The organism is Spirillospora sp. NPDC052269, from assembly GCF_040679435.1.
Lineage (GTDB): Bacteria > Actinomycetota > Actinomycetes > Streptosporangiales > Streptosporangiaceae > Spirillospora.
The window spans coordinates 1-56,744 of the sequence record NZ_JBFAUU010000005.1; the positions used below are offsets into that span (position 1 = coordinate 1).

The 56,744-nt window shown below is 71.0% G+C and carries 51 protein-coding genes and 1 tRNA gene (1 of these 52 running past the window's edge); 17 read left to right on the forward strand and 35 right to left on the reverse strand.

The window, feature by feature from the left end:
- Positions 1-171: 171 nt before the first annotated feature.
- On the reverse strand, positions 172-1,458 hold the full coding sequence (murA, locus tag AB0L06_RS11435) for a UDP-N-acetylglucosamine 1-carboxyvinyltransferase (protein ID WP_500231308.1): 1,287 nt from the start codon (positions 1,456-1,458) through the stop codon (positions 172-174).
- A 260-nt stretch (positions 1,459-1,718) separates the two neighbouring features.
- Here murA and AB0L06_RS11440 point away from each other — a divergent pair, with 260 nt between their 5' ends.
- On the forward strand, positions 1,719-2,759 hold the full coding sequence (locus AB0L06_RS11440; RefSeq protein ID WP_500230867.1) for a suppressor of fused domain protein: 1,041 nt from the start codon (positions 1,719-1,721) through the stop codon (positions 2,757-2,759).
- Between the two features lie 129 nt (positions 2,760-2,888).
- Here the strand turns inward: AB0L06_RS11440 and purB are convergent, their stop codons facing one another.
- The 3 genes from purB to purD all read right to left on the reverse strand — a co-directional run bounded on the left by purB (position 2,889) and on the right by purD (position 6,832).
- On the reverse strand, positions 2,889-4,199 hold the full coding sequence (gene purB, locus AB0L06_RS11445; protein WP_500230868.1) for an adenylosuccinate lyase: 1,311 nt from the start codon (positions 4,197-4,199) through the stop codon (positions 2,889-2,891).
- A 96-nt stretch (positions 4,200-4,295) separates the two neighbouring features.
- A complete protein-coding gene (locus AB0L06_RS11450; protein WP_500230869.1) occupies positions 4,296-5,465 on the reverse strand; it encodes a low temperature requirement protein A in 1,170 nt (389 codons plus the stop codon).
- Between the two features lie 119 nt (positions 5,466-5,584).
- Positions 5,585-6,832, reverse strand: a complete 1,248-nt coding sequence (gene purD / locus AB0L06_RS11455) for a phosphoribosylamine--glycine ligase (RefSeq protein WP_500230870.1) — start codon at positions 6,830-6,832, stop codon at positions 5,585-5,587.
- A gap of 313 nt (positions 6,833-7,145) precedes the next feature.
- Between purD and corA the strand changes: the two genes are divergently transcribed.
- Entirely contained in the window at positions 7,146-8,255 is a 1,110-nt protein-coding gene (corA, locus tag AB0L06_RS11460) for a magnesium/cobalt transporter CorA (protein WP_500230871.1), read from the forward strand.
- Between the two features lie 35 nt (positions 8,256-8,290).
- Here the strand turns inward: corA and AB0L06_RS11465 are convergent, their stop codons facing one another.
- The 6 genes from AB0L06_RS11465 to fbaA form a co-directional block, all read right to left on the reverse strand.
- Entirely contained in the window at positions 8,291-9,190 is a 900-nt protein-coding gene (locus AB0L06_RS11465; RefSeq protein ID WP_500230872.1) for a glycerophosphodiester phosphodiesterase family protein, read from the reverse strand.
- 256 nt (positions 9,191-9,446) lie between these two features.
- Positions 9,447-10,733, reverse strand: coding sequence for an adenylosuccinate synthase (locus tag AB0L06_RS11470; protein WP_500230873.1), 1,287 nt, complete (start codon positions 10,731-10,733; stop codon positions 9,447-9,449).
- A 148-nt stretch (positions 10,734-10,881) separates the two neighbouring features.
- Positions 10,882-11,310, reverse strand: a complete 429-nt coding sequence (locus AB0L06_RS11475; RefSeq protein ID WP_500230874.1) for a DUF3151 domain-containing protein — start codon at positions 11,308-11,310, stop codon at positions 10,882-10,884.
- A 35-nt stretch (positions 11,311-11,345) separates the two neighbouring features.
- A complete protein-coding gene (locus AB0L06_RS11480; protein ID WP_500230875.1) occupies positions 11,346-11,945 on the reverse strand; it encodes a GNAT family N-acetyltransferase in 600 nt (199 codons plus the stop codon).
- A gap of 80 nt (positions 11,946-12,025) precedes the next feature.
- The gene (locus AB0L06_RS11485; protein ID WP_500230876.1) at positions 12,026-12,484 is read right to left on the reverse strand and encodes a winged helix-turn-helix transcriptional regulator; all 459 of its coding nucleotides are present in this window, start codon (positions 12,482-12,484) and stop codon (positions 12,026-12,028) included.
- Between the two features lie 361 nt (positions 12,485-12,845).
- Positions 12,846-13,868 carry a class II fructose-bisphosphate aldolase gene (gene fbaA, locus AB0L06_RS11490; protein WP_500230877.1) on the reverse strand — a complete coding sequence of 341 codons (1,023 nt, stop codon included), beginning with the start codon at positions 13,866-13,868 and terminating at the stop codon, positions 12,846-12,848.
- Positions 13,869-14,085: 217 nt separating this feature from the next.
- On the opposite strand from fbaA, the gene AB0L06_RS11495 reads away from it, so the two are divergent.
- Together AB0L06_RS11495 and AB0L06_RS11500 are read left to right on the forward strand one after the other, a co-directional pair.
- Positions 14,086-15,360 (forward strand): DedA family protein, encoded by a 1,275-nt coding sequence (locus AB0L06_RS11495; protein WP_500230878.1) that lies wholly within the window; start codon positions 14,086-14,088, stop codon positions 15,358-15,360.
- 72 nt (positions 15,361-15,432) lie between these two features.
- Complete coding sequence (locus tag AB0L06_RS11500) at positions 15,433-15,819, forward strand: hypothetical protein (protein ID WP_500231309.1); 387 nt, start codon at positions 15,433-15,435, stop codon at positions 15,817-15,819.
- A gap of 69 nt (positions 15,820-15,888) precedes the next feature.
- On the opposite strand, the gene pyrE is transcribed toward AB0L06_RS11500, so the two are convergent.
- A complete protein-coding gene (gene pyrE / locus AB0L06_RS11505; protein ID WP_500230879.1) occupies positions 15,889-16,425 on the reverse strand; it encodes an orotate phosphoribosyltransferase in 537 nt (178 codons plus the stop codon).
- A gap of 122 nt (positions 16,426-16,547) precedes the next feature.
- Here pyrE and AB0L06_RS11510 point away from each other — a divergent pair, with 122 nt between their 5' ends.
- The gene (locus AB0L06_RS11510) at positions 16,548-17,798 is read left to right on the forward strand and encodes an amidohydrolase family protein (RefSeq protein WP_500230880.1); all 1,251 of its coding nucleotides are present in this window, start codon (positions 16,548-16,550) and stop codon (positions 17,796-17,798) included.
- A gap of 498 nt (positions 17,799-18,296) precedes the next feature.
- Positions 18,297-18,980 (forward strand): hypothetical protein, encoded by a 684-nt coding sequence (locus AB0L06_RS11515; RefSeq protein ID WP_500230881.1) that lies wholly within the window; start codon positions 18,297-18,299, stop codon positions 18,978-18,980.
- Positions 18,981-19,063: 83 nt separating this feature from the next.
- Here AB0L06_RS11515 and AB0L06_RS11520 read toward each other — a convergent pair whose 3' ends face one another.
- From AB0L06_RS11520 to AB0L06_RS11535, 4 genes are all read right to left on the reverse strand, one after another.
- Entirely contained in the window at positions 19,064-19,690 is a 627-nt protein-coding gene (locus AB0L06_RS11520) for a tetratricopeptide repeat protein (RefSeq protein WP_500230882.1), read from the reverse strand.
- 188 nt (positions 19,691-19,878) lie between these two features.
- Positions 19,879-21,255, reverse strand: coding sequence for an NYN domain-containing protein (locus AB0L06_RS11525; RefSeq protein ID WP_500230883.1), 1,377 nt, complete (start codon positions 21,253-21,255; stop codon positions 19,879-19,881).
- Between the two features lie 573 nt (positions 21,256-21,828).
- Positions 21,829-23,571, reverse strand: a complete 1,743-nt coding sequence (locus AB0L06_RS11530) for a DUF7800 domain-containing protein (protein WP_500230884.1) — start codon at positions 23,569-23,571, stop codon at positions 21,829-21,831.
- A gap of 104 nt (positions 23,572-23,675) precedes the next feature.
- Positions 23,676-24,224: a GNAT family N-acetyltransferase gene (locus AB0L06_RS11535; RefSeq protein WP_500230885.1), complete on the reverse strand. Its 549-nt coding sequence runs from the start codon at positions 24,222-24,224 to the stop codon at positions 23,676-23,678.
- 143 nt (positions 24,225-24,367) lie between these two features.
- Between AB0L06_RS11535 and AB0L06_RS11540 the strand changes: the two genes are divergently transcribed.
- Positions 24,368-24,523 (forward strand): hypothetical protein, encoded by a 156-nt coding sequence (locus AB0L06_RS11540; RefSeq protein WP_500230886.1) that lies wholly within the window; start codon positions 24,368-24,370, stop codon positions 24,521-24,523.
- Between the two features lie 134 nt (positions 24,524-24,657).
- Here the strand turns inward: AB0L06_RS11540 and AB0L06_RS11545 are convergent, their stop codons facing one another.
- Positions 24,658-26,442: an MFS transporter gene (locus tag AB0L06_RS11545; RefSeq protein WP_500230887.1), complete on the reverse strand. Its 1,785-nt coding sequence runs from the start codon at positions 26,440-26,442 to the stop codon at positions 24,658-24,660.
- Between the two features lie 86 nt (positions 26,443-26,528).
- Here AB0L06_RS11545 and AB0L06_RS11550 point away from each other — a divergent pair, with 86 nt between their 5' ends.
- Together AB0L06_RS11550 and AB0L06_RS11555 are read left to right on the forward strand one after the other, a co-directional pair.
- Positions 26,529-27,257: a TetR/AcrR family transcriptional regulator gene (locus tag AB0L06_RS11550; RefSeq protein ID WP_500230888.1), complete on the forward strand. Its 729-nt coding sequence runs from the start codon at positions 26,529-26,531 to the stop codon at positions 27,255-27,257.
- 470 nt (positions 27,258-27,727) lie between these two features.
- Positions 27,728-28,132, forward strand: coding sequence for a MarR family transcriptional regulator (locus AB0L06_RS11555; protein WP_500230889.1), 405 nt, complete (start codon positions 27,728-27,730; stop codon positions 28,130-28,132).
- An 88-nt stretch (positions 28,133-28,220) separates the two neighbouring features.
- Here the strand turns inward: AB0L06_RS11555 and clpB are convergent, their stop codons facing one another.
- The 5 genes from clpB to dnaK form a co-directional block, all read right to left on the reverse strand.
- Positions 28,221-30,818: an ATP-dependent chaperone ClpB gene (clpB, locus tag AB0L06_RS11560; protein ID WP_500230890.1), complete on the reverse strand. Its 2,598-nt coding sequence runs from the start codon at positions 30,816-30,818 to the stop codon at positions 28,221-28,223.
- A gap of 14 nt (positions 30,819-30,832) precedes the next feature.
- Complete coding sequence (locus tag AB0L06_RS11565) at positions 30,833-31,282, reverse strand: heat shock protein transcriptional repressor HspR (RefSeq protein WP_500230891.1); 450 nt, start codon at positions 31,280-31,282, stop codon at positions 30,833-30,835.
- Positions 31,283-31,288: 6 nt separating this feature from the next.
- On the reverse strand, positions 31,289-32,473 hold the full coding sequence (gene dnaJ, locus AB0L06_RS11570; RefSeq protein ID WP_500230892.1) for a molecular chaperone DnaJ: 1,185 nt from the start codon (positions 32,471-32,473) through the stop codon (positions 31,289-31,291).
- Between the two features lie 237 nt (positions 32,474-32,710).
- Complete coding sequence (grpE, locus tag AB0L06_RS11575) at positions 32,711-33,331, reverse strand: nucleotide exchange factor GrpE (RefSeq protein ID WP_500230893.1); 621 nt, start codon at positions 33,329-33,331, stop codon at positions 32,711-32,713.
- The gene (dnaK, locus tag AB0L06_RS11580; RefSeq protein WP_500230894.1) at positions 33,328-35,187 is read right to left on the reverse strand and encodes a molecular chaperone DnaK; all 1,860 of its coding nucleotides are present in this window, start codon (positions 35,185-35,187) and stop codon (positions 33,328-33,330) included. Before dnaK ends, grpE begins: the two co-directional genes overlap by 4 nt.
- 374 nt (positions 35,188-35,561) lie before the next feature.
- Between dnaK and AB0L06_RS11585 the strand changes: the two genes are divergently transcribed.
- The 4 genes from AB0L06_RS11585 to AB0L06_RS11600 all read left to right on the forward strand — a co-directional run bounded on the left by AB0L06_RS11585 (position 35,562) and on the right by AB0L06_RS11600 (position 39,174).
- Positions 35,562-36,131: an RNA polymerase sigma factor gene (locus AB0L06_RS11585; RefSeq protein ID WP_500230895.1), complete on the forward strand. Its 570-nt coding sequence runs from the start codon at positions 35,562-35,564 to the stop codon at positions 36,129-36,131.
- Between the two features lie 2 nt (positions 36,132-36,133).
- Positions 36,134-37,390: a CU044_5270 family protein gene (locus AB0L06_RS11590; protein WP_500230896.1), complete on the forward strand. Its 1,257-nt coding sequence runs from the start codon at positions 36,134-36,136 to the stop codon at positions 37,388-37,390.
- A 114-nt stretch (positions 37,391-37,504) separates the two neighbouring features.
- A complete protein-coding gene (locus AB0L06_RS11595; protein ID WP_500230897.1) occupies positions 37,505-38,098 on the forward strand; it encodes an RNA polymerase sigma factor in 594 nt (197 codons plus the stop codon).
- A 2-nt stretch (positions 38,099-38,100) separates the two neighbouring features.
- Positions 38,101-39,174 (forward strand): CU044_5270 family protein, encoded by a 1,074-nt coding sequence (locus AB0L06_RS11600; RefSeq protein ID WP_500230898.1) that lies wholly within the window; start codon positions 38,101-38,103, stop codon positions 39,172-39,174.
- Here AB0L06_RS11600 and AB0L06_RS11605 read toward each other — a convergent pair.
- Positions 39,150-40,655, reverse strand: coding sequence for a 3-hydroxyacyl-CoA dehydrogenase (locus AB0L06_RS11605; RefSeq protein WP_500230899.1), 1,506 nt, complete (start codon positions 40,653-40,655; stop codon positions 39,150-39,152). The genes AB0L06_RS11600 and AB0L06_RS11605 overlap by 25 nt on opposite strands.
- A gap of 168 nt (positions 40,656-40,823) precedes the next feature.
- Here AB0L06_RS11605 and AB0L06_RS11610 point away from each other — a divergent pair, with 168 nt between their 5' ends.
- On the forward strand, positions 40,824-42,032 hold the full coding sequence (locus AB0L06_RS11610) for an acetyl-CoA C-acetyltransferase (RefSeq protein ID WP_500230900.1): 1,209 nt from the start codon (positions 40,824-40,826) through the stop codon (positions 42,030-42,032).
- A gap of 143 nt (positions 42,033-42,175) precedes the next feature.
- Here the strand turns inward: AB0L06_RS11610 and AB0L06_RS11615 are convergent, their stop codons facing one another.
- The gene (locus AB0L06_RS11615; protein WP_500230901.1) at positions 42,176-42,772 is read right to left on the reverse strand and encodes a TIGR03086 family metal-binding protein; all 597 of its coding nucleotides are present in this window, start codon (positions 42,770-42,772) and stop codon (positions 42,176-42,178) included.
- Positions 42,773-43,008: 236 nt separating this feature from the next.
- Between AB0L06_RS11615 and AB0L06_RS11620 the strand changes: the two genes are divergently transcribed.
- Positions 43,009-45,144 (forward strand): (Fe-S)-binding protein, encoded by a 2,136-nt coding sequence (locus AB0L06_RS11620; protein WP_500230902.1) that lies wholly within the window; start codon positions 43,009-43,011, stop codon positions 45,142-45,144.
- Between the two features lie 419 nt (positions 45,145-45,563).
- Entirely contained in the window at positions 45,564-46,319 is a 756-nt protein-coding gene (locus tag AB0L06_RS11625; protein WP_500230903.1) for a ZIP family metal transporter, read from the forward strand.
- A gap of 84 nt (positions 46,320-46,403) precedes the next feature.
- Here the strand turns inward: AB0L06_RS11625 and AB0L06_RS11630 are convergent, their stop codons facing one another.
- From AB0L06_RS11630 to dcd, 3 genes are all read right to left on the reverse strand, one after another.
- The gene (locus tag AB0L06_RS11630) at positions 46,404-48,173 is read right to left on the reverse strand and encodes an ABC transporter permease/substrate binding protein (protein ID WP_500230904.1); all 1,770 of its coding nucleotides are present in this window, start codon (positions 48,171-48,173) and stop codon (positions 46,404-46,406) included.
- Positions 48,166-49,401: a quaternary amine ABC transporter ATP-binding protein gene (locus tag AB0L06_RS11635; protein ID WP_500230905.1), complete on the reverse strand. Its 1,236-nt coding sequence runs from the start codon at positions 49,399-49,401 to the stop codon at positions 48,166-48,168. Before AB0L06_RS11635 ends, AB0L06_RS11630 begins: the two co-directional genes overlap by 8 nt.
- A gap of 372 nt (positions 49,402-49,773) precedes the next feature.
- Positions 49,774-50,349 (reverse strand): dCTP deaminase, encoded by a 576-nt coding sequence (dcd, locus tag AB0L06_RS11640; protein ID WP_500230906.1) that lies wholly within the window; start codon positions 50,347-50,349, stop codon positions 49,774-49,776.
- Positions 50,350-50,462: 113 nt separating this feature from the next.
- On the opposite strand from dcd, the gene AB0L06_RS11645 reads away from it, so the two are divergent.
- A tRNA-Gly gene (locus AB0L06_RS11645) sits at positions 50,463-50,536 on the forward strand.
- 89 nt (positions 50,537-50,625) lie between these two features.
- On the opposite strand, the gene AB0L06_RS11650 is transcribed toward AB0L06_RS11645, so the two are convergent.
- The 9 genes from AB0L06_RS11650 to AB0L06_RS11690 form a co-directional block, all read right to left on the reverse strand.
- Complete coding sequence (locus tag AB0L06_RS11650; RefSeq protein ID WP_500230907.1) at positions 50,626-51,924, reverse strand: tyrosine-type recombinase/integrase; 1,299 nt, start codon at positions 51,922-51,924, stop codon at positions 50,626-50,628.
- Positions 51,925-51,968: 44 nt separating this feature from the next.
- Positions 51,969-52,217: an excisionase family DNA-binding protein gene (locus AB0L06_RS11655; protein WP_500230908.1), complete on the reverse strand. Its 249-nt coding sequence runs from the start codon at positions 52,215-52,217 to the stop codon at positions 51,969-51,971.
- Entirely contained in the window at positions 52,214-53,905 is a 1,692-nt protein-coding gene (locus tag AB0L06_RS11660) for a replication initiator (RefSeq protein WP_500230909.1), read from the reverse strand. Before AB0L06_RS11660 ends, AB0L06_RS11655 begins: the two co-directional genes overlap by 4 nt.
- On the reverse strand, positions 53,902-54,123 hold the full coding sequence (locus AB0L06_RS11665) for a hypothetical protein (RefSeq protein WP_500230910.1): 222 nt from the start codon (positions 54,121-54,123) through the stop codon (positions 53,902-53,904). Before AB0L06_RS11665 ends, AB0L06_RS11660 begins: the two co-directional genes overlap by 4 nt.
- The gene (locus AB0L06_RS11670; RefSeq protein WP_500230911.1) at positions 54,120-55,610 is read right to left on the reverse strand and encodes an FtsK/SpoIIIE domain-containing protein; all 1,491 of its coding nucleotides are present in this window, start codon (positions 55,608-55,610) and stop codon (positions 54,120-54,122) included. The genes AB0L06_RS11665 and AB0L06_RS11670 overlap by 4 nt, the downstream gene beginning before the upstream one ends.
- A gap of 124 nt (positions 55,611-55,734) precedes the next feature.
- The gene (locus AB0L06_RS11675; protein ID WP_500230912.1) at positions 55,735-56,004 is read right to left on the reverse strand and encodes a hypothetical protein; all 270 of its coding nucleotides are present in this window, start codon (positions 56,002-56,004) and stop codon (positions 55,735-55,737) included.
- A complete protein-coding gene (locus AB0L06_RS11680; protein WP_500230913.1) occupies positions 56,004-56,327 on the reverse strand; it encodes a hypothetical protein in 324 nt (107 codons plus the stop codon). Before AB0L06_RS11680 ends, AB0L06_RS11675 begins: the two co-directional genes overlap by 1 nt.
- On the reverse strand, positions 56,327-56,602 hold the full coding sequence (locus AB0L06_RS11685) for a hypothetical protein (RefSeq protein WP_500230914.1): 276 nt from the start codon (positions 56,600-56,602) through the stop codon (positions 56,327-56,329). Before AB0L06_RS11685 ends, AB0L06_RS11680 begins: the two co-directional genes overlap by 1 nt.
- Positions 56,602-56,744 carry the 3' portion of a plasmid replication, integration and excision activator gene (locus AB0L06_RS11690; RefSeq protein WP_500230915.1) on the reverse strand. It continues 280 nt past the right edge of the window, so 143 of the gene's 423 nt are visible here — the last part of the coding sequence; its start codon lies off the right edge, out of view; its stop codon occupies positions 56,602-56,604. Before AB0L06_RS11690 ends, AB0L06_RS11685 begins: the two co-directional genes overlap by 1 nt.

A 56,744-nucleotide genomic window follows, 5' to 3' on the forward strand; every position in this document is an offset into this window, starting at 1 on the left:
GGGGGGTGTGTCCCTCTCCTCTCCCCCGCCGCCCCCCCCCCCCCCCCAACCCCCCCCCCCGACGGCGCCCGGGGAACACGAAGGCCGCGTCGCGGACAGTGCGACGCGGCCTGAGGGTCCGGTGAACCGGACCTGGGGCCCCGTGTGGGCCCGGCGAACGGAGGGGAGGGGTCAGACGGTCTCGCGGACGATGTCGGCGCCCAGCTGCGAGAGGCGCTCGGCGGTGTGCGCGTGGCCCCGGTCGAGGTAGTAGGCGGAGGTGATGCTCGTCTCGCCCTCGGCGGCGAGCCCGGCGAGGACGAGCGCGGAGCCGCAGCGCAGGTCGTGCGCCTCGACCTCGGCGCCGCGCAGCGGGGTCACGCCGTTCACCTTGGCGCGGTTGCCGTCGACCTCGATGTTCGCGCCCATCCGGGCGAGCTCGCCGGCCAGCTTGAAGCGGCCGTCGAAGATGCGCTCGTAGATGTAGGACGGGCCGTCCGCCAGGCAGGACAGCGCCATGATCGGCGACTGCAGGTCGGTGGCGAAGCCGGGGTACTCGTCGGTGATCACGTTGATCGGACGCAGCGTCCGGTCACGCCGCACCTGGAGGACCGCGCCCTCCTGGTGGAACTCGACGCCCATCTGCTCCAGCTTGTCGGCGGCGACGCCGAGGTGCTCGAGGTTGGCGCCGACCAGCGACAGCTCGCCGCCGGTGATCGCGGCGGCCATCACGAAGACGCCGGCGTCGATGCGGTCCGGCATGACGGTGTGCTCGACCGCGGTCAGGCTCTCGACGCCCTCGACGGTGATGAAGCCGGTGCCGTCACCGGTGATCTTGGCGCCCATCGCGCGCAGGAACTCGATGTTGTCGAGGACCTCGGGCTCCAGCGCGGCGTTCTTGATCAGCGTGGTGCCCCGGGCGAGCGCCGCGGCCATGATCAGGTTCTCGGTGCCGGTGTGCGACGGGGTGTCGCAGTACAGCGTGGCGCCGCGCATGTCGCCGGCCTTGATGTGGATGGCGCCGTCGCCGTTGTCGTCGACCTGCTCGGTGACGGTGGCGCCCATCCGCTTGAAGCCGTTGTAGTGGAAGTCGAGGTTGCGGCTGCCCAGGTTGCATCCGCCGACGCCCTCGATCACGGCCTCGCCGAGCCGGTGGAGCAGTGCCGGGACGAACAGGAACGAGCCGCGGAACCGGGACGCGATCTCGGCCGGAAGGACGGGGTTGTCCAGCGAGGACGCGTCGATAACCAGCGTCCGCTCGGCCTCGTGCAGTTCGGCCTTGGCGCCGATGGCGCGGGCCAGTTCCACGGCGCGGCGCACGTCCTCGATGATCGGGACGTTGCGCAGCACCGTGCGGCCCTCGCCGGCCATCAGTGAGGCGCCGATCATCGGCAGGACGGCGTTCTTCGCGCCCTGGACGAAGACGGTGCCCTGCAACCGCCGACCGCCGCGCACGCGGTAGCGGACCTCGTGGCCCATGCTCATGCCGTCTGACTCCTTAACTGCGGGTTTCGGTGCCTGTCGGACGCGGGAGCGGGTCGGCCCGTCCCGTCCGGTCGCCGTTCCGGGCGAGCGGGACACGAGGTCTGGGGGAGGTCGTGCCCCCTCGTGGACGCAGCCCCAGTAAACCACCGAGGCGGGTGTGTCGTGTCCGCCTCGCCGCCCGTCGCGTTCCCTTGATCGTTGAGACCCCGGATCTTCCGCCAAGGTTCGCGCGGATCTGCGTAAAGTGATCATTCATGGACGAGAGCCCTGGCTGGACCGCCATCGACGAAGCCCTGCGAACGCGTTACGAGGGCGTCGAACCGCGGCACTGGGGCACGGTCATCTCCTACCGGCTGGGCGGCCCGGATCCGCTGGACGGCGTGAGCGCCTACCCCCGCGACGGCCACTGGCACTACGTCTCGTACGGCATGTCCGAGCTGTACGAGAAGGAGGCCGTGAACCTCGACGAATCGGGCTGGGGCTTCGAGTTCACGTTCCGGCTGGCCCGCCCGGACGGCGAGGACGAGCCGCCCGTCTGGCCGGTCAACCTGCTGCAGAACCTCGCCCGGTACGTCTACTCGTCCGGCAACTGGTTCGCGCCCGGACACCACATGGACGCGAACGGCCCGATCGCCGCCGACCGCGACGACTGCACGCTCAGCGCGCTGATCTTCGCCGAGGACCCGGAACTCGGAACGATCGACACCCCCAACGGGCGTGTCCAGTTCCTGCAGCTCGTGGGCCTGACGGAGGACGAGTACGAGGTCTCGCGAAAGTGGAACTCCGAGGCCCTCACCGAGCTGCTGGCGGCCCGGATGCCGCTGCTGGTGTCCGACATCACCCGGCCCTCGCTGCTCGACGACCCGGAGGTCGCCGAGGCCGTCCGCGCCGGGATCGAGGCGGACGGATCGACCAGCGGAGCCCTGTTCGTGCCCGGGATCGGCTGGTCCCGCGACGGCGGCGGGATCCGGCTGCGGATCGGCGCGCTCCAGTCCGAAGGCGTCGCCGAGACCCTGCCCGGACGCCTTCCCCACGGCCGTGACCTGCTGCTTCAGGGGGACCACACGATGGTCGTCCTCGTCCCGGCGGACGGCGAAGCCCTCCTGGTGGAGGAACTCGACAAGGGGAACCTCGCCCTCGGCATCCCCGCCACCGCGCTTCCCGCCCTGATCGAGACGCTCCGCCCGGAGGCGGGCGTCCGCGCCGTCCCCGGCCTGGACGGCTTGGTCGTCGAGGTCGTCCAGACCGTGATCCGCGACCAGTACGGCAACCCCACCGACAAGACCGTCGGCTGACGCGCTGAGGCCGGGCGCGGCTCCCCGGCCTCAAGGGCCGTTCCGCTCGCGCTCTACAGCGGGTGGACGTTCAGTCCGCTCGACACGTCCACCCGCGACTCCTCCACGACGCCCAGGGCGTCGAACCCGCTAGCTCAGAGCTTCGAGGCGCTCGAACATCGGCGCCAGCCGCGCCACGAACCGCTCGGGACGGCACACCTCGTCCAGGCGCGCCTCGTCCAGCGCGAGCCCGGCCTCGGCGGCGTGCACGCGCAGCGTCTCCCGGAACGGGACGCCCGTCTGCCAGGTCTCCATCGCGGCCTTCTGGACGAGCGGGTACGCCTCGTCGTCGCGCGACATGCCCGCCTCGACCAGCTCCAGCAGGACGGTCGAGGTGTAGATGAGGCCGCCGGTCGAGTCGAGGTTGACGCGCATCCGGTCGGCGTCCACGACCAGGCCGGACATCAGCCGGTTGGTCAGGTTCAGCATGTAGTCGAGCGCGCTCGCCGCGTCCGGGAGCGCGATCCGCTCGGTGGACGAGTGGGAGATGTCGCGCTCGTGCCAGAGCGGGATGCCCTCCATCACCGGGACGACCTGGGCCCGGACGATCCGCGCCATGCCCGCCAGCCGCTCCGACATGATCGGGTTCTTCTTGTGCGGCATGGCCGAGGAGCCCTTCTGGCCCTTGCCGAACGGCTCCCACAGCTCGCGGACCTCGGTCCGCTGCCCGTGCCGGACCTCCAGCGCGACGGCCTCGAGCACCGTCGCCATGATCGCCAGGGCGGACGTCCACTCGGAGATGCCGTCCCGGATCACGACCTGCGTCGACACGTCGGCGGGCTGGAGACCCAGCTTCTCCGCGACCGACCGCTCGATGGCCGGGTCGATGTTGGAGTAGGTGCCGACGGCGCCGGAGATCGCCATCACGCCGACCGCCTCGCGGGCGCGGCGCAGCCGGTCGCGGGACCGGGCCGCGGCGAACGCGAAGTCGGCGACGCGGTGGCCCCACACGTCCGGCTCGCCGTGGATGCCGTGCGTCCGGCCGACGCGCAGGGTGTCCCGGTGCGCGAGGGCGTGGTCGCGCAGGGTCGCGACGAGCGTGTCGGCCTTGGCGAGCAGGATGTCGGTGGCCTCGACGAGCTGGAGCGCGAGCGCGGTGTCCAGCAGGTCGGACGAGGTCATGCCGAAGTGGACGTACCGGGCGGCCTCGCGGGGCTCGGTGTTGTCGGCCCACGCGGACAGGAAGGCGATCACGTCGTGCTGCGTGACGGCCTCGATCGCGTGCACGGCGTCGGGCGTCGGCGGCGCGGCCTTGCGGATCGGCTCCACCACCTCCGCCGGGATCGTCCCGGCCTCGGCGTGCGCCTCGACCACGAGGGTCTCGACCTTGCACCAGAGCTCGTACTTGTGCGCGTCGCTCCAGACGCGCCCCATCTCGGGGAGGGTGTAGCGTTCGATCACCCTGCCATTCTGGCAGCTCGCCGCCCATGCCCCGGGCCCGGACCCTCCCGTCCGGCCGCTTTGGCGGAGGCCGTTCGGGCTGAGGCGGGTCCTTCGTCAGGCCGAGGCGGGTTCCGTCCGGCGGGCGCGGACGGTGTGCTCGGCGAGCTGGGCCGCCGCGAGGACGCCGGTGAGCGCGGCCAGCCCGACCGCCGCCGACCAGTGCGCCAGCGGCACGCCGATCACGCAGGCGAACGCCGCCGCGATCCGGATCCGGGACGGTCCGATCCCGAGGATCCGCCGGAACCAGGCGTCGCCGAGCAGGAACAGCGCCGTGCCCCCGGCCAGCGCGAACGACGGCGCGTACGGCAGTGAGTTCCACGAGTCCGCGACGGTGCTCTTCACGCCCGCCGCCAGGACGATGATCCCGACGATCAGCGGGATGTGCGCATAGAAGTATCCGGACATCGTCATGTTCGCCCGTTCCGCCGGGTCGGCCTCGGTCAGCGCGTGCTCGGCGTGCGCGTCGTCCCGGGAGAAGTAGGTCCACCAGACGGCGGCGGCGAGGGCGAGGCCGAGCAGGACGGTCGCGATCAGCCCCGCGGTCAGCTTCTGGTGCTCGGCGCCGACGCCGACCGCGACCACCGACTCGCCGATGGTGATCATGACGAGCAGGCCGTGCCGCTCCACGATGTGCCCGGGGCGGATGTCGAACCGTCCGCCCGGCGACACGATGTGGGGCTGCACGATCGGGACGACCAGGGCCAGCGTCCACAGCACGTAGACGGGCGTGCCGTGCCCGAGCGCCCCGGCCGCGATGATCAGCACGGCGGCGAGCAGGTTCGCCGGGAGCACCCGGAAGATGTGCGTGTTGGCCTGCGCGAACAGCACGACGTGCGCGAGCACGAGGATGAGGTACCCGAGCCCCCACACGACGCCGCCGGTGCCGAACCCGCCGGGCGTGGCGAGCGCGATCATGAAGAACCCGCCCATCCCGGTGAGGACGAGCATCCGCCGCCCGACCGTGGTCGGCGGGGTCATGTTGGTCAGCCAGGCGTACCCCGCGTACATCCACCACAGCACGCCGAACATGAGCACGACCTCGGCCAGCCCGCGCAGGGTCATGTCGTGCGCGAGCACGCCGGTCAGCTGGGTGATCGCGAACACGAACACCAGGTCGAAGAACAGCTCCAGCGTCGTGACCCGGTACTCCCCGGGCTCGGACGCGTCCCCCGGCCCGGCCACGTCTCCCGGCCCGGACGGCCCGTCCGGCTCCACCACCGCCATGGGCGGCCTCTCTTCAAGGGTGTAATGAAGTAAGCATGCATTGTGCCGTGTCCGCCGGACGGCGAAAAGCCCGGCGCGGAGGGTTCCGTGCCGGGCTTTTCGCTCGCGTTCCCGGAGGATCAGCCTTCGATGGCCTTGAGCGCGATGTCGGTGCGGTGGTGCGAGCCGCGGAGGTCGATCTTGCTCGCGGCCTCGTACGCGGCGGTGCGCGCGGCCGCCAGGTCCGTCCCCCCGCCGACGACGCTGAGGACGCGCCCGCCCGCCGAGACGAGGTTCCCGTCGGCGTCCAGGGCGGTGCCCGCGTGGAGGACGTAGGCGTCCGGGACGGCGTTCGCCGCGTCCAGGCCGGTGATCACGTCGCCCTTCGCCGGGGCCGCCGGGTAGTCCTCGGCCGCGATGACGACCGTGACGGCCGACCCCGTGTGCCAGGAGAGCTCCTGGTCCGCGGGCAGCCCGCCGAGCGCGCACGCCTGCAGCAGCCCGCCGAGCGGGGTGGCCAGCCGGTCCAGGACGACCTGGGTCTCCGGGTCGCCGAACCGCGCGTTGAACTCGATCACCCGGACGCCGCGCGAGGTCAGCGCCAGGCCCGCGTACAGGACGCCGACGTACGGCGTCTCGCGGCGGCGCAGCTCGTTCACGGTGGGCCGGATGACGGTCTCCATGACCTCCTCCACCAGGCCGGGCGGGGCCCAGGGGAGCGGGGTGTAGGCGCCCATGCCGCCGGTGTTGGGTCCGGCGTCGCCGTCGTAGGCGCGCTTGAAGTCCTGCGCCGGGACGAGCGGGACGGCGTCCTGCCCGTCGCAGAGCGCGAAGAGCGAGACCTCCGGGCCGTCCAGGTACTCCTCGATGACCACGCGGTCGCAGGCCTCGGCGTGCTTCAGCGCCTCGGCGAGCTCGTTGGTCACCACGACGCCCTTGCCCGCGGCGAGCCCGTCGTCCTTGACCACGTAGGGCGCGTTGAACTCGGCGAGCGCGGCCTCGGCCTGGCTGAGGGTCTCGCACACGCGGGCGCGCGCGGTCGGCACCCCGGCGGCCTCCATGATCTCCTTGGCGAACGCCTTGGAGCCCTCGATCCGGGCGGCGGCCTTGTCGGGCCCGAAGCAGGCCAGGCCGGCTTCGCGTAGCGCGTCGGCGACGCCCGCGACGAGCGGGGCCTCCGGGCCGACGACCACCAGGTCGGCGGCCAGCCGCCGGGCCAGCTCGACCACGGCGGTCGGGTTCAGCATGTCGATCGCGTGGTTCGCCGCGATCTCCGCCGTCCCGGGGTTGCCGGGGGCGCAGTGCAGGGCGGTCACGGACGGGTCGCGATGCAGGGCGCGGGCGAGCGCGTGCTCGCGGCCCCCCGATCCAAGGACGAGTACTCGCACGTCGGGGAGCTTAACGGTCCCCCTCGGCGCCCGCTGTGACGAGGGTGACATACGGTCACGTCAACCTCTCGGTTGTCTGACGCGTCTTAAATGTCGCTGGTAGCCTGCAGGGGTTGTGGCCTCGTGTCCGCGAAAGGAGGTGGTCGGGATGATTCCTGGCGATACGTGCAGTACGTCGGAGAACCCTCACAGTCCGAGCCGGACTGACCGTCCGACCGCCTCTTCAAGGCGTCCGGCCACGCCCTCGCGCTCCTCGCCCTGATCGGCGGGTAGAGCGCGCTCGCGTGTTGTGGCCGGGGGTTAGGAGCACCTCATGGCCATGACCCGGGTCCGCCCCACGCGGGCGACGATGTCCCTCTTCAAGCCCCGTGGGCGCGTTCAGTCGTCCACCGGGCCGTCCTGTGTCCGCGACAGCGCGGTGATCGACTGGGCCGCCTACATCGACGGGCACCGCGTGTGCACCGACTCGGTGGACGACGCCGTCCGCCTCGTCCGGGACGGACGGCTCGAGCCCGCCGGGTCCGGCGAGGACAGCGCCGGGTTCGTCTGGGTCGGGCTGCACGAGCCGTCGGCCGCCGAACTCCAGGAGATCGCCGAGGTCTTCGGGCTGCACCCGCTCGCCGTCGAGGACGCGATCCACGCCCACCAGCGGCCCAAGCTGGAGCGGTACGACGACGTCCACTTCCTGGTGATGAAGACCGTCGGGTACGTCGAGCGCGACCCCGAGGACGGCGAGGTCGTCGAGACCGGCGAGATCATGGTCTTCGTCGGCGCCGACTTCGTGGTGACCGTCCGGCACGGGGAGCACGGCGGGCTCAGCCCGGTGCGGCGCCGCCTCGAATCCAACGCCGAGCGGCTCGCGCAGGGCCCGGCGGCCGTCGTGCACGCCGTCACCGACCACGTCGTGGACGGCTACACCGCCGTCGCCGACGCCATCCAGGAGGACGTGGACGAGGTCGAGGAGGCGGTGTTCTCCCCCGAGCGCACCGACGAGTCGCGCCGCATCTACCGGCTCAAGCGCGAGGTCATCCAGCTCAAGCGCGCCGTCGGGCCGCTCGCGGGCCCGGTGCGCAGCCTGTCCGGACGGCGGTTCGTGCCGACCGAGATCAAGGAGTACCTGCGCGACGTGGAGGACCACCTCACCCGCGTCCGCGAGCAGGTGGAGTCCTTCGACGAGCTGCTGAACCCGATCCTGCAGGCGCACATGACCCAGGTCACCGTCGCCGACAACCAGGACATGCGGAAGATCTCCGCCTGGGGTGCGATCTTCATGGTGCCGACCGCGATCGCCGGGATCTACGGCATGAACTTCAAGTTCATGCCGGAGCTCGCATGGCGGTACGGCTACTTCATGATCATCGGCCTGATCGCCTCGATCTGCCTCAGCCTCTACGTCGGCTTCCGCCGCAACGGCTGGCTTTGACCTTCCGGCAGGGCCTCCCGGTAGGGCCTTTCGGGTCAGGCCGGGAGGAGCGCGGGCGCGGGGACGGGCAGCCCTCGCGCGCGCAGGACGGCGCGGAGCCGGTCCGGGTGGTCGGTGACGATCGCGTCCACGCCGAGATCGGTGAGGCGGCCCATGTCGATCGGGTCGTTCACGGTCCACGTCGTGACCGGCAGGCCGAGCGCCTGGGCGTCCTCGACCAGCGCGGACGTGACGAGGTCGTGTTCGGGCGACAGCACGGTCGCGCCCGCGGCGAGGGCGACGCCGACCGGGTCCTCCGGCGGCATGCCCGCCAGCCAGTCCGTCCCGGGGAGCAGCGTCTTCCGCTCGACCAGCGCCACCCGTCCGGCGCCCGGGGCGAACCGGGCGGCCGAGGCGAGCACCCGCCAGTCGAACCCCAGCAGCCGTGACCGGGAGGTCAGGCCGTGCGCGTCCAGGACCTCGGCGACACCGGCCGTGAGGCGGTCGATCGCGCGGGGCCTCCAGCCGGGGTCGGTCTTCAGCTCGACCGCGAGCCCGACGTCCGGGACGGCCCCGAGCAGCGTGCACACCTCGTCCAGCGTCGGCAGCGGCGTGCCCGGCACGGAGCGCTGCGTCGCGGTGAACGCCAGCGGCGTGCGGACCCCCGCGTCCACCGTCCTGACCTGCTCGAACGTCAGCTCGCGCAGCCTGCGGCCGACATACGGGAACAGCGGGTCGCCCGCCGTGGCCGGGGCGGTGTCGGAGAGGTTGCCGGGCGACAGCATCTGGTCGTGGTTGCAGACGACCACGCCGTCGGAGGTCAGGCCGACGTCGAACTCGATCGCGTGGACGCCGAGCTCCAGCGCGTGCGCGAACCCGGGCAGTGTGTTCTCCGGGCGCAGCCCGCGCGCGCCCCGATGACCGTGGATCTCCACAGTCCCCCCGAAATACGTCACGGCCGAAACCTACCGGGCGGCCCCTATCCCGCGATGGACGATCGGTGAGATGCCGTTGAACGGTTTGGGACCGTCAGGAACGAAACCCGCCCCGCCTGGAACGGTTCCGGCCCGTCTGGAGTTGGCCCGGCCCGTCTGGAAGCGGGCCCGGCGGCCTGGAACAGATCCGGGCGCCCCCGCTTCCGCGGAGACGCCCGGAAAAGGGTTTGGGACACCGGGACCGCCTCAGGACGGCCCCGACCCGGCTACCGCGGCCTCAGGAGACCAGGGAGCGGAGCTGGAGGGTCTGCTCGCGGCCCGGGCCGACGCCGATCGCGGAGATCGGCGCGCCGGACAGCTCCTCCAGCTTCCGGACGTACGCCTGGGCGTTCTTCGGCAGGTCCTCGAAGGTCGTGGCGCCGGTGATGTCCTCCTGCCAGCCGTCGAAGTACTCCAGGACGGGCTTGGCGTGGTGGAAGTCGGTCTGGTTCGCGGGCAGCTCTTCCACCCGCTCGCCGTCGATCTCGTAGGCGACGCAGACCGGGATCCGCTCCAGGCCGGACAGCACGTCCAGCTTGGTGAGGAAGTAGTCGGTGATGCCGTTCACCCGGGTCGCGTAGCGGGCGATCACCGCGTCGAACCAGCCGCAGCGGCGGTCGCGGCCGGTGGTCACGCCGTACTCGCCGCCGGTCGTGCGGAGGAACTCGCCCCACTCGTCCAGCAGCTCGGTCGGGAACGGGCCCGAGCCGACGCGCGTCGTGTAGGCCTTGAGGATGCCGATCACCTTGGTGATCTTCGTGGGGCCGATCCCGGAGCCCGCGCACGCGCCGCCCGCCGTCGGGCTGGACGAGGTGACGAACGGGTAGGTGCCGTGGTCGATGTCGAGCAGCGTGCCCTGCGCGCCCTCGAGCAGCACGACCTTGCCGTCGTCCAGCGCCTTGTTCAGCACCAGCGTGGTGTCGGAGACGTACGGCCGCAGCCGCTCGCCGTAGGCCAGGTACTCCTGGACGATCGGGCCGGTCTCGATCCGCCGCCGGTTGTAGACCTTGGTCAGGACCTGGTTCTTCTCGCGCAGCGACAGGTCGAGCTTCTGGGTGAGGATGTTCGGGTCGAACAGGTCCTGCACCCGGATGCCCATCCGGTTGATCTTGTCGGCGTACGCCGGGCCGATGCCGCGGCCCGTGGTGCCGATCCGGGCCTTGCCGAGGTACCGCTCGGTGACCTTGTCGAGGGCCCGGTGGTGGGGCATGATCAGGTGCGCGTTCGCCGAGATCAGCAGGCGGTCGGCGGAGACTCCGCGCTCGGCCAGCCCGTCGATCTCCTGGAGCAGCACGGCCGGGTCGATCACGACGCCGTTGCCGATGACGGGCACCACGTCGTCCGACAGGATTCCGGACGGGAGCAGGTGCAGGGCGTAGCTCTTGTCGCCGATGACCACGGTGTGGCCGGCGTTGTTGCCACCCTGGTAGCGGACGACGTAGTCGACGTCGCCACCCAGCAGGTCGGTGGCCTTGCCCTTGCCCTCATCTCCCCATTGGGCTCCGACAAGAACGATGGCCGGCATGCCACTTATCCTTCCCACGACGAAGGCCCCTGATCGCAAGTGCGAAGGGGCCTCTTGCGATCAAATCGTACCCGCAGCGGGGAGCCGAAGAAACCGCACGTCGTGGCGCAGGGGGCCGAAAGCCCGCTGGGACGGGCTCAACCGGGTTTTACTTTGCGTTCTCCGCCAGCACCTTGGCGGCCGTCTCACTGCTGTCCCGGAGGAAGGTCCGGCAGCGCTCGGCCTCGGCGTCCTCGCCGATGGCGGCGGCGGCGCGGCCCAGCGCGTGCAGGCAGCGCAGGAAGCCGCGGTTCGGCTCGTGCTCCCAGGGAACCGGCCCCTGGCCCTTCCAGCCCGCCCGGCGCAGCTGGTCGAGGCCGCGGTGGTAACCGGTGCGCGCGAACGCGTACGAGTCGATCACCCCGCCCCGCGCGAACGCGCGGTCGGCCAGCTCGGCCCACGCGCCGGGGAACTCGGGATGGCGCGCGGCCACCTCGAACGGATCGACGCCGTTCTCCAGGGCCTCACGGGCCTCGGGGTGGTCCGGGAGTTCGGTCGGTGGCGGCCCGCCGAGCAGGTTCTGGGTCATGCCGGTCATCGTAGGTGGGAGGGCCCGGCCGCCAACAACCCGGGTCACCCTCCCGTCGAGGTTCCGGTCGGGACCGGAACCGGGAGCCCCGGTGCGGACGAGGCCAGTGCAAACGGGGCCGGTGCGGACGGGGCCGGTGCGGGGGCGGGCGTCGCGGCGGGCAGGTGGAAGGTCGAGGTCTCGCCGCTCCGGACGGACCGGGCCGACGGCCAGGTGTGCCGGATCAGCGCCACCGCGCCGGTGTTGGCGCTCACGACGTCCGCCCGGAACGCGGTCACTCCGCGCCGGACGGCCAGCGGCAGCAGCAGGCGTGTGAGCAGGCCGCCGAGGCCGTGCCGCTGCCATTCGTCCGCGACGAGGACGGCCACCTCCGCCTCGTCCGGACGGGACGCCACGCGCGCGTACTCGGCGATCCCGACCATCGTGTCGTCGCGGAGCGCGACCAGGGCGTCCCGGTTCCAGTGGTCGAGCCGTCCGAGCGTCGCCACGTACGTCTCGGGGACGCGGGGCGTGCCGGAGAAGAAGCGCGTGTAGAGGCTGCCCCGGGAAAGCGCGCCGGACATGCGGCGCAGCCGGGCCTCGTCGCCGGCCCCGAACGGGCGGATCCGGAGGTCCGCGAGATGCGGCACTGTAAGTTGCTTCACAAAACCCATTGCACAGCAATGAGTTGCGTCAGACAACCCTTTCAGGGAGTCGGCCTGCGTCGGATCGTCGGCCGGTCGGGTCAGGCCGCTGGCGTGCCGGGGCCGGAGTGCATCTCCACGTCGGTCGGGCCGAGGGCCTCGCCACAGGAGCCGCAGGTCATCCGCGAGGTCAGCGCACCGCCGCAGCCCTTGTGCAGGATCAGCGCCGGCGGGCCGTCCGGGGCGTAGTGCCGGTCACCCCACAGCAGCAGCGTCATCATCGCGGGCCAGAGCTCGACGCCCTTCCGGGTCAGCCGGTACTCGTACCGCTCAGGCCGCTCCTGGTACCGGACGCGCCGCAGCAGCCCCTCCTCGCACAACCGGGACAGCCGGTCGGTGAGGACGTTCCGCGCCACTCCCAGGGCCTCCTGGAAGTCGTCGAACCGGCGCACGCCTTCGAACGCGCTGCGGATCACCAGCAGCGTCCACCGGTCGCCGACGATCTCCAGAGCGCGGGCGATCGAGCAGTTCTGGTCCTCGTACGTGCGGGGGAGAGCCACGCACCGAGCCTATCCGGGCACGCCCTCACCCGAACGGCCTCGAACCGGCGGATCCGCACGGATGCGCCGGGCGGACCGTCCGAAAAGTCGAGCGGCCCCTCCCGCCCGCCGAACGGATCGTCCGAACCCCAACGGGGAAACGCGGACGGGAACTCGCGCACGGCCCGGCCGCGCGAAGAACGCCTCGGCGGCGGACCCCCGACGGCGGACCCCCGACGGCGGACCCCCGACGGCGGACCCGCGACGGTGGAACCGCGGGGGGGGAGAGAGAGAACCGCGGAAGGGGAGAGCGCGGAGGGGAACGCGGACGGGGCCCGGCGCGTGGAGGCGGCCGGGCCCCGTCGGCGGGACGCGTGCGGTGTTACTTGATCTTCTTGCCGGCGGAGAGCAGGTCCTCGCAGGCGGTGACGATGCGGGCGGCCATGTTCGTCTCGGCGGCCTTCCCCCAGGAGCGCGGGTCGTACTGCTTCTTGTTGCCGACCTCGCCGTCGACCTTCAGGACGCCGTCGTAGTGGTTGAACATGTGCGCGGCCACCGGGCGGGTGAACGCGTACTGGGTGTCGGTGTCGATGTTCATCTTCACCACGCCGTAGGACACCGCCTCGCGGATCTCCTCCAGCGACGAGCCCGAGCCGCCGTGGAAGACCAGGTCGAACGGGCTCGGCTTGCCGTACTTGGCGCCGACCGCGTCCTGGATCTCCTTGAGGACCTCGGGACGCAGCTTCACCGAGCCCGGCTTGTACACGCCGTGCACGTTGCCGAAGGTCGCGGCGAGGATGTAGCGGCCCTGCTCGCCCAGGCCGACGGCCTCGGCGGTCGCGATGGCGTCGTCGGTCGTCGTGTACAGCTTCTCGTTGATCTCGTTGGCGACGCCGTCCTCCTCGCCGCCGACCACGCCGATCTCCATCTCCATGATGATGTTGGCCCGGCGGCACTGCTCGAGGAGGTCCTGCGCGATCTCGAGGTTCTCGGGCAGCGGCACGGCCGAGCCGTCCCACATGTGCGACTGGAACAGCGGCTCCTGGCCGCGCGCCACCCGCTCCTGGGAGATCTTGATCAGCGGACGCATGTAGCCGTCCAGCTTGTCCTTCGGGCAGTGGTCGGTGTGCAGCGCGATGTTGACCGGGTACTTGTCGGCCACCACGCGGGCGTACTCGGCGAGGGCGGTCGCGCCGACGACCATGTCCTTCACGGTCGAACCGGACAGGTACTCCGCGCCACCGGTCGAGACCTGGACGATCCCGTCGCTCTCGGCCTCCGCGAAACCGCGCAGCGCGGCGTTCAGCGTCTGGCTGGACGTCACGTTGATCGCGGGATAGGCGAAGCCGTCGCGCTTGGCGCGGTCGAGCATCTCCGCGTAGACCTCAGGGCTGGCGATGGGCATGGTTCAGCGTCCTTTCCGGCCGGATCCCGGCGGCACAGCGTGCTGTCGTGTGTTCGGTCCTGGCCCGACCCGCGGGGGTGGCGCCACCTGGCCAGTATCTCGAATTCCATGGATCGGGCCACTCCGGGGGCTGGGCCGGGGTGTCAATGGACAAATCGGTCAAGATCGGCTTCCGCTTTACACCGGCCGTACAAGGCTGTCCGGGTAGGCTCGCCGCGTGGACCTCGCCCTGAATCCTCTCGATCCCCACTCCCTGATCTCCGCCTTCGGGGTGTTCGGGATCTTCGCCGTCATCTTCGCCGAGACGGGCCTGCTGGTGGGATTCTTCCTGCCCGGCGACACGCTGCTGTTCGCGGCGGGGCTCTTCAGCACGGCCACCGCCGCGCACGGCGCGGGCATCCCCCAGATGTCTCTGCCGATGCTCATGATCGGCGCACCGGTGTGCGCCATCGCCGGCGCGCAGGTCGGGCACTGGCTCGGCGCGAGGTACGGCCGCAAGCTGTTCGACCGGCCGAACTCCAGGATCATCCGGCCCGAGCACGTCCAGAAGGCCGAGTACTACTTCAACAAGTTCGGCCCGGCCAAGGCGGTCGTCCTGGCCCGCTTCATCCCGGTCGTCCGGACGTTCCTGAACCCGCTCGCCGGGACGCTGGAGATGCCCGCCCGCACGTTCTTCATCTGGAACGTCGTCGGCGCGGTGCTGTGGACCGAGTCGATCGTCGTCGCGGGTCACTACCTGGGCTCGCGCGTCAAGGGCATCGACAAGTACGTCCTGCCGGTGGTGCTGCTGGCCGTCGTCGCGTCCATGATCCCGGTCGCCCGCGAGGTCATCAAGGGCCGGGGCAAGCCCAAGGCCGAGAGCGGCAACAGCGGTGGCGGCGACCAGGACGGCGGCAACGGCGGCTTCGGCTATGACGGCGGCGGCTATGGCGGAGGTCACGGCGGCTACGGCGGCGGTGGCCAGGGCGGCGGCTACGGCGGCGGTGGCGGTCAGGGCGGCGGCTACGGCGCTCCCCAGGGCGGCGGTGGCTATGGCCAGGGCGCGGGCCAGCCGGGCGGCTACGGCGGCTACCAGGGCGGCCAGGGCGGTGGCTACCAGGGTGGTCAGGGCGGCGGCGGTTACGGCGGCCAGCAGGGTGGCTATGGCGGCCAGGGTGGTCAGGGCGGTCCGCAGGGTGGTCAGGGCGGTCCGCAGGGTGGTCAGGGCGGTCCGCAGGGCGGCGGGTACGGAAACCAGGCGCCCGGCCAAGGCGGCTATGGAAATCAGGGCGGCGGCTACGGCGGCGGCCAGGGAGCCGGTTACGGCGGCGGCGCGGACGCCGGTTACGGCGCGGGCGGCTATGGCGCTGGTCACGGCGGTGGCGGGCCCGCAGAACGGCCGGACGGGGGCCGCCCTCAGAAGGGTAAGCACCGCGGCGGCCCCGGCAACGGTCCGAACAAGAATGGCCCTGAACAGTCACGCCCGTCGCTCAGCGGCGACAGTTATCGCTAACCTCCGCATGTGGGACGTCATCGGTCGGACCCTCGTGGTCTAGCGCGCATTCTCCTCGCGGCCTTGGCCGTCGTGGCCGTCGTGGCGCTGCTCGTCGTCGGCGGCATCGCGCTGTTCAACGCGGTGAACACCGGGGGCGACGCGAAGCCTCGTCCGTCCGTCCGGGCCACGGCCCCGGACGGCGCGGAGCAGTCGGGCGGGGAGAAGGCGAGCGCTTCGACACCCCTGGTCATCAAGGTGGTCGGGTCCTCGGCGACCAACGTCCTCGTGACGGTCGCGGGATCCAACCACGTGCTGGCCCAGGGCATGCTCAATCCCGGGGAGGGCCGCAAGATCGACGAAGCGCCGCTGAACGTGGTCGCCGCGGACGGCGGGGCCGTCCAGGTCACCATCTGCGGCAAGGTCCAGCCGCGGAAGGCCAGCGGCCAGCGGGGCACCTGGTTCGTCGACAAGTGCTGACGGACGGGTGACCGGTCGCATGCCGATCACCCGCCGGAGTCGTTCCGGCGCCGGTGGCCCCGGTGCCGCTCAGTCGAGGCCGAGGTCGGCGACGGCGTAGGGGTGGCGGTACTCCAGGCCCTCGGCGGCGATCCGCTCGGCCGCGCCGCGCTCCAGGATCGTGGCGACGGCGACGACCTCCGCGCCCGCCTCGCGCAGCGCCTCGACGGCCGTCATGACCGAGCCCCCCGTGGTGGAGGTGTCCTCGACCGCCAGGACGCGGCGTCCGGCGACGTCCGGGCCCTCGATGCGGCGCTGCAGCCCGTGCTGCTTGTCGGCCTTCCGGACGACGAAGGCGTCCAGCTTGCGGCCCCGCGCGGCGGCGGCGTGCAGCATCGCGGTCGCGACCGGGTCGGCGCCCAGCGTGAGCCCGCCCACGGCGTCGTAGTCCAGGTCGGACGTGGCGTCCAGCATCACCCGGCCGACCAGCGGCGCGACGGCGCCGTCCAGGGTGACCCGGCGCAGGTCCACGTACCAGGACGCGCGCCGTCCGGACGACAGCACGAAGTCGCCGTGCACGACGGCCTTGGCCTTGATCTCTTCCAGCAGGTCATCACGATCGCTCACGCTGAGCACCTTATTGCCCCGCCCGCACCGGACCGCGCACCGGACACCAAGACGCGGTGCGCGACAGCGGTGTGCGGCCGGGTGGCGAGGACGGCCCTTGACCTGCGGTCCATGATGGTGGCGTGAGTGCCTCCCTGCCCGGCGCCCCGACGCCGTACTCCCCGCCGCCCCCTTCCGAGACCGTCGTCTACCGGGGCGGCGTGCTCGTGGACGGCACCGGCGCCCCGGCCCGTCCGGGGACGAGCGTGGTGGTGTCCGGCGAACGGATCACGGAGGTGGCCCCGGACGCGTTCGTGGGGGTGGCGGGCGCGCGGGTCGTCGACCTCGCCGGACGCTTCGTCCTGCCCGGCCTGATCGACACCCACCAGCACCTCGCGACGCCGCCGGACCGTCCGCTCGCCGAGGCGACACTGCGCCGCGACCTGCGCGGCGGGGTCACCGCGATCCGGATCATGGCCGACGATCTGCGCCAGATCGCCGACCTCGCGCGCGCCGCCCGGGTCGGCGAGATCGCCGCGCCGGACGTCCGGTACGCGGCGCTGACGGCCGGGCCGTCCTTCTTCGATGATCCGCGGACTGTGCAGGTCAGCCAGGGGGAGACGCCCGGCGCGGTGCCCTGGATGCAGGCGATCACGCCGGACACCGACCTGCGGCTCGCGGTCGCGCTCGCGCGCGGCACCCACGCCACCGCGATCAAGATCTACGCCGACCTGCCCGGCGAGACCGTCGCGGCGCTGACCGCCGAGGCGCACCGGCAGGGCCTGCGGGTCTGGGCGCACGCGGCCGTCTTCCCGGCCACGCCCGCCGAGGTCGTCCGCGCGGGCGTGGACTCGGTCTCGCACGTCACGATGATGGCCTTCCAGGAGCCGTCCCGGCCGCTCACGACCTACGCCGACAAGCCCACGATCGACCACGCGCGCTTCCTCGACGGCTCCCATCCGGCCGTGGCTGCGCTGTTCGCCGACATGCGCGCACGAGGAACCGTCCTGGACGCGACCGGCAGCATGTGGGACGCGGAGTCTCCCTCGGGCGAGCTCGCCGCCGTCCTCACCGCACAGGCCCACCGCGCAGGAGTCGACGTGTCGACGGGCACCGACAGCGACCCTGACCCAGAGCGCGAGTACCCACCCGTCCTGGACGAGGCCGCGTTCCTAGTCGAACGTTGTGGATTCACGCCTCTGGAAGCGATCCGCTCTGCGACCCTCGTAGGCGCGCGGGCTCTGGCCGCCGAACACGAGATGGGCACTGTCGAGCCAGGAAAGCTCGCCAACCTGCTCATCCTCGCCGACGACCCGCTCCGCGACATCCGCAACCTGGCCAGCACCGAACTGGTCGTGAAGCGCGGCCGCCCCCACGTCACGTCCGCCTCCTAACAAACTCCACCTGCCGCACCCCGACGAACACACCCGCCCAAACCCGACCGCCGAGGACGCGACCGCCGAGGACGCGACCGTTGAGGACGCGACCGGCGAGGGCGTGACCGCTGGGGGCGCGACCGGCAGAGGTGCGGCCGTTGAGGGGGGCTGGTGGGGGCGCGGCGACCGCTGGAGTGTGGCCGGTGCGACTGCTGAGGGCGTGGCCGTGGGCCTCGCGTGCGGTGGACATCTGGGGCGAGGCCGATGTTCGCGCTGGGGCATCGGTGTCGGCGGTGCGGTTGATCACGTGGGGGCCGTCGTTGCGCGCGGCGTGTCGATGGCCCGGGCGTGTACGGTGGGCAGCCGACGGCCGTCGCGCCCCGCCCGCCAACGCGAGGACGAGAGCGCGGCCGACCGTGTTCACGATCCACTCGGAGCCAGGCGCGGCACGCGCGCGGCCGGGCGCGTTCCACGCCAGGTCAGGCACGGTCCACACGGAGTCAGGATGAGGCAGACGTGACGCCCGGAACCCTCGTCCTGCTGCACACCCCGCACGCGGGCGCGGACGCCTGGGGCGACCTGCCGGAGATGCTGCGTTCGTACGGCCTCGACGTCGTCGCACCGGACATCCCGGACCTGGACGGCGTGCGCTACGTCGCCCGCGCCTCGCTCATCATCGCCGCGACCGCCCCGAACGTCCCGCTCGTCCTCGTCGGCCACGGCTCGGCGGGTCCCCTCCTGCCGGCCATCGCCACGGCACAGCGCGCGGCGCACCGTCCAGTCGGTGGCTACGTCTTCGTGGACGCCTCCCTTCCTCGTACCGCCAGGGCCTTCCAGAACCACTCACACGCCATGGAGACCGGCCAGTCGCCCGCACCGGCCCATGTGCACGCCAACGCGCACGGACCCGGCGACGCGCACCCGCACGTCCACGTGAACGGCCGGGTTCCCCACCAGAACGGCACGCCGTCCGGGCAGGCCAAGGCAGGACCACCGGCGCCGGTGCCCGCCGACTGGCCCGACGCGCCGTGCGGCTACCTGCGCACCCACGCTGACCGCACCGCCACCCCACCCCGGGACGACGCGGACGCGCACGACCGGGCCGTCCGCGAAGCGTCGCTGCGCGGCTGGACGGTCGTCCAGCACGAGCCGCCCGCGGCCGTCGCCCAAACCCTCAGTGAACTTATCGCCACCCTCTGACAGAACAGCGGACAGGGCCGCCTCGGCTTCGCCGGACGGCCCTGTTTTGCAGGTCAGAAGGGATATGAGTTGAGGATTGCGGGTCAGGAGTCGGCGTTCTTGAGCAGGTCGTCGAGCATCGCGTCGTAGTCGTCCTCGGGACGCCCGAGGTCCATGCGCGCGCGATAGCGGAGCCGCAGCAGCGCCTCCAGGCTGTCCTCGGCGAGTGCCACGTCGTCGGGATCGACCGCCTCGGCGCCGGGCTTCGCGGGGACCCTCCCCGCGGCCCGGTCGCGCAGCACCAGGACGACGTCCACACCGCCCGTCGACCACTCGTGCGCGCCCAGGACGTCGCCGTGCGCGTAGAGCGTCTCGGAGACCGCCCGGTACACCTCGGGGTCACGTGGCTCGTCCGCCCGGATGTCGCTCACCAGGGCACGCGCCTCGGCGACGTGTCCCAGCTCGAACAGGGCGTCGGCCAGATACGCGCGCGGGTCTCCGTAGGTCTCGCCGCCGTCCTCCACCGCGCGGCGGTAGAACTGGGCGGCGCGGTCGGGTTCGCCGGCGTGCTGCCATTGTTCGCCGGCGCGCAGCAGCACGTTGGCGCGCGACACCCCGCCCGAAACGGCGTCGGCGAGCTCGGCCAGCCGCCGTGCCGCCGTGATGTGGTCGCCCGTGCGCAGCGTGTCGAACTCCAGATCGTCGAGATCGTCTTCCGTCACATGCGTCACGCCTCAACGCTACCCGGCGCCGCACACCCGAAGCGGGCGAATCTCGGATGATCGCTGATGAATTCGCGTTTCCCGCAGGTCATCGGGGGTGTGAACGCGGGCAAGGCGGGTCGAAACCGTGAGGTGACGGTCGCGGGCACCGCTGGTGACAGCACTCGGGCGTGTGTCCGGAACGACCGCTTCGGCGATCAGCGGCGCGAGCGTTCCAGGGCGTCCCAGAAACCGCGGCGGAGGGCGTGCCGGACCTCGTCGTGTAGCAGGAAGTCGATGGGGAGCGACGAACCCTGGAGTAGGCGGGCCTCCAGATCGGAGGGCATGCGCGGCTTGCGCGCGAGGACGGCCTCGAGCCACAGCGCGGGCGCGTCGCGGGCGACGGACTCGCCGAAGTCCTGGCCCTCCTGGTGGGCGGCCTTCACCGCGTCCGAGAGGCTCGGCGCGCTCTGCGCCGGGACGGGCAGCGGCGAGATCTGCTGCGGACCGGTGTACGGACCGTGCGGCTGCGACGTCACGGACGGCGGAGGCGTCGTGGGCGGCGTCATGGGCGACGAGCTGTAGTGCGGCGTGCCGGGCGGCGTGGGCGTCGCCGAGGGGCTCTTGGCGGCCGACGGGCCGGGCGTGGGCGCCGCGTGCAGCGGGGAGGGCGTGCTCGTCGGCGAGCTCGAGGCGCCGGACGAACCGAGGCTGCTCGTCCCGAGGGCGTTCAGCGCGCTCAGGCCGGGCGGGGTCGAGCTGAGCCCGGAGGCGGACGCGCCGAGTCCGGGTGCCGACGAGCCGAGCCCGGCCACACCGAGGCCGCTCGCGCCGAGCGGCGGGGGAGTGCCCGCGCCGAGGCTCGGCATGCCGGATCCGAGGCTGCCGAGGCCGGACGGGCTCGCGGGCGCGGGGGTGATCGGGGACGACGGCGGCGGGCTGCTGTGCGTGCTGGACTGGAGCGGGCTGAGCGTTCCGGTGCCGACGCCGCCGTGACCGTTGCCGTTCGACAGCGGGCCGGGCGTGGTCGTGGAGGCGCCCGTGCTCGCGCCGTCCACGCCGGTCAGCAGGTTGACGTACGGGCGCAGGTGGCTCGAGCCGATCTCGATGAGGTCGTCGCACTCCTGCCGGAGCACGCGCGAGATCGTCCAGTTGCCGTCGACGGCGACGTGCACGACGGTCACGCGGACGCCGAGGTCCTGCGCGTCCGCGACGACCTGGGCGAGGTCCTCGTCGCCGCTGACCACGACCGCGTCGGCGAGCGCGCCGTTGCGGGCGAGCGCCATCAGGTCGCGGTGGATCTCGGTGTCGACGCCCTCGCGGCGGCCCGGGCGGATGCGGCCGAGGCGCAGCTTGAGGCCGGGCAGGTCGGCGAGCGACTCGTGTTCGGGCGCGCGGCGTCCTTCGACCGTGGCCTCGTACCAGTAGCAGCGCAGCATGGGCAGGCTCGTCCGCTCGCGCGCGAGGTTGCCCAGCAGTTGCAGCAGGCCGCCGAAGTCCCACGAAACGGCCTCGCGATGGCGGGTGCCGTGCACCGCCATGGCGCCGTCAGCCAGCAGGTAGCCGGCGTCTACGAACAGCGCACAGCGATCCATGCGGCTCCGCCTTTCGTCAACACGGGACCTCATGCGGCTCCCACCCGGCGGCGAGGTCGGTAAGGGTTCCCCTCATCGGGCCCGCCCTCCTGGCTCTCGGACGTGGGCCGGTCGAAGACCCCGGGCGTTCTTAGCGTAGTGAAGCCCGTAAGACCGGTAGGCCAATACGGCGATTCGACACTCTTTCACGACAGTCCGCCGTACGCGAGCCCTCCTGGTGCCAGCGCTCCGGCGCGCGGCCCGTCCATCGGACGGGCAACTCCTGCGCGGACGCTACCAGCCGTTCCGGTCGGTCCCTAATGCTTCGTCCATGATCTTTACGGAAACTCCCGACACATCGTTCAAAGCGGGTGAGTCGTCCTCTGGGCTCATGACCAGAGCATGGTGTGCCCGTGGTTTGAGCACGTCAGAAGGCCTAGGTGAACGCGCGATATCGGTGTGGAACTCAGCTCCGCATAGGCGCGTTCACTGTGACGACGCCGAGGAGCAGGGCGTCGTCCTTGGTCTCCCTAGAGAGCGTGGAGTGTCGTGGGGTGTCCGTTCCGATGCGAGAGGGGGCGGAACGGACTCACCTCATCGGGTTATCGAGACCGTCGACACCTGCGTCATCTCCGTGGCCGCGCTAGGCGAATCCCATCGGACGCGACTGTCGCGCCCCGTCAACTCGACCGTCGCGATCGCGTTGTCGAACCACGGACCGGTCGTGACGCGCCAACGCAGCGGCGGGCGCGGAACGCGTGCCAAACGAGCGAGCCAACGGAACGGCACACCTGTGCCTCGCGCGCACGCGAAACGGTTCGCCCACTGGTACTTGCTGGGGAGCGGGTTGCGAAGCGGCGAGCACACGACCTGTACGACCTCGGACGACGCGTCCGGGGCGGTCACACGGGCCAGGTAGGAGTAGTGGACGTCGCCGGAGAGAAAGGCGACTGTGGCGGGTGCGGCACCCCGCTCGCCGCGCGCCACGGCGAGGACGTCGTTCGCGACCTCCCGGAAGGACCGCTCGAACGCGGCCCAATGCTCCAGGTCGGCGGCCTGCCGGATCTTCTCCCCCACGCCCGCGGCGCGCGCGCCCCAGGCGCCCTCGGCGACGGCCTCGTTCCACGATTCCACGTGGTGGATGGCGGGCGCGAGCAGGTACGGCAGGGACGACGCGACCAGCAGGTGGTCCACGCCGCCCTGGAACTGACTGTCCAGCCAGTCGAATTCCTCGTCGTCGAGCATGCCGCGACGTTCGGGCGTCAGCAGCCGCGAGCATCGGCTGTCGACGACGACCAGGCGCGTCCCTCCCCACTCGTGCGCGTAGCTCCAGCGCGCCGTCGCGGGTTCACGGTCGGCGCGCTCGGAGAACTCGTCCAGGATCTTGCCGCTGTCGCCGTCGTTTGCGGACACCTCGCGGACGGCTGCGAACAACTCGTTCGCCCTGCGCTCCTCAGGCGAGAGGTTGCCGAGGTGCTGATACACCCAATACGAGCTGATGCCCCCGACGATGCGGTCCCGCCACCAGGGCAGTGCCCACATCTGCTGTCGCCATGTGTAGGAGGTGTTCCAGTCGTCGCGGATGTCGTGGTCGTCGAACACCGTGAGCGAGGGCACCGTGGACAGCAGCCAACGCACGGCCGGATCCTCGCGCCATGCGAGCCGGTAGAGGTGCGTGTACTCCTCGAAGTTCGCGATCTCATCGTCCGGGCATGCTTCGGCGGACGGCTTCGTCTCCACAAGGCCGGTAGGTGCGGACGCGCCGTTCGCGACGAGCGTGTTGGCAGGAGCGCCACCACCGAGGTTCGTCGGAGCGCCGGTGGTCGCGGGGGCGCTGTGTCCGTTGGCGCCGCGTCGCGCGCGCACGATCTCGCGCATAGCCGGGTCGAGCTCGTCCGCGTACACCTGGTCGCCGACCATGAGCAGGATGTCGGGCCATGTCGCGTCCGCGTGCGTGAGGTGATGCGCGAGAGCGGAGAGGGTGTCGAAGCCGTGCTTGCCCTCACGGTCCGGGGAGCGGCGGCATGAGCCGAACGAGACGCGGAGCGTGCCGGACGGGTCGAGCGTGCGCAGCTGGCTGGCGGGGAACGCGGAGCCCTCTTCGGGCCAGACGCGGGTGCCGTCCAGTTCCACCTGGTACGGAACACGCGCGCCGGGAGCGAGACCGCCGACCTCGACGAGCGCGAAGTGGTGTCCGTGGATGGTGAACGTCTGCGCACCCACCTCCACGTCTCCCGCGCGCACGAGTACCCGGCACGGACGGTCGGTCTCCACCCACACGGTCGCGGTGTTCTCGCCGACATGCCGGAGGAGCGGTCCAAGTACCAAAGCGGTCATAACCCGCCTCTCTACTGGATGCGAGCCATCCCCGTCCATGGGTTGGCAGGTTCGACTTCTCCTCCGTGTCCGCCATGGTGAGAGCGGGGAAAGGGGTGAATTCGTCAGGCCGTGTGCGCGCAGGGGACCCAATAGCGCAGCTTGATCCCACGACGGTCCTCCAGGACACCGCCGTTCCTCTCGATGACGGAACGTGACGCGGTGTTGTCAGTGTCACACGTGACGAGCACCTGTTCGATGCCGAGCCCGCGCGCGATGGGAAGGACGGATCGGAGCATCGCGCTCGCGTGCCCGCGACGGCGGGCCGACGGCCGCACGTCGTATCCGATGTGCCCGTTCGACTCGAGCAGCCAGGGGTTCAGCCGATGCCTGAGGGTGAGCCGTCCGACGAACTCGTCCCCGTCCACCCACCACAGGATCGTCGTGGGGACGTGCTCGGGCGGACGCGGCGTCTCCTCCAGCGCCAGCGAACGGACGTGGTGGACGAAGCGGTCGAACGGCTCCGGCTCGTCCCACACGCCGCTGAAGAGGCGTATGTCCCGTCCGAGCCAGCTGTCGTCCTCGGGGGCGCCACGGCCCTCCGCGCGGAACTCCTCCATGGCGGCGAGAAACGAGACCCGGACCCGTGCGTCTGGAGCGATCAGTACAGGCACGTCCCTATTTCTACTAGGAAGGGCTATGTGTCGGGTGAGTGTTGCCAGGTACTCCTACTCACCCATGGTGGGGCTGGCCCCACCATGGGTTTGGGGTGCTGGTCCCATGTCTCCCGCGTGCCCGCGTCCCTAGATTCGATGGCATGAGGGAGAACAGCCGCACCGAGGTCCGTCCGCGTCGCGTCATCCTGATCGGCGCGCTGCTGGGGACCGTCCTGGCGGCGGGGGTGCTGCCGCCGCCGCCGAACCCCGTCCAGACGATCGCGCGACAGGCCGTCGCGCGCCACGCGCAGCCCTGAGCCGCCGTCCTTAGGCGGATCGGCGGCTCAGCGGGAGTTATCCACAGGTTGGGGACCGGCTTTCGAGCGGGGGCTCCGTCCGGCCAGGCTGGATCTGTGCGGCCCGTCCAGGGGGGACGGGCCCGGACTCAGGACTACCGGACGGGAGAGGGGTTCTCAGTGGTGACTTCGAAGGTCGCGGTCACGGGCTCGGCGTCCGTCGCGCCGGTCGTCGCGTTCCCGGCGAAGGCCGTCGCCTTCGCGGTGGCCGCGGCGTCATCGGCGATCGGGGCAGCGCTGTCGGTCGGGGCGGCGTCGCTCGGGTGGGTGTTGCTCGGGTGGGTGTCGCTCGGGTGGGCGGTGACACTGGCCGCGTCGGTGGCGGTGCTCGCGTCGGCGGTGACGGCCGTCTCGGTCGCGTCGGCGGTGTCGGTCGCGTCGGCGTTGGCGGCGGCGGTGCGGCCGCGCAGGACGAACAGGGCGAGGACGGTCGCGGAGACGACCCCGGCCAGGCTGGCGACGAACGTGGTGCCCATGGCCGTGGTGAAGGCGTCCCGGGCCTCGTGGGCCAGGGAGGAGTCGCCGCTCCGGGCGGCGAGGGCGAGGGCGTCGCCGATGGACTTGCGGGCCTGCTCGGGCGTGCCGTCGGGCATCGCCGTCCCGTAGGCGCTGGTGAGGACGGTGCCGAGGAGCGCGACGCCGAGCGCGGCGCCCGCCTGCTGGATGGTGTCGTTCAGGGCCGAGCCGACCCCGGCGTGCTCCTCGGGGACGGCGCCCATCAGCGCACCGATGGTGGCGGGCATCGACAGGCCACTGCCGGCGCCCATGAGGAACAGGCCGATCGCGACGGGCCAGTAGCCGTCTCCGGGGGAGACGGTGGCGAGGGTGCCGAACCCGGCGGCGACGACCAGCAGGCCGGCGACCGCGGTGATCCGGTTGCCGAGCCTGCCGACCAGGCCCGCGCCGAGGCCGTTGAACACCAGGGCCGCGATCGCGACGGGGATGAAGGAGAGGCCGGTCTTCATGGGCGAGTAGCCGAGGACGAACTGCAGGTACTGGGTGAGCGCGAGCAGCAGCCCGCCGTTGCCGATCTCGACCAGGGTGAGCGAGAGGCTGCCGCCGGCGAAGTCCCGGTCGCGGAACAGCCCCAGCGGGACCATCGGCGACTCGACCCGGATCTCCCAGGCCACGAAGCCGGCCAGGGCGGCCACGGCGACGGCGCCGCCGGCCAGGGTGTGCGCGTCCATGCCGTTCTTCGGGAACTCGATGATCGTCCAGACCAGGGCGACCATCCCGCCGGCGGACAGGACCATGCCCAGCGGGTCGGGCTTGCGCCACGGGCCCCGGGACTCCGGCATCAGGACGGCGGCGGCGAGAATGGAGACGGCGGCGATCGGAACGTTGATGAGGAAGACCGCGCCCCACCAGAAGTGCGCGATCAGGACACCGCCGAGGATCGGGCCGCCGACCAGGCCGACCATGGAGACGACGCCCCAGGCCGCCATCGCCTTCGGCCGCTCGTCCTCGTCGAACACCGTGATCAGGATGGACAGGGTGCTGGGCAGGACGAGCGCGCCGCCGACGCCCATCACCGCCCGCGCGGCGATCAGCGTCCCCGGCGACCCGGCGAGCGTGGCCGCCAGCGAGGCGACCCCGAACAGCGCCAGTCCGATGATCATCACCCGGCGGCGGCCGAACCGGTCGGACAGGCTGCCCGCGGTGAGCAGGAGGCCGGCGAAGACCAGGATGTAGGAGTCCAGGATCCATTGGATGTCCTGGGCGCCGGCCCCGAGGTCCTCGGTGAGCGGCGGGATCGCCACGTTCAGCGCCATGTTGTCGACGACCAGGACCAGGGTGCTCAGGCAGAGCACCAGCAGGATCCACCAGCGTCGTGGATTGCGGTTCATCTCATCTCCCGGTGCGTACAGTGTTCGCGTCATTGGGAACACTGTACGCATGGCGGAACGCTGTGCGCAATGGGTACGGCGTGCGCTAGGCTGGGAGCCGATCCGAAAGGGGGCCGCAGATGGCCGACGACCAGGTGATCTCCTCGGTCTGGGCGCGTCCGGAGAAGGCCCGGAACGCCCGTCCGACACTGAGTCGGGAGCAGATCGTCGCCGAGGCGATCAGGCTTCTGGACGCCGAGGGTGTGGACGCGCTGAGCATGCGCAAGCTCGGCCAGGCCCTGAACGCGGGCGCGACGTCCCTCTACCGGCACGTCGCCAACAAGGACCAGCTGCTCGAGCTCGTGGTGGACGAGATCTACGGCGAACTGCGCGTCCCCGTCCTCGATGACCCCGCCGAGTGGCGGCCGGCCGTCCGCGCCTTGGCGCACGAGATGCGCGAGATGATCCTGCGCCACCCGTGGGTCGCGCCCATCCTCGGCCTGGTCGGCTCCAGTTACCTCGGCCCCAACGTCTCCCGGCTCACCGACGAGATGCTCGGCCTGCTCGAAGATGCCGGCTTCGCCCTCGAAGAGGGCAACGGCGCCGTGAAGGCGCTGTTCGCCTACGTCATCGGCTGGACGACGTCCGAGGCCGCCTGGCTCCTGGCCCTCGCCCGCAGTGGCCAGACCGAAGAGCAGTGGCTGGAGCAGATGCGCCCCGCCATGGAACACGCCATGGAGTCCCACCCCCGCCTGGCCAGGCTCTACAAGGCCCAACGCGAAGCCCGCCCCAACCTCAACATCCCCCAGGACGAATTCGACTACGGCCTGGACCGCTTCCTGGACGGCATGCACCCCACCCGCCCCTGACCAGCGACCACCCCGACGCGGTCCCCGCTCGGACCGTCCACTCGGAGACCCCTCCCGCCCGGACGTGGCCCCCGCTCAGCACCCAAAACCAAACCCACCAGCACGCGCCGCCCACCCCAGCACCGCGCCGCGCACCCGCTCACAGCCCCCTCGGCGCACCGCGTCGCCTGTGCACTGCGCCCACTGGGATGCGGCACCAGCGCGGGTGCTCGAGGGCAACGCGCGGCGGCCGCGTGGTGTCCGTCTGGGGCTGCGTGTTCGGGCTGCCCCGTGTGCTGCGTCTGCTGGGGCGTGGTGTCGGTGCGGGTGCTCGTGGGCGGCGCGTGGTGTTCGGGTGGGTGTTGCGCGTTCGGGGGGAGGGGGAGGGGGTGGCGTGGTAGCTTCTTTGGGGAAGTTGCTTCCTTTGTGAAGTTTTTCTGTTGGGAGGGGTGGGGTTGGTGGCTGATCCGTCGGCGGTTTATCAGCGGTACATGAGTGCGCTGATGCTGCATGGGCAGGCGAGTGCGAAGGCCGTTGATCTGGGGGCCACGGATCTCTATGCCCTGAACATCCTCAAGTTGTTCGGGGCCTTGACGCCGGGGGAGCTGGGGCGGCGGGCCGGGTTGACGACCGGGCCCACGACTCGGCTGGTCGATCGGCTGGAGCAGGCCGGGTACGCGCGGCGGGTGCCGGACGCGGAGGACCGGCGGAAGGTCATCGTCGAGCTGGTCGCGCAGCCGTCCGGGCTGGACGAGGCGCTCGCGCCGGTGCGGCAGCGGATCGGCGCGATCATCCAGGGGTACACGCCGGAGCAGCAGGCGCTGCTGTTCGACTACTTCGACCAGGCCGCCGACGCCTTCCAGGAAGCCACCGAGGAACTCCGCGTCCAGCGCTGACCGCCGTGCGTGTTCCGGAGGTCTGCCGTTTCCCGCTGTAGGGGCATGGGAAAGGGGCGCCCGGTCGGACGCCCCTTTCGGCGGTGGGTCAGGTTGTGGCTGGGGTTCGGACCGGGGTGACCGTGAGGGTGTCGGCGGGTTCGTCCAGGTCGACTCGGACTTCGTCGCCGTCCTGGATGGCGCCGGAGAGGAGTTCCTTGGCCAGGCGGTCGCCGATGGCGGTCTGGACGAGGCGGCGGAGCGGGCGGGCGCCGTACAGGGGGTCGTAGCCGGTCAGGGCCAGCCACTCGCGGGCGGCTTCGGTGACGGTCAGGTGGAGGCGGCGGTCGGCCAGGCGGCGGGCCAGGCGGTCGACCGACAGGTCGACGATGCGGGTGAGCTCGTCGGTGGACAGGGCGTCGAAGACGATGACGTCGTCCAGGCGGTTCAGGAACTCGGGCTTGAAGGAGTTCCGGACGGCCGTCATGACCGCCTCGCGCTTGGCGCCGTTCTCCAGGGCCGGGTCGACGAGGAACTGCGAGCCGATGTTGGACGTCAGGATCAGGATCGTGTTCCGGAAGTCCACCGTGCGGCCCTGGCCGTCGGTGAGGCGGCCGTCGTCGAGGACCTGGAGCAGGATGTCGAAGACCTCGGGGTGCGCCTTCTCCACCTCGTCCAGCAGGACGACCGAGTACGGGCGCCGCCGGACGGCCTCGGTGAGCTGGCCGCCCTCCTCGTAGCCGACGTAGCCGGGAGGCGCGCCGACGAGGCGGGCCACCGCGTGCTTCTCGGAGTACTCCGACATGTCGATGCGGGTCATCGCCCGCTCGTCGTCGAACAGGAACTCCGCCAGGGCCTTCGCGAGCTCGGTCTTGCCGACGCCGGTCGGGCCGAGGAACAGGAACGAGCCGGTCGGACGGTCCGGGTCGGCGATGCCCGCGCGGGCGCGGCGGACCGCGTCCGACACGGCCGTCACGGCGGTGCGCTGGCCGATGAGGCGGCGGCCCAGCTCGTCCTCCATGCGGAGCAGCTTGGCGGTCTCGCCCTCCATCATGCGGCCGGCGGGGATGCCCGTCCAGGACGCGACGACGTCGGCGACGTCGTCCGGGCCGACCTCCTCCTTCACCATGGCGTTGGCCTGGTCGTCCTGCTCGGCGGACGCCTCGGCCAGCTCCTTCTCGAGCTGCGGGATCTCGGCGTAGGTGAGCCGGGACGCGGTCTCGTAGTCGCCCTCGCGCTGCGCCCGCTCGGCCTCGCCGCGCATCGCGTCGATGCGCTCCTTGACCTCGCCGACGCGGTTCAGCCCGGCCTTCTCCTTCTCCCAACGGGAGTTCAGGACGTTCAGGTGCTCCTGCTTGTCGGCCAGGTCCTTGCGGAGGCGCTCCAGACGCTGCGCGGACGCCGCGTCGGTCTCCTTCGCGAGCGCCATCTCCTCCATCTTCAGCCGGTCGACCGAGCGCTGCAGCTCGTCGATCTCGACCGGCCGGGAGTCGATCTCCATGCGCAGCCGGGACGCCGCCTCGTCCACCAGGTCGATCGCCTTGTCCGGCAGGAACCGGGAGGTGATGTACCGGTCGGACAGCGTCGCGGCGGCGACCAGCGCCGAGTCGTTGATCTGCACCTTGTGGTGCGCCTCGTACCGGCCCTTCAGCCCGCGCAGGATCGCGACGGTGTCCTCGACGGACGGCTCGCCCACGAAGACCTGCTGGAACCGGCGCTCGAGGGCCGGGTCCTTCTCGATCCGCTCGCGGTACTCGTCCAGCGTGGTCGCGCCGATCATGCGCAGCTCGCCGCGGGCCAGCATCGGCTTCAGCATGTTGCCGGCGTCCATCGAGCCCTCGCTCGCGCCCGCGCCGACGACCGTGTGCAGCTCGTCGATGAACGTGACGACCCGCCCCTCGGACTCCTTGATCTCGTGCAGGACGGCCTTCAGCCGCTCCTCGAACTCGCCGCGGTACTTGGCGCCCGCGACCATCGCGCTGAGGTCGAGCGAGACCAGCGTCTTGCCGCGCAGCGACTCGGGCACGTCACCGGCCACGATCCGCTGGGCGAGGCCCTCGACGACGGCGGTCTTGCCGACGCCCGGCTCGCCGATCAGCACCGGGTTGTTCTTGGTGCGCCGGGACAGCACCTGCACCACGCGCCGGATCTCGGTGTCGCGGCCGATCACCGGGTCGAGCTTGCCCTCGCGCGCGGCCTCGGTCAGGTCGACGCCGTACTTCTCCAGCGCCTGGAAGGTCTCCTCGGGGTTCTCGGAGGTGACGCGGGCGTGCCCGCGGACCTTCTCGAACGCCTCCAGCAGCGCGTTCGGGGTCGCGCCGTACTCCTTCAGCAGCCCGGCGACCGGCCCGCCGTCGGCGGCGAGGCCGACCAGCAGGTGCTCGGTGGAGACGTACTCGTCCTCGAGCTGGCGGGCGCGGTTGGCGGCGGTGTTCACCGCGACGATCAGCTGCCGCGACATCTGCGGGGACGACACGGTCGAGCCCGCCGCCTTCGGCAGGGCCTCGAGCTGCTCCTCGGCCCGGCTGCGGACGGCCTTCCAGTCCGCGCCGACGGCCTCCAGCAGCGGGACGGCCGTGCCGTCGGTCAGCTGGATCAGCGCGACGAGCAGGTGCGGCGGTTCGACCTGCGGGTTCCCCTCGGCGGCCGCGCGGCGCACCGCGAGCGACACCGCCTCCTGGGACTTCTGGGTGAGCTTGTAGTCCATGTTCGGCTATCCCCTCAGTGGTCCCGGCCCCGCTCGTGCCAGACGACCACGCCCGTCGCGCGGATGGGCACGAGGTCTCCCCCGGGAGCGTCACCGGATTCACCGCGACGGCGCTGCTGCGCGAGGCGCGCCGCGACCGCGCGGGTCGATTCGAGTTCGTTGGCGAGGTCCTGCAGGGTCTCGCGGGCGCGCTGGAGCTCGTCGCCGAGCCGCGCGGCCTCGCGCTGCAGTTCCAGGATGTGCTTGATGCCCGACAGGTTGATGCCCTCCTCCTGCGAGAGCCGCTGGATCTCGCGGAGGGCGACGATGTCGCGCATGGAGTAGCGGCGTCCCCGGCCCTGGGTGCGGCCGGGGGACACCAGGCCCAGCCGGTCGTAGGTGCGCAGCGTCTGCGGGTGCAGCCCGGACAGCTGCGCCGCCACCGAGATCACATAGACCGGCGTGTCATCGCCGAAGGGATCCATGGTGCACTACTCCTCCCCGGCCTGCCGGAGCAGTCCGCCGCGCAGGTCGTCGCCCTCACCGGACGACCGCAGCGACTCCAGCGCCGTGCGGGTCTGGTCGTCGAGCTTGTCCGGCACCTGGACGTCCACCGTGACCAGCAGGTCGCCCTTGGTGCCGTCGCGCCTGGCCGCGCCGCGCCCGCGGACCCGGAACGTCCGCCCGTTGGGCGTGCCCTCCGGGACGCGCAGGGTGACCGGCTGCCCCTGGAACGTCGGCACCTTGATCTCCGCGCCGAGCGCCGCCTCGGGGAAGGTCACCGGGACCGTCAGGGTGAGGTTGTCACCGCTGCGGCCGAACACCTTGTGCGCCGTGACCTTGATGTTCACGTAGAGGTCGCCCGCGGGGCCGCCGTTCTCGCCGGGCGCGCCCTTGCCCTTGAGGCGGATCTTCTGCCCGTCGGCGACGCCCGCCGGGATGCGGGCCTGGATGGTGCGGGTGCCGGTCGCGCGGCCGCTGCCGCTGCAGGTCGGGCACGGGTCGTCCACGACCAGGCCGCGGCCGCGGCAGATGTGGCAGGGCTCGCTGAACCCGAAGTTGCCGAGGTTGCGGGTCTCCTGCCCGGTGCCCTCGCAGTTGGGGCACACCCGCGGGACGGTTCCGGTCTTCGCGCCGGTGCCGTGGCAGGTGGGGCAGGCCGCCTCGCTGGTCAGCTTCAGCGACACGGTCGTGCCGCTCATGGCGCGGCCGAACGACAGCGTCGCCTCGGTCTCGACGTCGGCGCCACGCCGGGCCCGCCGCGCGGACGTGCCGGTGCGGGTGCCGCCGCGGTTGAACAGGCCGCCGAACAGGTCTCCTATACGCTCCCCGGCGCCGTGCGTCCCGGCGCCTCCCGGCGTCGTGCCGCCCTGCCCGAAGAGGTCTCCCAGGTCGAAACCGAAGCCGCCGCCCTGCCCGCCGCCGGCGCCCCGGAACCCGCTCGGCATCGAGCGGACCTGGTCGTACTCCTTGCGGCGCCCGGTGTCCGACAGGACGCTGTTCGCCTCGGAGACCTCCTTGAAGCGCTCCTCGGCGTCGGCGTCGCCCTTGTTGCGGTCCGGGTGGTACTGCTGGGCGAGCTTGCGGTACGCCTTCTTGATCTCGTCCTGCGAGGCTGTCTTCGAGACACCGAGGACCTTGTAGTAGTCCTTCTCGAGGTAGTCCTTGGTGCTCACAGATCCTCGCCTTCCGCGTCTTCCTCTGTCTGCTGCCGGTGGGTGCCCCGGGCCGTCCCGCGCCCCGCGCTGGGGGAGGACGGCCCGGAACGGGTCTTGCCGATCGGCCCGCGGCCTCCGCCCGGACCGCTGCCCGAGCCTCTGCCGGGACCGCTGCCCGGGCCTCCGCCGGGACCGTGGTCCGGCGGCGAACCCGGGCCGCCGCCTCCGCCCGGACGGTCGTCCGGGCGGGGACCGCTACTCGGGCCGGTCGTTCTCGGCCTGCTCGGCGTCGTCGCCACCGTCCTGCGGCTCGGCGACCGCGACCCGCGCGGGACGCAGCACGCGCTCACCGATCCGGTAGCCCGGCTGGAGGACGTCCGCGACGCTGGTCTCGGTGACCTCGGCCGAGTAGGAGTGCATCAGCGCCTCGTGCACCGTCGGGTCGAACGGCTCGCCCTTCTCGCCGAAGCGCTCCAGGCCGAGCTTGCCCGTCGCCCCCTCCAGCGTCTCGGCGACCGACTTGAACCCACCGTTCAGCTCGTTGTGGTCGCGGGCCCGGCCGATGTCGTCCAGGACCGGCAGCAGCTCGGCGAGCACGCTCGCCAGCGCCTGCTCGCGGACCGCGACGCGGTCGCGCTCGACGCGCTTGCGGTAGTTGTCGTACTCCGCCTTCAGCCGCTGCAGGTCGGCGGTGCGCTCGGCCAGCTGCTGCTTGAACGCGGCGGCCTCTCCGCTCACCGGCTCGGCGGCTGGGGCCTCGGGGGCCGGGGCGGACGTCTCGTCCGCCCCCGCCTCCCGGACCTTGCCCGTCTCCGGGTCGATGCGCCGCCGGTCGCGGATCACCGGGCCGTCGTGTTCCTCACGGGGTGAGGTCACTTGGCCTCACCCTTCGGCTTTTCGTCGTCCACGATCTCGGCGTCGACGACCTCGTCGTCCTGCGGCTGGTCGCCCGCCGCGCCGCCGGCCTGCTCGCCGCCCGGCTGGGCTGCGCCCTCCGGGTTCTGGGCGTACATGGCGGCGCCCATCTTCTGGCTGGTCTGGGCGAGCTTCTCGGCCGAGGTCTTGATCGCCTCGACGTCGGTGCCCTCCAGGGCCTTCTTGACCTCGGCGACGCCCGCCTCGACCTCGGTCTTCAGCTCGTCCGGGACCTTGTCGCCGTTCTCGCGGAGGAACTTCTCGGTCGAGTACGCGAGGGTGTCGGCCTGGTTGCGGACCTCGGCCTCCTCCTTGCGCTTGCGGTCCTCCTCGGCGTACTTCTCGGCCTCGTCCATCATGCGGCTGATGTCGTCCTTCGGCAGCGCCGAGCCGCCGGTGATGACCATCGACTGCTCCTTGCCGGTGCCGAGGTCCTTCGCGGAGACGTTCACGATGCCGTTGGCGTCGATGTCGAAGGTGACCTCGATCTGCGGGACGCCGCGGGGCGCCGGGGGCAGGCCGGTCAGCTGGAAGGTGCCGAGCTTCTTGTTGTACGCCGCGATCTCGCGCTCGCCCTGGTAGACCTGGATCTCCACGGACGGCTGGTTGTCGTCGGCCGTGGTGAAGGTCTCCGAGCGCTTGGTCGGGATCGTGGTGTTGCGCTCGATGATCTTGGTGAAGATGCCGCCCTTGGTCTCGATGCCGAGCGACAGCGGGGTGACGTCCAGCAGGAGGACGTCCTTGACCTCGCCCTTCAGGACGCCGGCCTGGAGGGACGCGCCGATGGCCACGACCTCGTCGGGGTTGACGCCCTTGTTGGGGTCCTTGCCGCCGGTCAGCTCCTTCACCATCTCGCTGACGGCGGGCATGCGGGTCGAGCCGCCGACCATGACGACCTGGTCGATGCCTTCGACGCTGATGTTCGCGTCCTTCAGCACCTGCTGGAACGGCGCCTTGGTGCGCTCGAGCAGGTCGCTGGTGAGGCGCTGGAACTCGGCGCGGGTGAGCTTCTCGTCCAGGTGCAGCGGGCCCTCGGCCGAGGCCGTGATGTAGGGCAGGTTGATCTGCGTCTCGGACGAGCTGGACAGCTCGATCTTGGCCTTCTCGCCGGCCTCGCGGAGGCGCTGGAGGGCCATCTTGTCCTTGGACAGGTCGACGCCGTTGGCGTTCTTGAAGCGCTCGACCAGCCAGTCGACGACCTTGTTGTCCCAGTCGTCGCCGCCGAGGTGGTTGTCGCCGGAGGTCGCCTTGACCTCGACGACGCCGTCGCCGACCTCGAGCAGGGACACGTCGAAGGTGCCGCCGCCCAGGTCGAAGACCAGGATGGTGGCCTCGTTCTCCTTCTCCAGGTGGTAGGCCAGCGCGGCCGAGGTCGGCTCGTTGATGATGCGCAGGACGTTCAGTCCCGCGATCTGGCCGGCCTCCTTGGTGGCCTGGCGCTGGTGGTCGGAGAAGTAGGCGGGCACGGTGATGACCGCGTCGGTCACCGTCTCACCGAGGAAGGACTCGGCGTCCCGCTTGAGCTTCTGAAGGACGAACGCCGAGATCTGCTGCGGCGTGAACTCCTTGTCGTCGATCTTCTGCTTCCAGTCGGTGCCCATCTCACGCTTGACCGACCGGATGGTGCGGTCAACGTTGGTGACGGCCTGGCGCTTGGCCACCTCACCGACGAGGACCTCGCCGTTCTTGGCGAAGGCGACGACGGACGGCGTGGTCCGCGACCCCTCCGCGTTGGCGATCACCGTGGGCTCGCCGCCCTCCAGAATCGCGACGACCGAGTTGGTCGTCCCGAGGTCGATGCCGACCGCACGTCCCATGTCTCGTCCTCCGTGGATCTTGCTAGGCCTTCGCCGGTGCGGACGGCCCGGGGGGCCTCGCGTCCGGCGTGAGTTTTCCGCTGTGTGTCAGAGTGCCGCCCTGGGGATCTCTTGTCAAATGACTTGAGTCGAGCGGACTCAACTTTGCTGCTGTCTCAAGAACAGGACGTCTGAGCGACCTATTCCCGTTCCCGGTCTCCGGGTTTCTCGGGGACGAACCCTCCTCAGGGAGGAGCCGGCCCCCTGCCCTGGGAGGACGGGACCGGCCCCGTGCACGGGACCGGGGCGCGCACGAGAAATTCTTCGATCGCGCCGAAAGTGATCCGGTTCGTCGGCGGAGTACAGGTGACACCGACCGGAAGGACCCCCGTGCCATGAGCGCTCCACCGGCCGTGGAGGACGACGCCTGGGTCGTCGCGGCCTCTCTCAGCGAGCCAGAGCGGTTCACCGGCGTCTATGACCGTCACCACACCGCGGTCTACAGGTACGTCTCCGGACGGCTCGGTCAGCAGGCCGCCGACGACATCGCCGCCGAGACGTTCCTGGTCGCGTTCCGCCGCCGCGCGGACTTCGATCCGGGACGCGGCGCGGTGCGCGCCTGGCTGTTCGGCATCGCGACCCGCCTGGTCGCCCAGCACCGCCGCGCCGAGGAACGCCACTACCGGGCGCTCGCCCGCGTCGGCGTCGACCGTCCGCACGGCGGGGACGAGGACCGCGTCGCCGCCGCCGTGGACGCGCGGATCGTCCAGCCCCGGCTGGCCGCCGCGCTGCGGGGCCTGTCCGCCAAGGAACGCGACGTCGTGCTGCTGGTCGCGCTCGCCGATCTCAGCCACGAGGAGATCGCCGCCGCCCTCGGCATCCCGTACGGGACGGTCGGCTCCCGCCTCAACCGGGCGCGCGGGAAGCTCCGCGCCGTCCTGTCCACCACCGCGGAAGGAAAGTGATCATGGACGAACTCGACGCCCTCAGGCTGCTCGCCGCCGACCCCACCGAAGAGACCACCGCCGAGGGACGCGCCCTGCTGGAGGCCGAGGCGCGCGGTCCGGCCCGCCGCCGCGCGCGCCGCTTCTCCCTGCCCCGTCCCGCCCTGTTCACCGGCTTCGGGCTGACGCTCGCGGGCGCGGCCGCCGCCGTCGCGGTCATGATGTCGTCCGGGACGGCGACGCCCCGGGCGCCCGGCGCGCATGGCGGCGGGCCGCTCGCCGACGGGGCGTTCATGGACGTCGCCGCCAAGGCGGACCTGCTGCCGACCGGCCGCTACTGGTACTCGGACGAGATCCAGGGCCAGTCGTACATGCAGCGTCCGAAGACCGGTCCGTACGCGATCATCGGCGCGCACAGCGAGATCCTCCAGTACGTGGGCGCGAAGCGGAAGGACGGCTCGGCCTTCTGGGGACGCGACCTGGCCGCCCGTCCGGCGACGCCGGAGGACGAGGCGGCGTGGAAGCGCGCCGGATCGCCGTCGTCCTTCCGCGTCTGGTCGAACGACCACTACTACGTCTACAGGTCCAAGCCCACAGCCTGGGTCAAGGACTCGGGGGGACAGGACAGCGGCGGACGGTTCCCCCGTCTTGGCCCCCGGCCCCAGAAGGAGATGGGCAAGCCGCTGCCGACCATGACCGTCGAGGACTTCGCGAAGCTGCCCACCGACCCGTCCACCCTCGCCGGGATCCTCTTCCCGAAGCTCACCGGCATGAACGCGATCGACCCGCTGTCCCTGGACACGATGACGCAGGAACAGGTCCTGAAGTACCGGGCGCACCCCGACCGGATCCCGCCGCGCGAGATGTCCCCCTGGCAGAAGGTCCTCGCGGCGGGTGATGCGCTGAAGGACATGCCGCTGCCGCCGAAGGTCAGATCGGGCCTGATGCGGGCGCTCGCGATGCAGCCCGGCGTCCACACGGTCAAGAACGTGCGGGATCCGCTCGGCCGCGAGGGCGTCGCCCTGCGGGCCGATCCCGAGAAGCGGACGCGGACCGGCGAGTTCGGCACCCCGAAGAACGAGCAGGGCACCTACAAGGACCAGGAGGAACTGATCTTCGACCCGAAGACCGGCGCGCTGCTGTCCCAGCAGCTGATCCTGGCGGAGCCGGGCGGTCCGTACGCCGCCCGTAAGCCCGGTTCGGTGATCTTCTACTGGATCGTCCGGTCGGGTGGCTGGACGAACAGCAAGCCGACCCCGACGGCGAAGCTGCCCTTCTGACCACTCACAGACGACGAAACGCCCGTGCCCTCCTGGGGGCGCGGGCGTTTTCTCGTGCCCACGAGAAAATCCCGAAATCCCACCGAAGGGTTCTTCTCGGCGGACGGAGTACCTATGACACCGACCGAAGGGGACCCCCTGCCCATGTCCGCCCCACCGATAGTGGACGACGCGGAGCTCATCGCGGCGTCCCGTGACGATCCGGAACGGTTCACCAGCGTCTACGACCGGCATTTCGCCGCGATCCGCCGCTACATCGCCGCCCGGCTCGGCCCCGAGCCCGCGGACGACGTCGCCGCCGAGGCGTTCCTGACCGCGTTCCGCCGCCGCGCCGACTACGACCCGGTGCGCGGCGAGGTCCGCGCCTGGCTGTTCGGCATCGCGACCCGGCTGGTCGGGGAGCACCGCCGGGTCGAGGAGCGCCGGTACCGGACGCTCGCGCGACTCGGTCCGGGCCGTCCCGAGGACGGCCCGGAGGAGCGCGTCGCCGACGCGGTCGACGCGCGGCTCGCCCAGCCCCGGCTGGCCGCCGCGCTGCGCGCGCTGTCCCGGAAGGAGCGGGACGTGCTGCTCCTCGCCGCCTTCACCGACCTGGCCCGGGACGACATCGCCGTCGCGCTCGCCATCCCGGTCGGGACGGTCGACTCCCGCCTCAACCGCGCGCGGGGAAAGCTCCGCGCCGCCCTCTCCACAACGAAAGGAAAGTGACCGTGGACGAACTCGGAATGATCGTGTCCCTGCTGGAGGAGGAACCCTCCGCGCACGGTGAGCAGGACGGACGGCGCAAGCTGACCTTCGAGACGACCGGATCGGCGGGGTCGCGGCGACGCGTGTCGAAGATCCGGCCGCGCTTCGCGCTGTTCGGCGGCTTCGGCCTGGCGGGAGCGGCGGCAACCGTGGCGGGCGCGGTGCTGCTGTCGTCCGGGACGACGCCGCGCGCGCCGGACGCGTCCGGCGTCACGGACGCGTCCGGTTCCCGGCTGATGCTCACCGCCGCCGAGAGCGTCGAGAAGCAGCCCGCGCCCCAGACCGGACGCTACTGGGCGGTTCAGGAGCAGCTGGGCGGACGGCTCGTCGAGGAGCACAAGGAGTACGACTTCGTCCGGCAGACGGGCCAGTACGACGCGGGCCCGAAGAAGGAGGACGCCTGGATCACCCAGCGCATGGTGTCCAAGAAGTACGTCAGGACCACCAAGGCCGATGGCGCGCGCGCGAACGTGTTGGACTCCTTCCGGTGGACGAAGTCGATGCTCGCGCAGGGTTCCCTGTTCCAGACCCAGATGGCCGGCACCTCGCGCCCGGGCACCGCTCCGGCCCAGGTCGATCTGCGGACGCTGCCGTCCGATCCCGACGCGCTGAAGGCCGCCCTGGAACGGACGCTGCCGCCGGAATGGCGGGGCCCGAACGAGACGGACTGGCTGTTCGCCAACGCCAAACTGATCCTGTCCGGCCCTGTCGACCCGCGCACGCGCGGAGCGGTGTACCGGTTGCTGGCCGAGGACCCGAACCTGCGGAACCTCGGCACGGTCATGGACGCGCTCGGTCGGCGCGGGACGGCGTTCGCCCTGCGCGAGAAGTCCCAGAACCCGGCCGACCGGGGCCTCCAGGTGCAGATGATCATCGACACCCGCACCGGACGGCTGCTCGCCACGCAGACCGTCCTCACCAAGCCCGGCGGGATCTGGGCCGACCGCAAGACCGGCGACATCGTGGACTACGACGCCGTCCGGTCCTACGGCTGGACGGACCAGGTGCCGAACTACCCGATGCCGAAGACGCTCTGAGGTGAGGTGCCGCGCTCGGTGAGCGGGAGGCCGAGCGCGACACGGTCGGTCAGCCAGCGGCTCGCGCGGTAGCGCGGGTCGCCGGTCCGCTCGTCGAGTTTGCGCAGGTCGGACAGGACGGACGCGGCGCCCGCGCGGTCGCCCCACGCAAGGGGGCCGCGCGGGTAGCCGAGGCCGAGCCGGACGGCCGTGTCGATGTCGCCGGGCGTGGCGAGCCCGCGCTGCGCGATCTCGCAGGACACGTTGACGATCGACGCCAGCAGGCGGCGCGCGGTGGACACCGGGGCGTCGGCGACGACCGTCACCGGACGGCCCGTCGCCGCCAGCGCCGCCAGCGCGCCGCGCGCCGCGTCCCGGGACGCGCCCGGATGGACGGCCAGGACGATCCGCTTCTCGAACCCGCCGGTCGGGTCGACGCGGAGCGTTCTGGACGCGTCCCGGCCCGCGTTCACCGGATCGCCCTCGCCAGGGACGTCCAGCAGCACGCCGGACAGGCTCAGCTCGACTCCGGCCTCCCGCAGCATGTTGCGCAGCCTCTCGCTGCCCTTGACCCACACCGGGGACGGCGGGACATCGGTAGCGGCCTCCGCCGGCTCCTCCTTCACCCCGTCCGCATACCGGTACCAGCCCTCGCCGACCTTCCGGCCGAACAGGCCCGCGTCATACCGCGCGCGCGTGAGGTGGGACGGCCGCAGCCGCTCGTCATAATGGAATCCCTCCCAGATCGTCTCCAGGACGGGATGGGAGACGTCCAGCCCGGTGAGGTCCATCAGCTCGAACGGGCCCATCTTCAGGCCGAGGACGTCGCGCGCGATGCGGTCCACGTCCACCGGACGGGCCGTCCCCTCGGCGACGATCTGCAGCGCCTCGGTCGTCAGCCCGCGCCCCGCGTGGTTGACCAGGAACCCCGGGGTGTCAGGCGCCCGGACGGGCGTGTGCCCGAAACGCCGGACGAGGTCGGTCAGCGCGTCCGGGATCCAGGCGGCCGTGCGCGCGCCTGGGATCACCTCCGCGAGCTTCATCAGCGGCACGGGGTTGAAGAAGTGCAGCCCGGCCAGCCGGGACGGATCGGACATCCCCGCGCCGATCCGCGTCACCGACAGCGAACTGGTGTTGCTCGCCAGGACGGTCGTCTCCGGGCACGCCTTCTCCAGCCCCTGGAAGAGCTGCTGCTTGGTCGCCAGATCCTCCCGGACGGCCTCGACCACGAGATCAAGCTGGTCGGCGGGCGCCAGCGGGTCGTCCAGGGGGACGAGCCGGGACTTGGCCGCCGTCGCGTCGTCCGCGCTCATCCGGCCCTTGGCGGCGAGCTTGTCGAACATCGCGCTCACGTACGCGACGGCCGCCTCCACGGCCTCCGGTCGCGCGTCGGCGAGCTGGACGGTCAGTCCGGCCGCCGCCGCCACCTGCGCGATCCCGCGTCCCATGATCCCGGTGCCGACCACCCGGACCGTCGTCGCCCGTTCCGCCCAGTGCTCCACGCGCGGCCTCCTCGGCTCGTTCCAGAACGAAATTCCAGACTCCGTCAGGCGGAACGCCGTCCGGCGACTCCGCCCGTACGCGGCATACCCTGCCAAGAGCCCGATGTGTTCGTCTCGTCCCCGCCGCCACTTTCTCCGCGTCTTCCCCCGCGTCCTGAGGAGCCGTCCATGCGCGAAGTCGTGATCTGCGAGCCCCTGCGGACCCCGATCGGCCGCTTCGGCGGCGCCCTCAAGGCGGTCGCGCCGGTCGACCTGGCCACCACGGTCATCCGCGCGCTGCTCGACCGCACCGGCCTGCCCGGCGACGCCGTCGACGAGGTGATCCTCGGCTGGTGCAACCCGAACGCCGACGCCCCCGCCATCGGACGCGTCGCCGCGCTCGACGCGGGCCTGCCCGTCACGGTCGGCGGCAGCCAGGTCGACCGCCGCTGCGGCTCGGGCCTCCAGGCCGTCCTGGACGCCGCGATGCAGATCCAGACCGGCGTCGCCGACGTGATCATCGCGGGCGGCACCGAGTCGATGAGCAACGCGCCGTTCTACACGACGTCCGCGCGCTGGGGCGTGCGCACGCCGTCCCTCGAACTCCACGACGCCCTCGCCCGGGGCCGGACGACCGCGGGCGGCGCGAACCACCCGGTCCCCGGCGGGATGCTCGAGACGGCCGAGAACCTGCGCCGCGAGTACAAGATCGGCCGCGAGGAGCAGGACGAGCTGGCCGTCCGCTCCCACCGGCGCGCCGTCGCCGCCCAGCGCGAGGGCCGGTTCGCGGACGAGATCGTCCCGGTGACGATCCCGTCCCGCAAGGGCGACGTCATCGTGGACACCGACGAGCACCCCCGCCCGGACACGACCGTCGAGGGCCTCGCCAGGCTCCGGCCCGTCCTCGGCAAGGCCGACCCGGAGGCGACCGTCACCGCGGGGAACGCCTCCGGCCAGAACGACGCGGCCGCCGCCTGCGTCGTCACGACCCCGGAGCGCGCCGCCGAGCTGGGGCTGCGTCCGCTCGTCCGGCTCGTCTCGTGGGCGCGCGCGGGCGTCCCGCCCCGGACGATGGGCATCGGCCCCGTCCCGGCGACCGCCAAGGCCCTGGAGCGCGCGAACCTCACCCTCGCCGACATCGACCTGATCGAGCTGAACGAGGCGTTCGCGGCCCAGGTCCTCGCCGTCACGCGCGAGTGGGGCTTCACGGACGCCGACTGGGACCGCACCAACGTCAACGGCTCCGGCATCTCCCTCGGCCACCCGGTCGGCGCGACCGGCGCCCGCATCCTCGCCACGCTCGCGCGCGAGATGCACCGCCGCGAGGCCCGCTACGCCCTGGAGACCATGTGCATCGGCGGCGGCCAGGGCCTGGCCGCCGTCTTCGAACGCACCTGAGACCGCGCCCGGCCCCCGGCCCCAGGGGCCACAGCCCCGCCCCACGGGCGTCGGTCACGGCGTCCACGGGCCTACGCCGTCCCGGGGGTACGGCGTACTGGCGGGGGCGCGGCGTCCTCGCGGGGTACGAGGTCCAGGTGGGGCTACGGAGTCCAGGCGGGGTTGCGGCCGCTTCGCGCGACGAGCCGGTCGAGCGCCGGGGCGTCGTCCGCGATCGGGACGGGCGGCCCGAACGCGTTCTGCGGCGGGCGCGGCCCGTCCTCGTCCGGGGTGGGAAGGCCCGCGAACAGCGCGATGCAGGTCTCGGCCTCGTCCGCCGGGACGTCATAGGGCTGACCGGTCGCGCGGGCGAGGTCCCAGCCGTGCAGGATCACCTCGTCCAGCGCCACCCGGGCGAGGACGGTGGTGGGCAGCGGCACCCCGCCCGCCTCGCTCATCCCCTCCCACGCGGACGGCTCGCGCCACGCCTCGACCAGCTCCTTGAGCTGCGCGGGGATGCGGGTGCGCCAGTCGGCGGGCAGGTTCTCCGCGTTCGGCGCGCCGGGACGCGACGCCCCGGGCGGGACGACCTTCCGCGCCACCAGGACGAAGCCGGACGTCAAGCCGTTCACATGATCGAGCAGCGCGGCGACCGACACGCCCTCGCAGGGCGTCGCGGCGTCCATCGCGTCGTCGGGGATCGCGGCCAGCACGCCGTTGAGGCGCTGCGCCGCGGCCTCGAAGTCGAACTCGACGGCCATCTGATGCTCCTCTTCTCGGGATGTTCCGCAGAGGAGGACCGGACCCGTCGCCCGAAATCATCGGCGAGTGGATCTTATAAAATATATTCCGGTCGGCCGGTGACGTTCCGTGTCCGGACGGGACGGCTGTCGCACGTAAGCTACTGCCGAGTAGTATTCGGGACCCGGATGAAGTGCGGTATGTCGCGAGCCCTTACGCTGACAGCCAACGGCCCGTACCCAGGAGGACGGAACAAGTGCTCTACGCCACGACGTTGATAATCGGCCTCGTCGGCACGGCGGTCGCCTTGGCGCTCGCCGGCCGCCGGGTGCTGTTCCTGTGGAACTGGTTCAAGAGCGGCCAGCCCGACCCCGACCGCGTCCTGACCGTCAAGCGGGACCGCAAGGGCGACGTCGAGGGCCAGGTCGTCGAGGTCATGGGCCAGCGCAAGCTGCTCAAGTGGACCGTCGCCGGCGCGGCGCACGCGGCCGTCATGTGGGCCTTCATCCTGCTGATCACCGTCTACCTCGAGGCGGGCGTCGCCCTGCTGTTCGGGCTGGACAAGCACATCCCGGGCCTGCAGACCTGGGGGCCGATCGGGTTCGTCCAGGACACCATCGCCCTCGCCTGCGCCATCGGCCTCGGCGTGTTCGCGCTCATCCGGGTGAAGAACGCGCCGGCCAAGCTGGACCGCGACTCCCGGTTCAAGGGCTCGCACACCGGCGGCGCGTGGCTGATCCTGATCATGATCTTCAACGTGATCTGGACGATGTTCTTCTTCCGGGGCGTCGAGTGGGCCAACGGCAACCTGTCCTACGGCAAGGGCGCCTACTTCTCCTACGCGGTCGGCCAGCTGTTCAAGGGCATGTCCCACAGCACCCTGGACGTCCTCGAGGCCGTCGGCCTGCTGCTGCACATCGGCGTCGCGCTGGTCTTCCTGGTCATCGTCGTGAACAGCAAGCACCTGCACATCTTCATCGCGCCGCTGAACGTCATGTTCAAGCGCCGCCCGGACGGCCTGGGCGCCGTCCAGCCGATGATGAGCAAGGGCAAGCCCCTCGACTTCGAGGAGGCCGACCCCGACGAGGACACCTTCGGCCGCGGCAAGATCGAGGACTTCACCTGGAAGGGCTACCTCGACATGGCGACCTGCACCGAGTGCGGTCGTTGCCAGTCGCAGTGCCCCGCCTGGAACACCGGCAAGCCGCTGTCGCCGAAGATGGTCATCCTCGAGCTGCGCGACCACGCCATGGCCAAGGCTCCGTACATGCTCGCCTCCGAGGAGGAGCGCGAGAAGTTCACCGACGAGCAGAAGCTCGCCATGCAGGTGGACCGCGAGCTGGTCGCCGAGGACGGTGTCATCCACCCGGACGTCCTCTGGTCCTGCACCAACTGCGGCGCCTGCGTCGAGCAGTGCCCGGTGGACATCGAGCACATCGACCACATCCTGGACATGCGCCGGTTCCAGGTCATGATCGAGTCCTCGTTCCCGAGCGAGGCGGGCGTCATGCTCAAGAACCTCGAGAACAAGGGCAACCCGTGGGGCATGTCCGAGATGAAGCGCCTCGAGTGGATCGAGGAGCTGGACTTCGAGGTCCAGGTCGTCGAGGACAAGATGCCCGAGGACACCGAGTACCTCTTCTGGGTCGGCTGCGCCGGCGCCCTGGAGGACCGGGCCAAGAAGACCACCAAGGCCGTCGCCGAGCTGCTGCACATCGCGGACGTCAAGTTCGCGGTCCTCGGCCCGGCGGAGGCGTGCACCGGTGACCCGGCGCGCCGCCTGGGCATGGAGTTCGTCTTCCAGATGCTCGGCCAGCAGAACGTCGAGACGCTGAACGAGGCGGGCGTCAAGAAGATCGTCGCGACCTGCCCGCACTGCTTCAACACCCTGGCGAACGAGTACCCGCAGATCGGCGGGAACTACGAGGTGGTCCACCACACCCAGCTGCTCGCGCACCTGGTCGAGGAGGGCAGGCTCACCCCGGTCACCCCGATCGAGGAGAAGATCACCTACCACGACCCCTGCTTCCTGGGCCGGCACAACAAGGTCTACAAGCAGCCGCGCGACATCATGGCGACCGTCCCCGGCGTCCAGACGCAGGAGATGCACCGGCACAAGGACCGCGGCTTCTGCTGCGGCGCCGGCGGCGCGCGGATGTGGATGGAGGAGCGCATCGGCAAGCGCATCAACACCGAGCGCGTGGACGAGGCCCTCACCACCGACCCGGACACCGTCTCCACCGCCTGCCCGTTCTGCCTCGTGATGCTCGGCGACGCCATCAACGAGAAGAAGAACGCCGGCGAGGCCAAGGAGTCGCTGGAGGTCGTGGACGTCTCCCAGCTGCTCATCCGCTCCGTCAAGGGCGAGCCCGTCGCCGCCGCGTCCGAGTGACGGCCTGACCGTCCCGGCCGCCTGAGCGGCCGAACAGGGCGCACGGCCCGACGGCCCCGATCCGGATCCTTCCGGGCCGGGGCCGTTTCGCGTCCCGGACCGTTTCGCCTTCCACGGCCGGTTCGCGTCCCGGACCGGTTCGCCTTCCAGGACCGGTTCGCGCTCCGGGTCGGTTCGTGTTCCGGACCGGCGTCATCGGACCGTTGTGAAAAGTTCTTCGCGTTTCAGGGGCGCGCCGTACTGTGGGACGCGTCACCCGTATCGGCCCGTCCGCGCCTCGGGCCGATACGGGTCCCGGCCGCCGGAGAACGGCGGCCCGGACGCCGTTCCCACGGGTCAAGAGATCCCTGGAAGATCATGGGGGCCGGGGGACGCGGTTCCCGCCCGCGCCGTCCCGCCGCCCTGGTAGGACCGGACGCATGGCGATCGTGATGGCGCTGGCGTCCCTGCTGATGACCCTGCTCGGCGGGCTCGTCGCGATGCACGTCCACGACCGCCGCCATCTCGTCCTCGGCCTCGCGGGCGGCCTGATCCTCGGCGTCGCGGCCTTCGACCTCGTCCCCGAGTCGCTCCAGCTGTCGCACCAGCACGTCCTGCACGTCCACGCGCCGATGGTCGGCTTCGCCGTCGGGTTCCTGGTCCTGCACGTGGTCGAGCAGCTCTCCGCGATCCACCAGGCGCACGAGGGCGAGTACGCGCCGCACCAGCACCCGCACGGCCACGGGCACCCCGGGAAGGGCGGCCACATCGGGATCCTCGCGGCGTGCGCCCTGGTCGGCCACAGCATGGTGGACGGCCTGAGCATCGGCCTCGGCTACCAGTCGGGCGGGGACGTCGGGCTGTTCGTGGCCCTTGCCGTCATCGCCCACGACTTCGCCGACGGCTTCAACACCTTCACCGCCGCGTCCCTGAACCGCGCGAACCGGCGTCCGGCGATCATCCTGCTGGCCCTGGACGCCGTCGCGCCGGTCGTGGGCGCCGCGCTGACGCTGCTGGTGACCGTCCCGAAGTCCGCCCTCGGCATCTACCTGGGGTTCTTCGCCGGGATCCTGCTGTACCTGGCGGCGGGGGAGATCCTGCCCGAGGCGCACAGCCGCCACCCGCGCGTCCTCACGCTGTGCGCGACGGGCGCGGGACTGCTCGCCGTCATGGGGATCATGACCCTCGGCGAGTGAGGAAGACGCGAGACGGGGGTGTTGAAACGCGAGACGGGGCCGTCCCCGAAGGAACGGCCCCGTGTCGACGCGGATCCGCGTGGGTCAGGAGGTGACCTTGGACATGAAGTCCGGGTTGGCCTTCAGCCACTCCTCCACGCCCTGCTGCTCACGGCCCTTGAACTTGTTCATGACGTTGTCCTCCAGCGGGAACAGCTGCTGGTCGGCCATCTTGAACTTCTTCAGCCAGCCGGTGACCTCCGGGAAGTCGGCGCTGAAGCCCTTGCGGGCCAGCATGTACGACTTCTCGGCGGTGCCGAAGGCGCCCTTCGGGTCGGCCAGCGGCTTGATCGGGAACTTGCTGTAGGCCCAGTGCGGCTTCCACAGCGTGACCACGATCGGCGTCTTGGAGTTCGACGCGCGGGTCAGCTCCGCCAGCATCGCCGGGGTGCTGCTCTGCAGGAGCGTGAACTTGCCGTCCAGCCCGTACTGCGGCAGCACCTTCTCCTTGGCGATCTTCATCTCGCCCGCGCTGGGCTCGATGCCGACGATCCGGTTCTTGTACCGGCCCGGGTCGTTCGCCAGGTCCTCGACCGAGTTCGCCGGGTCGTCCTTGAGGACGGCCAGCTGCATCGACGCGTTGTCGTACCAGGGCCCGAGGTTCTCGAGCTTGTCCTTGTACTTGTTGTAGTACTCGGCGTGCGTGGCGGGCAGCCACGAGTCGAGGAACAGGTCCACGTTGCCGTTGGCCATGCCGGCGTACAGCGGACCGGCGTCCACCTGCTCCAGCTTGACCTTGTAGCCCTTGTTCTCGAGCGTCCGCTTCCACAGGTGGCTGATCGCCACATCCTCGTCCCACGGGATGTAACCGATCGTGATGGTCTTGCCCTTGCCGCCACCACCGCCGCTGCCGTTCCCGGCGACGCCGAGCCCGGTCGCGAGCAGCACGACCACCAGGAGGCCGGACAGCGCGAACGCCGGACGCGGCCGGTAGTGCAGGACCATGTCCCAGCCGCGGGTGTGGACCCCGGCCTGCTTGCGCCGGGTCACGGGGTTCAGCCGCTCGCCGAGCGCGCCGGTCAGCCGGTCCAGGGTGATCGCCAGGACGACGACCGCGAGACCGGCGTTCACGCCGCCCGCGATGTCCAGCTGCGTGATCGCGCCGAACACCTCGGTGCCGAGGCCCTGCGCGCCGACCATGCCGGAGATGACCACCATGGACAGCGACAGCATGATCACCTGGTTCACGCCGGCCATGATCGTGCCGAGCGCGAGCGGAAGCTGCACGCGCAGCAGCGTCCGCCGGGGCGAGGTGCCGAACGCGTCGGCGGCCTCGACCATCTCCTTGTCCACCTGGCTGATGCCCAGCTGGGTCATCCGGACGCCGGGCGGCAGCGAGAAGATCATCGTCGCGATGATGCCCGGGACCTGCCCGATGCCGAAGAAGAACACGGCGGGCAGCAGGTACACGAACGCGGGCATCGTCTGCATGAAGTCCAGCACCGGCCGGACGCCCGCGGCGAACCGCGCCGAGCGCGCGGCCAGGATGCCGACCGGGATGCCGATGATCAACGCCGCGAGCGACGCCACCAGCACCTGCGCGAGCGTGGACATCGCCGCGTCCCACTCGCCCAGGTTGTCGATCAGCATCATGCCGAGGAACACCAGCGCGGCGGCCAGCGGACCCCGCAGCCAGAGCCCGATCATCGCCACGACCAGCGCGAACGCGATCGCGGGCGGGGCCTGGAGGGCGCTCTCCAGATGGCCGACGAACCCGCCGATCACCACGTTGATCGCGTGGAAGACCGGCTCACCGTGGTTGGTCAGCCAGTTGACGGCACTGTCGGCCCAGTCGCCGACGGGGATCTTACGCATCGGCCATCACCTCCGCCTCGTCCACGACGACGCGGTTCTCGCCGGTGTTGTTCGCCGCCTGACCCAGCGCCGCGAGCAGCGTCACGCGCGGGATCACGCCGAGCAGCCGGCCGGCGCCGTCGCAGACGGGCAGCGGCAGGGCGCTCTCGGCGGACGCGCTGAACAGCTCGGCGACCGGGGTGTCCGGCGTGACGGGCTCCAGCCCGCCCTCGATCAGCTCGTCCAGCGTGGTCGCGCCGTCCCGGACGGCCTGGGCCGTCCGCTCGGCGTACACCGCGCCCATGAGCTTGCGGTCGCGGCCCATGACGAACGCGCCGGCCACCTGGGCCTCGCGCATCGCCCGGACGGCCGCGCGCGGTCCCGCGGCGGGGTTCACCACGGCGACCGGCTTCTCCATGACCGAGCTGGCGGTCAGGACACGGGAACGGTCCACATCGGCGACGAACTGCGCGACATAGTCGTTCGCGGGGTCCATCAGGATCTCCTCGGCGGTGCCGATCTGCATGATCCGGCCGCCCCGCATCATGGCGATGCGGTCACCGAGGCGCATGGCCTCGTTGAGGTCGTGCGTGATGAACACAATCGTCTTGCCGAGCTCGTTCTGGAGCTCCAGCAGCAGTTCCTGCATCTCCCGCCGAATGAGCGGGTCGAGGGCGCTGAACGCCTCGTCCATCAGCAGGATGTCGGTGCCGGAGGTGAGCGCTCGCGCGATACCGACGCGCTGCTGCATACCGCCGGACAACTCGTGCGGGAACTTGTCCTCCCAACCGCCGAGTCCGACGGTCTCCAGGAACTTCCCAGCCTTCTTGTGGCGTTCCTCCTTCGAGACGCCCTGCACTTCCAGGGCGTACGCCGCGTTCTCCAGAACGGTGCGGTGAGGGAAGAGGGCGAAGTGCTGGAACACCATGCTGACCTTGCGCCGGCGCACCTCGCGCAGCTCCTTGGCGGAGAGTTGCGTGAGGTCGGTGCCGTCGATCAGCACCTGTCCCGACGTGGGCTCCGACAGCCCGTTCAGCATTCTGATCAGCGTGGACTTGCCCGATCCGGACAGGCCCATCACCACGAAGATCTCGCCCTCACGGACGTCGAAGTCGACCTCGACGACCGCGGGCGTGACCCCCAGCTCGCGTACCTCTTCCACAGACGCGCCTGCCTTCAGGCGGCGCATCGCCTCCCCGGCCTTGCGGCCGAACACTTTGTAGACGCCTTCCGCGCGGAGTGTGGACACGTTCTCCTCTCTCGTTCCCACGGGCGTCCAGTTGGGGCCGGATGCCGAGGCACGCGTTCAGGGCACCGCGCTGGGTTCTCACCCGGTGCGGAACCCTGAGCGCGGGCAGGGGAACTCGTCTCGAGTTGCGCTTGTCCGTGCTTTGCGCTTTTGCGGGGCTCTCCCGGCACAGCGGCGCCAATCGGGATGTGCGATCGGTGTCACGCGATCCGGCTGTCAACCAATCGGCGTTGCCGTGCGTCGATCGAATTTACCGGCATATCGAGAAAGTTTCATCTTCAAGTGACCTCGGTCACAAATTGATTCATCAAGGTTTAGAACGCAAAAAGGCCGCCTACGCGCGCGCGTAGACGGCCTTTCGGAGTGCTTCGGTCAGACCTTCGTGACGTGGAAGTTCACGTAGGACCGCGACGGCGTCGGCCCCCGCTGGTCCTGGTACCGCGACCCGTACCGCTCCGACCCGTAGGGGTGCTCGACCGGCGAGTTCGTCCGGAACAGGCACATCTGCCCGATCTTCATCCCGGGCCACAGCTTGATCGGCAGCGTCGCCACGTTCGACAGCTCCAGCGTCACGTGCCCGGTGAACCCGGGGTCGATCCACCCCGCCGTCGAGTGCGTCAGCAGCCCCAGCCGCCCCAGCGACGACTTGCCCTCCAGTCGCGCCGCCAGATCGTCCGGCAGCCCGAACACCTCGTACGTCGAGGCCAGCACGAACTCGCCGGGGTGCAGCACGAACGCCTCGTCCGGCGCCACCTCGACGAGTCGGGTCAGGTCCGGCTGCTCCTCGGCCGGGTCGATGTGGGGGTACCTGTGGTTCTCGAACACCCGGAAGTACCGGTCCAGTCGGACGTCCACACTGGACGGCTGAACCATCTCCGGCTGGAACGGCTCGATCCGCACCCGCCCGGACTCGATCTCTGACCTGATATCGCCATCGGAAAGCAGCACGTCAGAAAGGTACCGCCTCCCCACCCCAGCCCGCCGCGAGAGCAACCGACATGCACGCACCCCCACCCGTCCGGTAGCATGTCCCCGTTCGCCCGCACCACAAGGCGAACCACGCGGGTGTAGTTCAATGGTAGAACTTCAGCTTCCCAAGCTGACAGCGCGGGTTCGATTCCCGTCACCCGCTCCAAGCCGAAGGCCCTGGTCAGAGACGATGTCTCCAGCCAGGGCCTCGGTCGTTCCAGGGCCTCCCGCGGGCTCCGTGCCATTAACGTGCCATTAGGCCACCGGCACGAGCACCCCAGCCGCCCCGTCGTCATCGTCGTCGTCCCGGCCCTGCTCGGCCTGAACCAACGCGTCGAGCCCATCGGCGATGGCGCGATCTCCCTTGGCGGACTTGTGCTGGTACCGCAGCGCCGCCCGCTCGTTGTCGTGACCCATGCGCGCCATCAGGTTCTTGGTCGACACCCCCATGTCGGCCGCGAGCTGGTTGCCCGTGTGCCGAAGATCGTGGAAGTGCAGCCCCGCGACCCCCATCGCGCTCACGACGTGGCTCCACCGGGTGATCTTGTTGAACCCACTCCGCCGCAGCGGACCGCCCTTGACCCCAGTGAAGATCAGAGCGTCCGAGGGCTCTGCGGTGTACTTCTCCAGGTGCTTGATCAGGTCGGGGACGATCGCATCGGGGATCACGACCGTCCGCACACCCGCACGAGACTTGGGCGGCCCGAGCAGCATCGTCCCGTTGGCCTGCTCCACGAAGGCTGCTCGGACCCGCACCGTCCGATTTTTCAGGTCGAGGTCGCACCGCCGGAGCGCGGTGATCTCCCCCCAACGCAGGCTCGCGAAGGTGGCGAGCAGGATGAAGGCCCGCAGCCGATCGTCCTGGACCACGTCCGCGTGCCCGTCCTCGGCCAGCTTCCACAGCGCGCGCTCTGCCTGAGCACGTGTGGCGAAGGTCTGGGGAAAGCGCGTCATGAGCCCGCCCTTGACCTGGTAGCGGAGCCTGTACTCGCCGGAGTCCAGCTTGCGGAAGTTGCCGACCGGACGCGCCCCCACCCGATCGGCCAGTTCGAAGACCTGAGCAACGGTGAGCGTCGGCCGCTCCTCCGCGTGCTCCGTGCCCGCACCGCGTACCTGGCAGGGGTTGCGGGGGAGAAGCTTGTCTTCCACGACCGCCGTCATCAGCACCGCCCGGAGGAGCCGGTACGCCTTGGCGCGCGAGGTCCGTCCGACACCAGCGCCGGCCAGGTTCGTGAGCCACTCCCGGATCATCGGCGTGGTGAGCTTTCCGAGGGTGACGCCGCCCAGGTGGGGCGCAATGTGCTTGCGCAGCAGCCACACGTAGAGCTCACGCGTACGAGGTCGGAGGTTCTGACGCTGCTGGATCCACAGCTCGGCGTAGACGCTGAGCTTGACCTTGGCCTTCTCCGGATCCACCCAGTCGCCAATGAGCATCTGCGCTTCGATCAACGCCAGCGCACGCAACGCTTCCGTCTTGTTGGCGAACGTGTTGGGTGCGGTTCGGTCCCGACCATCCGGGCCCGAGTAGCGCACCTGAAACCGGCCCGACGGCAACTTGCGGACGTTGCCGAAACGGCGGTGCCCGTCTTTGTTGGGCATTACGCGGCCCTCCAGATGTCCGAGGCGGTGAGGGGTTCGACCAGGCCGTTCGCGATGAATTCGCGGGCCGCGGATTCGGGGATGCGGACGAATCGTCCGAGCTTGACGAAGCGGATGCGGCGTTCGGCGACGAGGCGCCGGGGGAAGCGTTCGGAGGTGTTGAACACCTCGGCGGCTTCGGCGATGGTGAGGAGCCGTTCCCCGGTTTGGAGCTTCGGCGGCGGGGTGAGTGTGCGCTTGGCGGTCATGCTGCCTCCCTCGTTGCCGGAAGTTCTGCGGTGATGGCCTGTGCGAGCTGCTCGCGTCTCTTGACGCGTTCGTTGATGAGCAGGAGCAGGCGGTGTTCGAGGCGTCTGACGTCGGGGTCTGCCGGTCCTGCGCGTTCCCAGACGTAGCCCGGTCCGGTGTCGGTGGTGGTCGCCGAGATCCCGGCCTCGGCCAGGCGAGTGAGGACCCATGCCTTCCGGTCCGCCTTGTGGTCGGCGAGCGTCTTGCCGGACCACTTCCGCGAGACGAGGACGCGGCGTCCGCCGTAGCCGAGGTGTTCGCGCTTGTGGGCTTTGCCCTTGCAGAACCCCGGGACCACGCCGCTACGAGGGTTCTTGGGCTGGACGCCGTACCGGAGCCAGTTGGAGCAGGTAGGTGAGCACGGCTCGTACCGGAGTGCGTCGGCGAGGCGTTCGACGTGGGCTTTCTGTCGGTGGGTTTCGGGTTCGTGGCAGTCGGCGACGCTCTTGACCAGGTATTTGGTCAGGTAGCCGATGCATCGGCGAGCGTCCGGGGTGTCGGCCAGGACGCCCTGTGCGTCGACCTGCCGTCCGAACCGGACCACGTGCAGGGGCTCGGCTTCGGGGTCGTCGCCGATGGCGTCTAGGGCCTCATCCCAGGTGGGCAGGGCCGCGCCGGTGTCGGGGTCGATGTATCCGCCCTGTCCGTCGTCTCCGGCGGCGTCGTCCCAGACGGGCAGGTTCTCGTTCGGGTAGACGACGTCATCGGTGGAGGGCCACCACACCTGGTGGTAGGTGGCTGCGACGACCTGGCGGAGTTCGCGGCGGGAGATGGTGCCGCGGATGGCCATGTGCAGGTGTGGGGCGAGGCGGCGTTGGGGTTCGACGGCGGCGAAGTACTGGACGTCGTAGCCGACGAACCGCCGCAGGTTCTGCACGAACCGATCCACCAGCTTTCCGAAGTGGATCGCGTCGCGTGCGGCCCGCCGGTAGTCGTAGCCGTCCGGATCGACCGGCGTCCCGTCGGAGTGCACGCGCCCGTAGGAGTCGAGCGTGAGGGTGAGGAAGATCGACGGCCGGAACGTCTTCCCACCCGGCGCTGTGAACGTCCGACCCACCGTCCGGGCATCCACGGGGCGGCGGGGAAGGTCCGGCGCGTCCTGGCGTCGCCGCGTGCTCCGCGTTCGCCGGGTCGGCTGGTCACCGGTCTTGAGGGCGCCCCGGACTCCGGCGCGTTCGATCTCGATATCGATTTCGCCCAGGAGCCCGTTCCAGAACTCGACGGGTTCGCCGTGCGCGGTTCCCTCGGCCTCGGCACGGTCTCGTTCTGCCTGTGCTTGGGCGCGCAGTTCCATCAGGTTGCGCTGTTGCTCGGCGGGGTCGTCGCGGACGATTTCGGGCTCGGTGTCGATGTGCCAGCCCTGGGAGCACTGGACGGCGCGGAGCTTGCGCTTGCGCTCGGCGCACGACGGGCAGACCGACGCGAGCGTGTGCCCACACGGGACATAGACGACCTCGGAGGTCCCCGTGTGCAGGTTCACGCGGCGCATGGGGACGGGCCGGATGCACACGCCGTGTTCGAGCGCGACGGCCTTGACCAGGTCTCGCGCCAGTGGCGGGAGCACCTTCACCGGTCTGGCCTGCGAGGTCTGCGCGGCCGGTTCGGCGGGTGTGTCGGGTGCGTCGAGGGTGGGTTGGGTGAACGTCATCCTTCGCCTCCCGTCGTGTCGGCGCTGGTCGAGGTGGTGTTGAGGGGCCGCAGTTCGGAAAGGCGGCCATCGGCGAGGAGCACCAGGACGAGGCCGCCGCAGTGGTCGCAGGTGACCTTGTCGCCGTCCCGGTCGGGTCGGTAGGACAGCCAGGAGGCGTTCAGTCGGCTACAGGTCGGGCAGCGCAGCGCGTCCAGCCAGTGGTGTGGCGCGTTCATGCCGCTCCCAAGGTGGGACCGAATGTCTCGTCATCGGCGTCCGTGTCGTGGTCTGCGTAGGCGACCATGGCGCTGATGTCGTCGTCGGACACATAAGCGGCGCGGACGCGGACCGGGTCGGGGACGGTCTCCAGGCGGACGAACCCGACGCCCGCGCCGATCTCGGGGACAGTCGAGATCTCGTCGGCGTACGCGCCCCGGTCCCGCGCACCGTCGCCCAACACCATGTCGACCTGATCGGATTCGTCGAGGCGGAGCGCGATCCGGTCGGGGAACAGGTTGCGGAGGTTGTTGACCTCTTTGCGGGCGTCCTGCTGCGCGCCGAGGACGCAATACCCGACCGAACGGCCTTGCGAGGTCAGCACGGCAAGAGCCGCTTCGGCCCGCTTGCGCAGATCCCGTTCAGGGCAGTAGGCGGTCAGGAACGCTAGCTCATCCACGATGATGAGCCGGAAGGGGTGCCGGCCGCTCGGGGTGAACGACCGTGTGATGCCCCCGAACTCCTCGGCCCGCCGGTTCATGTCCTCGGCCGCAGCCTCCAAGAGTTCGACCATGCCGCCCTTGGGATCGTCGGAGTACCGGCCGTACCGCTCGAACAGGCCCCGCCCGAAGGACAGTTCCATGCGCTTGGGGTCGATGGCCCAGACCTCGACCAGCCCGGCGACCATCAGCGGGAGCAAGGCCCGCACCACGCTCCAGATGATCGAACCCTTGCCGGAACCGGTCGCCCCGGCCACCAGGACGTGAGTCCCCAGGACCCGCAGCCGCCAAGGCGCCCCGTCCTCACATCGCCCGATCTCCAAGCCGGTCAGGTCGACGTCCGCGGCATCGAGGATGGGGAGGGCGGGGATCGGGGTGGCGAGCACGTCTTTGCGGACGAACTCCAGCCAGACCTGTCCCGGACGGCCACCGTGCCGGACCCGGACCAGCGACGCACCGAACCCGTGGGCAAGGTTGGCCGTGACGCGCTCCCAGACGTCCGGGGCCTGTCCTTTGAGCATCTGGACGAGCACCCGATCGGCGGACGGACCGCACTGGACACGCTTGATCGACGGCAGGTACTCGCGCCCCTTGTGGGTGCGGGACAAGCCCGCCATGACGATCACCGGTTGCCAGTCGCGCCGGTAAACCCGGAGGTGCCGCCACTTGGCGCGGGCGGGGTAGCCGACCCACCGTAGGAACCCCGGTCGATCGAGCGCAGCCCATGCGCCGAGACCGGCACCGGCGAGGAGCACCAGGACGATGGGCAGGACCCAGCCGTACCGCCAGGCCAGCCAGCCCAGACCGGCCAGCACCGACAGGGGGAGGGCGTTGCGGACGGTGAACACCGTCAGGCGGACGAGGAACCGGACGAGGTTGACCAGCAGGACCAGGCCCTCGGGCATGTGCCAGACCGGCGGCGCCCATTTCGGCCCGGCGAACGGGTCTGTGGAGGCTTCGACGGCGACGTTTTCGCCGGGCCCGAGCTTCTTGAACTCCCATGCCATGATGAGGAACCCCCTTCGGGACGTGGACTTTGCGCAGGTAGAGGAAGCGAGCGAGGGGGAAGGGGCGGCGGGAAGGTTGCAGCTTCACGCCGCCCCGCCCTCAACTCACGCGAACTCGATGGGTTCAGGTCACCCGGGCGTACGCGCCGGGGATCGGCGGGGGCCACGGGAGCATGACCGGCACGATCAGCACCGGATTCGCCCCGACCTTCGCGGCAGCCTCAGCGGCCTTGGCAGCCGCCACGCAGGGCTCGCAGGAGGCCCGGCCGCAGTGACGACCGATGGCGTGAGCCCAGCGCACCGCCCGCCGGGAGTCCATCCACTCCCCCAGCAGCGCCAGGCCAGCCAGCGCGGCCAGGGCCATCAGCACCAGGCCCAGCAGCACCAGCGCCATCACGCCGCACGCCCCGAGCCGTCCGAAGCCGACGAGTCGCCGGACGAGGAGGCGTGCCGCTCGTGGAGCCGTTCGACCTTGACCGCGTACGCAGCGAACGCCTTGGCCAGCTCCTGCGCGGACATGACGTCTTCCGTCGTGACCGCCGTCTTGTCGCTGGGGGTGAAGGTGAGGTGAACCCCGCCCTGCATCACCGACACCTGCGCCACATCCCCATCGGTGCAGGCCAGGACCGTCACCGACTCGCCCCCGTGCACGGAGACCCCGATGCGGGGGGACTGGCCCGGCTCTACGACGATCGTGGTGTAGGAGTAGTCGCTCATCAGGCCGCCCGCCCCTTCTGCTCGTTGCGGACCCGGCCGCCGGACCGGTACTGCCGCTCCACCTCGACCGCGTACCGGTGTGCCTGCTCGGCCAGGGTGCGAGCGAACTCCACGTCCTCGGGCCGCAGCCGCTCGGGCATGGTCAGGGTCACCAGGACCCGTCCGACGACGATCGAGAACAGCGGGGTCCGAGCCCGGAACGCCTTGAACTCACTGGTCGCCCCGGCGTCGATCGGCAGTGTCAGCGCCGACATGCGCCCCTTGCCCGCGCCCATCAGGCAGCGTCCTTGGTCTGCGCCGCCGGGCGGGTCTTGGCCGCACCACCGGCGGCACCGCCGGGAGCCCGGACGCCGCGCGCCCGGAAGGAGTAGGCGATCCGGGGGCGCTTCCCCGAGTCGTCCACGTACGGGGTGACCG

What these genes read in the sequence shown, in the direction of transcription:
- AB0L06_RS11470 (WP_500230873.1), bottom strand. Translation starts at nt 10,733, where the DNA reads ATGCCGGCCATCGTTCTTGTCGGAGCCCAATGGGGAGATGAGGGCAAG.
- AB0L06_RS11525 (WP_500230883.1), bottom strand. Translation starts at nt 21,255, where the DNA reads ATGGATCGCTGTGCGCTGTTCGTAGACGCCGGCTACCTGCTGGCTGAC.
- AB0L06_RS11555 (WP_500230889.1), top strand. Translation starts at nt 27,728, where the DNA reads ATGAGTGCGCTGATGCTGCATGGGCAGGCGAGTGCGAAGGCCGTTGAT.
- corA (WP_500230871.1), top strand. Translation starts at nt 7,146, where the DNA reads ATGGCCATGACCCGGGTCCGCCCCACGCGGGCGACGATGTCCCTCTTC.
- AB0L06_RS11440 (WP_500230867.1), top strand. Translation starts at nt 1,719, where the DNA reads ATGGACGAGAGCCCTGGCTGGACCGCCATCGACGAAGCCCTGCGAACG.
- AB0L06_RS11530 (WP_500230884.1), bottom strand. Translation starts at nt 23,571, where the DNA reads ATGACCGCTTTGGTACTTGGACCGCTCCTCCGGCATGTCGGCGAGAAC.
- clpB (WP_500230890.1), bottom strand. Translation starts at nt 30,818, where the DNA reads ATGGACTACAAGCTCACCCAGAAGTCCCAGGAGGCGGTGTCGCTCGCG.
- AB0L06_RS11565 (WP_500230891.1), bottom strand. Translation starts at nt 31,282, where the DNA reads ATGGATCCCTTCGGCGATGACACGCCGGTCTATGTGATCTCGGTGGCG.
- AB0L06_RS11610 (WP_500230900.1), top strand. Translation starts at nt 40,824, where the DNA reads ATGCGCGAAGTCGTGATCTGCGAGCCCCTGCGGACCCCGATCGGCCGC.
- AB0L06_RS11540 (WP_500230886.1), top strand. Translation starts at nt 24,368, where the DNA reads ATGAGGGAGAACAGCCGCACCGAGGTCCGTCCGCGTCGCGTCATCCTG.
- AB0L06_RS11685 (WP_500230914.1), bottom strand. Translation starts at nt 56,602, where the DNA reads ATGGGCGCGGGCAAGGGGCGCATGTCGGCGCTGACACTGCCGATCGAC.
- fbaA (WP_500230877.1), bottom strand. Translation starts at nt 13,868, where the DNA reads ATGCCCATCGCCAGCCCTGAGGTCTACGCGGAGATGCTCGACCGCGCC.
- AB0L06_RS11660 (WP_500230909.1), bottom strand. Translation starts at nt 53,905, where the DNA reads ATGACGTTCACCCAACCCACCCTCGACGCACCCGACACACCCGCCGAA.
- dnaK (WP_500230894.1), bottom strand. Translation starts at nt 35,187, where the DNA reads ATGGGACGTGCGGTCGGCATCGACCTCGGGACGACCAACTCGGTCGTC.
- AB0L06_RS11655 (WP_500230908.1), bottom strand. Translation starts at nt 52,217, where the DNA reads ATGACCGCCAAGCGCACACTCACCCCGCCGCCGAAGCTCCAAACCGGG.
- AB0L06_RS11590 (WP_500230896.1), top strand. Translation starts at nt 36,134, where the DNA reads ATGGACGAACTCGACGCCCTCAGGCTGCTCGCCGCCGACCCCACCGAA.
- AB0L06_RS11670 (WP_500230911.1), bottom strand. Translation starts at nt 55,610, where the DNA reads ATGGCATGGGAGTTCAAGAAGCTCGGGCCCGGCGAAAACGTCGCCGTC.
- AB0L06_RS11680 (WP_500230913.1), bottom strand. Translation starts at nt 56,327, where the DNA reads ATGAGCGACTACTCCTACACCACGATCGTCGTAGAGCCGGGCCAGTCC.
- AB0L06_RS11665 (WP_500230910.1), bottom strand. Translation starts at nt 54,123, where the DNA reads ATGAACGCGCCACACCACTGGCTGGACGCGCTGCGCTGCCCGACCTGT.
- AB0L06_RS11615 (WP_500230901.1), bottom strand. Translation starts at nt 42,772, where the DNA reads ATGGCCGTCGAGTTCGACTTCGAGGCCGCGGCGCAGCGCCTCAACGGC.
- AB0L06_RS11450 (WP_500230869.1), bottom strand. Translation starts at nt 5,465, where the DNA reads ATGGCGGTGGTGGAGCCGGACGGGCCGTCCGGGCCGGGAGACGTGGCC.
- AB0L06_RS11630 (WP_500230904.1), bottom strand. Translation starts at nt 48,173, where the DNA reads ATGCGTAAGATCCCCGTCGGCGACTGGGCCGACAGTGCCGTCAACTGG.
- AB0L06_RS11595 (WP_500230897.1), top strand. Translation starts at nt 37,505, where the DNA reads ATGACACCGACCGAAGGGGACCCCCTGCCCATGTCCGCCCCACCGATA.
- AB0L06_RS11475 (WP_500230874.1), bottom strand. Translation starts at nt 11,310, where the DNA reads ATGACCGGCATGACCCAGAACCTGCTCGGCGGGCCGCCACCGACCGAA.
- AB0L06_RS11585 (WP_500230895.1), top strand. Translation starts at nt 35,562, where the DNA reads ATGAGCGCTCCACCGGCCGTGGAGGACGACGCCTGGGTCGTCGCGGCC.
- AB0L06_RS11545 (WP_500230887.1), bottom strand. Translation starts at nt 26,442, where the DNA reads ATGACGCGAACACTGTACGCACCGGGAGATGAGATGAACCGCAATCCA.
- AB0L06_RS11625 (WP_500230903.1), top strand. Translation starts at nt 45,564, where the DNA reads ATGGCGATCGTGATGGCGCTGGCGTCCCTGCTGATGACCCTGCTCGGC.
- AB0L06_RS11675 (WP_500230912.1), bottom strand. Translation starts at nt 56,004, where the DNA reads ATGGCGCTGGTGCTGCTGGGCCTGGTGCTGATGGCCCTGGCCGCGCTG.
- AB0L06_RS11550 (WP_500230888.1), top strand. Translation starts at nt 26,529, where the DNA reads ATGGCCGACGACCAGGTGATCTCCTCGGTCTGGGCGCGTCCGGAGAAG.
- murA (WP_500231308.1), bottom strand. Translation starts at nt 1,458, where the DNA reads ATGGGCCACGAGGTCCGCTACCGCGTGCGCGGCGGTCGGCGGTTGCAG.